Annotated in this window: 34 protein-coding genes and 2 pseudogenes (1 of these 36 cut by a window edge); 22 read left to right on the top strand and 14 right to left on the bottom strand. The window is 70.3% G+C overall.

The features are described from left to right. Together ACFULQ_RS16230 and pqqA are read right to left on the bottom strand one after the other, a co-directional pair. Positions 1 to 103: pseudogene (locus ACFULQ_RS16230) on the bottom strand (pyrroloquinoline quinone biosynthesis protein PqqB); the annotation flags it as partial. Positions 104 to 112: 9 nt separating this feature from the next. Beyond that, positions 113 to 250 carry a pyrroloquinoline quinone precursor peptide PqqA gene (pqqA, locus tag ACFULQ_RS16225; protein WP_383543792.1) on the bottom strand — a complete coding sequence of 46 codons (138 nt, stop codon included), beginning with the start codon at positions 248 to 250 and terminating at the stop codon, positions 113 to 115. A gap of 322 nt (positions 251 to 572) precedes the next feature. On the opposite strand from pqqA, the gene ACFULQ_RS16220 reads away from it, so the two are divergent. After that, a complete protein-coding gene (locus tag ACFULQ_RS16220) occupies positions 573 to 1673 on the top strand; it encodes a PQQ-dependent sugar dehydrogenase (RefSeq protein WP_383543789.1) in 1101 nt (366 codons plus the stop codon). 111 nt (positions 1674 to 1784) lie between these two features. On the opposite strand, the gene ACFULQ_RS16215 is transcribed toward ACFULQ_RS16220, so the two are convergent. Further along, on the bottom strand, positions 1785 to 2102 hold the full coding sequence (locus ACFULQ_RS16215; protein WP_383543786.1) for an ANTAR domain-containing response regulator: 318 nt from the start codon (positions 2100 to 2102) through the stop codon (positions 1785 to 1787). A 420-nt stretch (positions 2103 to 2522) separates the two neighbouring features. On the opposite strand from ACFULQ_RS16215, the gene ACFULQ_RS16210 reads away from it, so the two are divergent. The 8 genes from ACFULQ_RS16210 (at position 2523) to ACFULQ_RS16175 (ending at position 13851) form a co-directional block, all read left to right on the top strand. Continuing rightward, positions 2523 to 4940: a glycosyltransferase gene (locus ACFULQ_RS16210; protein ID WP_383543784.1), complete on the top strand. Its 2418-nt coding sequence runs from the start codon at positions 2523 to 2525 to the stop codon at positions 4938 to 4940. After that, on the top strand, positions 4937 to 6460 hold the full coding sequence (locus tag ACFULQ_RS16205) for an ArnT family glycosyltransferase (RefSeq protein ID WP_383543780.1): 1524 nt from the start codon (positions 4937 to 4939) through the stop codon (positions 6458 to 6460). The genes ACFULQ_RS16210 and ACFULQ_RS16205 overlap by 4 nt, the downstream gene beginning before the upstream one ends. Further along, positions 6457 to 7710, top strand: coding sequence for an alkaline phosphatase family protein (locus ACFULQ_RS16200; protein WP_383543777.1), 1254 nt, complete (start codon positions 6457 to 6459; stop codon positions 7708 to 7710). Before ACFULQ_RS16205 ends, ACFULQ_RS16200 begins: the two co-directional genes overlap by 4 nt. Then, complete coding sequence (locus ACFULQ_RS16195; RefSeq protein WP_383543774.1) at positions 7695 to 8696, top strand: hypothetical protein; 1002 nt, start codon at positions 7695 to 7697, stop codon at positions 8694 to 8696. The genes ACFULQ_RS16200 and ACFULQ_RS16195 overlap by 16 nt, the downstream gene beginning before the upstream one ends. Then, entirely contained in the window at positions 8693 to 9790 is a 1098-nt protein-coding gene (locus tag ACFULQ_RS16190) for an endo-1,3-alpha-glucanase family glycosylhydrolase (RefSeq protein ID WP_383543771.1), read from the top strand. Before ACFULQ_RS16195 ends, ACFULQ_RS16190 begins: the two co-directional genes overlap by 4 nt. Beyond that, a complete protein-coding gene (locus ACFULQ_RS16185; RefSeq protein ID WP_383543768.1) occupies positions 9787 to 11277 on the top strand; it encodes a fibronectin type III domain-containing protein in 1491 nt (496 codons plus the stop codon). Before ACFULQ_RS16190 ends, ACFULQ_RS16185 begins: the two co-directional genes overlap by 4 nt. 649 nt (positions 11278 to 11926) lie before the next feature. Further along, entirely contained in the window at positions 11927 to 12784 is an 858-nt protein-coding gene (locus ACFULQ_RS16180; RefSeq protein WP_383543765.1) for an NAD-dependent epimerase/dehydratase family protein, read from the top strand. A gap of 167 nt (positions 12785 to 12951) precedes the next feature. After that, complete coding sequence (locus tag ACFULQ_RS16175; RefSeq protein ID WP_383543762.1) at positions 12952 to 13851, top strand: LysR family transcriptional regulator; 900 nt, start codon at positions 12952 to 12954, stop codon at positions 13849 to 13851. Positions 13852 to 14240: 389 nt separating this feature from the next. On the opposite strand, the gene ACFULQ_RS16170 is transcribed toward ACFULQ_RS16175, so the two are convergent. After that, complete coding sequence (locus ACFULQ_RS16170) at positions 14241 to 15068, bottom strand: SDR family NAD(P)-dependent oxidoreductase (RefSeq protein WP_383543803.1); 828 nt, start codon at positions 15066 to 15068, stop codon at positions 14241 to 14243. A gap of 188 nt (positions 15069 to 15256) precedes the next feature. Between ACFULQ_RS16170 and ACFULQ_RS16165 the strand changes: the two genes are divergently transcribed. Next, positions 15257 to 16147, top strand: coding sequence for a helix-turn-helix transcriptional regulator (locus ACFULQ_RS16165; RefSeq protein ID WP_383543759.1), 891 nt, complete (start codon positions 15257 to 15259; stop codon positions 16145 to 16147). A 186-nt stretch (positions 16148 to 16333) separates the two neighbouring features. On the opposite strand, the gene ACFULQ_RS16160 is transcribed toward ACFULQ_RS16165, so the two are convergent. After that, the gene (locus tag ACFULQ_RS16160; RefSeq protein ID WP_383543756.1) at positions 16334 to 16579 is read right to left on the bottom strand and encodes a hypothetical protein; all 246 of its coding nucleotides are present in this window, start codon (positions 16577 to 16579) and stop codon (positions 16334 to 16336) included. Positions 16580 to 16673: 94 nt separating this feature from the next. Here ACFULQ_RS16160 and ACFULQ_RS16155 point away from each other — a divergent pair, with 94 nt between their 5' ends. From ACFULQ_RS16155 to ACFULQ_RS16130, 6 genes are read left to right on the top strand one after another with little or no spacing between them, the layout of a single operon-like run. Continuing rightward, on the top strand, positions 16674 to 17771 hold the full coding sequence (locus ACFULQ_RS16155) for an alpha/beta hydrolase (RefSeq protein WP_383543753.1): 1098 nt from the start codon (positions 16674 to 16676) through the stop codon (positions 17769 to 17771). Next, entirely contained in the window at positions 17768 to 19534 is a 1767-nt protein-coding gene (locus ACFULQ_RS16150) for an FAD-dependent oxidoreductase (RefSeq protein ID WP_383543750.1), read from the top strand. The genes ACFULQ_RS16155 and ACFULQ_RS16150 overlap by 4 nt, the downstream gene beginning before the upstream one ends. 6 nt (positions 19535 to 19540) lie before the next feature. Continuing rightward, positions 19541 to 20446 (top strand): intradiol ring-cleavage dioxygenase, encoded by a 906-nt coding sequence (locus tag ACFULQ_RS16145; protein ID WP_383543747.1) that lies wholly within the window; start codon positions 19541 to 19543, stop codon positions 20444 to 20446. Beyond that, complete coding sequence (locus ACFULQ_RS16140; protein WP_383543807.1) at positions 20443 to 20694, top strand: hypothetical protein; 252 nt, start codon at positions 20443 to 20445, stop codon at positions 20692 to 20694. Before ACFULQ_RS16145 ends, ACFULQ_RS16140 begins: the two co-directional genes overlap by 4 nt. Next, positions 20582 to 20983 carry an iron-containing alcohol dehydrogenase gene (locus ACFULQ_RS16135; RefSeq protein ID WP_383543744.1) on the top strand — a complete coding sequence of 134 codons (402 nt, stop codon included), beginning with the start codon at positions 20582 to 20584 and terminating at the stop codon, positions 20981 to 20983. The genes ACFULQ_RS16140 and ACFULQ_RS16135 overlap by 113 nt, the downstream gene beginning before the upstream one ends. Further along, complete coding sequence (locus ACFULQ_RS16130; protein WP_383543805.1) at positions 20926 to 21255, top strand: hypothetical protein; 330 nt, start codon at positions 20926 to 20928, stop codon at positions 21253 to 21255. Before ACFULQ_RS16135 ends, ACFULQ_RS16130 begins: the two co-directional genes overlap by 58 nt. Here ACFULQ_RS16130 and ACFULQ_RS16125 read toward each other — a convergent pair. After that, the gene (locus ACFULQ_RS16125) at positions 21165 to 22064 is read right to left on the bottom strand and encodes a LysR substrate-binding domain-containing protein (RefSeq protein WP_383543741.1); all 900 of its coding nucleotides are present in this window, start codon (positions 22062 to 22064) and stop codon (positions 21165 to 21167) included. The genes ACFULQ_RS16130 and ACFULQ_RS16125 overlap by 91 nt on opposite strands. Before the next feature lie 228 nt (positions 22065 to 22292). Between ACFULQ_RS16125 and ACFULQ_RS16120 the strand changes: the two genes are divergently transcribed. Genes ACFULQ_RS16120 through ACFULQ_RS16110 form a run of 3 tightly spaced genes read left to right on the top strand, consistent with a single transcriptional unit; the run spans position 22293 to position 25671 of the window. After that, a complete protein-coding gene (locus tag ACFULQ_RS16120; RefSeq protein WP_383543738.1) occupies positions 22293 to 23543 on the top strand; it encodes an acyl-CoA dehydrogenase family protein in 1251 nt (416 codons plus the stop codon). After that, on the top strand, positions 23540 to 24115 hold the full coding sequence (locus tag ACFULQ_RS16115) for a flavin reductase family protein (RefSeq protein WP_383543735.1): 576 nt from the start codon (positions 23540 to 23542) through the stop codon (positions 24113 to 24115). The genes ACFULQ_RS16120 and ACFULQ_RS16115 overlap by 4 nt, the downstream gene beginning before the upstream one ends. A 26-nt stretch (positions 24116 to 24141) precedes the next feature. After that, positions 24142 to 25671 (top strand): long-chain fatty acid--CoA ligase, encoded by a 1530-nt coding sequence (locus ACFULQ_RS16110; RefSeq protein ID WP_383543732.1) that lies wholly within the window; start codon positions 24142 to 24144, stop codon positions 25669 to 25671. A gap of 329 nt (positions 25672 to 26000) precedes the next feature. Here ACFULQ_RS16110 and ACFULQ_RS16105 read toward each other — a convergent pair whose 3' ends face one another. Beyond that, a complete protein-coding gene (locus ACFULQ_RS16105; RefSeq protein ID WP_383543729.1) occupies positions 26001 to 27854 on the bottom strand; it encodes a M1 family aminopeptidase in 1854 nt (617 codons plus the stop codon). Positions 27855 to 28364: 510 nt separating this feature from the next. Between ACFULQ_RS16105 and ACFULQ_RS16100 the strand changes: the two genes are divergently transcribed. Further along, entirely contained in the window at positions 28365 to 31766 is a 3402-nt protein-coding gene (locus tag ACFULQ_RS16100; RefSeq protein ID WP_383543726.1) for a BTAD domain-containing putative transcriptional regulator, read from the top strand. A gap of 193 nt (positions 31767 to 31959) precedes the next feature. Here ACFULQ_RS16100 and ACFULQ_RS16095 read toward each other — a convergent pair whose 3' ends face one another. Beyond that, positions 31960 to 33171 (bottom strand): RNA-guided endonuclease InsQ/TnpB family protein, encoded by a 1212-nt coding sequence (locus ACFULQ_RS16095; protein ID WP_383543723.1) that lies wholly within the window; start codon positions 33169 to 33171, stop codon positions 31960 to 31962. Between the two features lie 161 nt (positions 33172 to 33332). Between ACFULQ_RS16095 and ACFULQ_RS16090 the strand changes: the two genes are divergently transcribed. After that, positions 33333 to 35159 carry a serine/threonine-protein kinase gene (locus tag ACFULQ_RS16090; RefSeq protein WP_383543720.1) on the top strand — a complete coding sequence of 609 codons (1827 nt, stop codon included), beginning with the start codon at positions 33333 to 33335 and terminating at the stop codon, positions 35157 to 35159. Positions 35160 to 35490: 331 nt separating this feature from the next. After that, the gene (locus tag ACFULQ_RS16085; RefSeq protein WP_383543717.1) at positions 35491 to 36162 is read left to right on the top strand and encodes a hypothetical protein; all 672 of its coding nucleotides are present in this window, start codon (positions 35491 to 35493) and stop codon (positions 36160 to 36162) included. Here the strand turns inward: ACFULQ_RS16085 and ACFULQ_RS16080 are convergent, their stop codons facing one another. The 6 genes and pseudogenes from ACFULQ_RS16080 to ACFULQ_RS16055 form a co-directional block, all read right to left on the bottom strand. Next, entirely contained in the window at positions 36163 to 39576 is a 3414-nt protein-coding gene (locus ACFULQ_RS16080; protein WP_383543714.1) for a BTAD domain-containing putative transcriptional regulator, read from the bottom strand. It lies immediately after the preceding gene. A 408-nt stretch (positions 39577 to 39984) separates the two neighbouring features. Continuing rightward, entirely contained in the window at positions 39985 to 40533 is a 549-nt protein-coding gene (locus tag ACFULQ_RS16075; RefSeq protein ID WP_383543711.1) for a hypothetical protein, read from the bottom strand. Positions 40534 to 40651: 118 nt separating this feature from the next. After that, a complete protein-coding gene (locus tag ACFULQ_RS16070) occupies positions 40652 to 46873 on the bottom strand; it encodes a DNRLRE domain-containing protein (protein ID WP_383543708.1) in 6222 nt (2073 codons plus the stop codon). A 775-nt stretch (positions 46874 to 47648) separates the two neighbouring features. Continuing rightward, positions 47649 to 47847 (bottom strand): annotated as a pseudogene (locus ACFULQ_RS16065) (IS5/IS1182 family transposase); the annotation flags it as partial. Positions 47848 to 48255: 408 nt separating this feature from the next. Then, the gene (locus ACFULQ_RS16060) at positions 48256 to 48459 is read right to left on the bottom strand and encodes a hypothetical protein (RefSeq protein WP_383543705.1); all 204 of its coding nucleotides are present in this window, start codon (positions 48457 to 48459) and stop codon (positions 48256 to 48258) included. 94 nt (positions 48460 to 48553) lie between these two features. Further along, positions 48554 to 50407, bottom strand: the 3' portion of a protein-coding gene (locus tag ACFULQ_RS16055; protein ID WP_383543702.1) for an AAA family ATPase. Its footprint extends 921 nt past the window's final position; only the last 1854 of its 2775 coding nucleotides appear in the window; its start codon lies beyond the right edge, outside the window; its stop codon occupies positions 48554 to 48556.

Here is a 50407-nt window from a genome sequence, read left to right as displayed (position 1 = left end):
GGCGCCAGTGCGGGCGTGCGCGTGCCCCGGAGCAGCCGGGGCACGCGCAGTTCCACTGGGGTACGCCTCCGCCCGCCGCGGTGCCGAGCACCTGCAGCAGCACGGCGGCGGGCTAGCGGTTGCTCAAGGAGTACGCGGTGACCTCCAGGGCGGTATCGACGACCACGTAACCGGGGGTCTGCCAGGCCTCTGCCTCTTCCTCTCGGGGCTGCGCCTGGGGTTCCACCGCCTGCTGTGCGGATTCGGTCATGAGCCGTACCTGCCTTCCGACGTGGGGGGACCGGTGTGCCTGACGGCCGAGTGTTGTGCTCTGTTGCAGAATCGCCAGCCGCAGCCTTCCGGGTCAATGGGTCAGCAGCAAAGTGCTCCGATCTCTCCTTGGCTGAAATAGACACCTCAAGGCTAATCATGGTCGGATCCTTCGCCATAACCCCTGTTGACAGACGGGCGCTCACGTAGATCGACTGCGAAGGTATGAACCTTTGGCTTCATCCGTCCTTGACCCGCCATTGCATACCTCCTACCTTCCGGGGGTGCACGCTGACGACACCCCCCACACGAGGAGCTCGCCCATGCGCGGATTCCGGACCATCACCTCGGCCGCAACGGCGGCAGCACTGACCGCCGGCCTGCTCGGCGCGGCGGCCGGCACCTCGAACGCCTCGGCCCGGAGCGACGGAGCAACCGGCAGCGGCATCGACTCCGTCCCCTCGGCCGTCCGCACGGTTTCGTCCGGCTGGACCGTTCCCTGGGGGCTGAGCTGGCTGCCCGACGGATCGGCACTGATCACCGAACGGGACAGCTTCAAGCTCTTCAAGCTCACCCAGTCCGGCACGAAGACCCAGATCGGTGCGGTGCCCAACGTCGTGACCACGGGCGGCGAGGGCGGCCTCCTCGGTGTCGCGGTCTCACCGAACTGGAACAGCGACCACTACGTCTACCTGATGCACTCCGCGTCCGCCGACAACCGCATCGTCCGGATGACGTACGACGGCTCCTCACTCAGCGGCTACAAGGTGCTTGTCTCCGGTATCGCCAAGAACAAGTACCACAACGGAGGCCGCATCAAGTTCGGCCCGGACGGCTACCTGTACGCGACCACGGGCGACGCGCAGAACAGCAGCCTCGCCCAGGACAAGGACTCCGTCAACGGCAAGATCCTGCGGATGACGACGGCCGGCAAGCCCGCGCCCGGCAACCCCTTCGGCACACTCGTCTACTCCCTCGGGCACCGCAACCCCCAGGGCCTCACCTGGGATGCCCAAGGAAGGCTGTGGGAGGCGGAGTTCGGCAACAGCAAGTACGACGAGCTCAATCTGATCGAGTCCGGGAAGAACTACGGCTGGCCGACCTGTGAGGGCAGTTGCTCCACCTCCGGAATGACCAACCCCAAACGGCAGTGGACCGTCAGCGAGGCCTCCCCCAGCGCGGTCACCTACGCCGACGGAGCCCTCTACATGGCGGCACTGCGCGGCGAACGGCTGTGGCGCATCCCCGTCGACGGCACCAACGCCGGTACTCCAGCCGCGTACTACGTCGGCCAGTACGGCCGACTGCGGACGGTGGAGAAGATCCCCGGCCAGAACGCCCTGTGGCTGTCCACCACCAACGCCGACAACAACGGAGGCGAACCGGGCGGCGCGGACAAGGTGTTCCAGATCGATCTCCGTTGACTTTCCGCTCCCCGGGCTGATGCCCGGGGATTCCTACCACGGTCGGCTTTCCGTCTCGGTGGGTTCCTGCTTCAACGCGCTGTGCCGGTACGAGTATCGGTCTTACCTGCTTCACATGAGCGGCTGGAACCCGAGGTCGTTCGTGAAGTCGGCCGCCACCGCCCGCACCTTGCGCCGCTGTTTACGGGAGAGGCTGACGAGTATCTCGAAGGCGGTGGCCTCGTCGCAGCCGCGACGGGCCATGAGCATGCCCTTGGCGCGCTCGATCAGGGCGCGTCCCTCCAGGGCCTCTCTGAGCTGGCGGTTTTCGAGTCTGAGCGCCTCCACGTCGTCGATCAGGGCGAGAGCCGCACGCATGGCGTCCATGAGGGTGGCCACAGGGTCCCGGTCGTCTCGGGGCGAGGGACCGGGTGGTCCGTCGTAAGACATGACGCTCATGCTTGCGGCGGAATCACAGGTTCAGCAGGGGGTCTGAGAAGAATGCGGTGACTTTCACCTCCACGTAATCAAGGCGTAGATCTGACTACGTTTGACCGTGACGGACGGGACCGCGGTGCATGGATGGGGCGCAATGCGACTGAATCAGGTAAACAGCAGGATAATTACCGCCGGATACAGGCTGAATGCCCGGCGAACGCGTCAACTCCGCTGCTAGCCTCTGGCATCCGCTCCTGACCGTGGAGCCCGGTGCGCGTTCGCCTTTGCGTTGCGCGCGCCCTGCACCTCCCCGCGCCGCGTCGAGACCGTACGCCCGCGAGGGTCACCGCTCACTCCTCCGCCCGTTTTCACGGGTGGTCGTCGGTGTCCGTCGCGCCGCTCGGCCGACGGCACGCGTTCTGGGGGGACTCCATGACCCATGTGATCGATTCCGTTTCGGCTGCCCCCGACGGGGTGCCGACGGGTGTCCGGGAACTCGGAGGCGGAGGCGACGGCAAGGCTGCCACGCCCCGGCTGACCGTCCTGATACCCACACGCGACGAGCAGGAGAGCGTCCCGCTGCTGCTCGACCGGCTCGGGCCGGCCCTCGCCCCGCTCGGCGCCGAGATCCTCTTCGTGGACGACAGCGATGACGCGACCGTCCAGGAGATCGCCGCCCTCGCGCCGGACTGCCCCGTCCCCGTGCGGGCTCTGCACCGGCCCTCCGGCCTGCGCAGCGGAGGACTGTCGGGGGCCGTCGTGGCCGGGATCCGGGCCGCGCGCGGCGCCTGGGTGCTGGTCATGGACGCGGACCTGCAGCACCCGCCGCAGGCCGCCGCACTGCTGGCCAGGACCGCGATGCGGGAGGGCGTCGACATCGCCGTCGGCACCCGGTACGCCGGGAACGGCCAGTCCGAGGGACTCGCCGGCGCGGGCCGGCAGGCGACCTCGTCGTCCGCGACCCGCCTGGTCAAGGCGGCGTTCCCACGCCGGCTGGCCACCGTCAGCGACCCGCTCAGCGGGCTGTTCGCGTTCCGCCGGGACGCGATCGACACCGAGCGGCTGCGGCCGGTCGGCTTCAAGATCCTGCTGGAGATCCTGGTGCGCCACCCGGCCGCCCGGGTCGCCGAGGTGGCGTACACCTTCGCGCCTCGCGAGGCAGGCCGGTCGAAGGCCTCCGTCAGGGAGGGCCTGGCCTTCGTACGGCATGTCGTACGGCTGCGGCGCTCGGTGGCCGGCGGGCAGCGGCAGTTGGCGCGGATGGTCGCGTTCGGGCTCGTGGGTGTGTCCGGGATCGTCGTCAACACGGCCGCCCTGTGGCTGTTCTTCGACGTGCTCGGGGTGCACCACCTGCTGGGGGCGGCGCTCGCGACCCAGTTCTCCACCGCCTGGAACTTCCTCCTCACCGATGCCGCCGTCTACCGCAACGGACAGCGCAAGGGCAGCTGGCCCGGGCGAGCCGGCCGCTTCTTCGCGATGAACAACCTGCTGTTGATCGCCCGGCTCCCGCTGCTTCAGTGGCTCGTCGTGGCCGGCGTGGGCGTCCTGACGGCCAACGCGCTCACCCTGGTTCTGCTCTTCGTCCTGCGGTTCCTGATCAGCGACCGCATGATCTACAGCGGCGGCGAGAAGAAGGTCCGGCGGCGCGACCCCGTGAAGATGCTCGTCGACGCCGATGCCCCGACCGCGCCGGTGAGCAGGAAGCGCTCCGTGTACCTGCCCTACCGCTACGACGTCGCCGGGACCGTCACCATCGGCTCCCAAATACGGCTGCCCGAGCTGGAGTTCTTCCGCGCGCAGTGGATCCCCGACGCCGACGTCGACATCGCCGTGCGCGTCGGGGACGTCGGGCGGCGCAGGCCACGCGGGCGGGCCGCGCTGACCGAGGACCACAGCGACACGGCGGCACTGCGCTACGAGGAGCACCTGGGCCGCTTCGGCGCGAACTTCCGGGTGCGGCTGGGCCCACCGATCACGGTGGAGGTCGGCCCGCTGCTGGCCCGTTCACCGCACGTCGTCTACACGAACATCGTCGAGGCACTGCTGCGGTTCGTGCTCATCTCGCGCGGACGGATGCTGCTGCACTCCGCCTGCGTGGAGCTCGACGGGCGCGGGGTCATGCTGTCGGCGCTCACCGACACCGGCAAGACCGCGACCGTCCTGCGACTGCTGCGCGAGCACGGCGGACGCTTCCTGTCCGACGACATGACGGTCGTGGACGCGACCGGGCGGGCCGTCTGCTTCCCGAAGCCGCTCACCATCAGCGCGCACACCCTGCGGGCCGTACAGGCCGAGGACCTCACGAAGAAGGAGTGGCGCCGGCTCAACCTGCAGTCGCGGCTGCACTCCAAAGGCGGTCGCTCGATCGCGCTGATGCTGTCCCGCTTCAACCTGCCGATCATGGGCATCAACGCGCTCACACAGATCCTGGTGCCGCCGCCGAAGTACAGCGTCGACCGCCTGGTGCCCTGCCGGCTGGGGTCGAGCACCGACGTACGGGACCTGTTCGTCATCGAACGCGGTACGCCCGCCCTGTACGACCTCGACGGCGACGTGGCGCTGGAGCGGATGCTGGCCAACACCGAGGACGCGTACGGCTTCCCGCCCTACCGCTATCTCGCGCCGGCGCTGCGCATCGGCGGCCTCGACCATGCCGAACTGCGTGCCCGGGAGCGGGAGATCCTCGCCGGGTTCCTGTCCGGTGTGCGTACCCGGGTGCTCGCCTCGGACTGCTTCGGGTGGGCCGACGAGATCCCGCGGCTGCTGGCGGGCGAGGAACACCGTCCGACGGCGCGTACCGCCGCCGAGGCCTGGCCCCGGTGGGAACTGCAGGCCGGCTCGGCCGCATGACCGACCGGTTCGTGCTCCCCAGAGGAGCATCCCGCACCGCCCCGGCGCCGGCCCCCTCCGGCGCCGGGGTGCGGGCTGCCGCACCCCTGACCGCCGTACTGCTCCTGGCGGCCTTCCTGCGGCTGTGGCAGCTCACCGCGACCGGCTTCAACAGCGACGAGGCGGTCTACACGGGTACGGCGGCCTCACTCGCCGGGGACGACCAACTCGCCTCGCTCTTCCCGGTGTTCCGGGCGCATCCGGTGCTCTTCCAGTCACTCGTGTCGCTGGCGTTGCGCATCCACGAGAGTGACTGGGCGGCGCGTGCGGTGCCGGCGCTGCTGGGTGTGGCGACGGTGGCGGTGACGTACGGACTGGGGCGACGGCTGTACGGGCGGCGGGCCGCGCTCGTCGGGGCCCTGCTGCTGGCGGTGATGCCGTACCACGTCGTGGTCAGCCGCCAGGTGCTGCTGGACGCGCCGATGACGCTGTGCGCGACCGGCGCCTTGTACTGCGTGGTGCGTTACGCCGAATCACCGTCCCCGCGCTGGCTGCTGGCGGCCGGCGGGATGCTCGGGTTCACGGTGCTGGCGAAGGAGACCTCGATCGTCTTCCTGGGGTCGCTGTACGCGTTCTTCGCGCTGACCCCGGCCGTGCGCACCCGCTGGCGGCATCTGTTGCCCGCGCTGGGCGTGATCGGGGTGGTGGCGGTGGCCCATCCGCTGTCCCAGCTGCTGGCCGGGCACGCGCGGGCCGGCGGCAACTACCTGCTGTGGCAGATGTTCCGCCGCGCCAATCACCCCTATTCCTTCTACGGCCGTGAAGTGCCGTGGGCGGTGGGCCCGTTGGTGGTCACGGCCGCCTTGGCGGGGCTGGTGTGGCTGCGACGCGAGAACACCTGGCGGGAGCGGCTGCTGGTGTGCTGGGTCGTGGTGCCCGCGCTGTTCTTCACGGTCTGGCCGGTGAAGGGCTTCCAGTATCTGCTGCCCGTGGCACCGGTGTTCGCGGTGCTGGCGGGGCGGACGCTCACCTCGTTCCCGCGGGTGGACCGGATGCAGCGCCTCGCGGCGGCCTCGGCGATCTGGCTGGTCGTGGTGTCGCTCGCGGTGCCGTGCTGGATGCGGATCCAGCCGCAGACGAGCACCCGGTTCCTGGCCGGGACGGGCGGCCTGCCGGGCGGCCGGGAGGCCGGGCTGTGGGTGCGCGAGCACGCGCCGGAGGGCTCGCGGCTGCTCGCCATCGGGCCGTCCATGGCCAACGTGGTGCAGTACTACGGGTTCTGCCCGGTCTCCGCGCTCTCCGTCTCGCCCGACCCGGCCCGCCGCAACCCCAGCTACCGGGCGGTCCCGAACCCGGACCGGGCCCTCAGGGACGGCGACTTCCAGTACCTGGTGTGGGACGCGTACACGGCACGTCGTACCGCATTCTTCACCGCCAAGTTGCAGGGACTGGTGGGGCGTTATCACGGGACGGCGGTGTTCACGGCGCGCAACGGGGGCGGGGTGAAGGTGGTCGTGATCTACCGGGTGAGGGCGTCATGAGGGCGCTGCTGCTGGCACTGGCCCTGCTGCTCACGGGCAGCGGGACAGCGATGGCATCAACTCCCGTCCCCCGCACACCCGTTCAGCACCTCATCTATCTCATGCAGGGTGACCGCACCTTCGACCACTACTTCGGCACGTACCCGGGAGCCGACGGCCTCACCGCGGGGATGAGTCAGCCACGCGACCCCGCGCATCCGGGCGCGGGCACCGTGGCGCCGTACCCGCTGCACGGATCACCACCCCTGTCCCCCGGTGCCGGGCCGCGCCTGGTGCGGCAGCAGTACGACGGCGGGCGCATGGACGGCTTCGTCGCCGCCTTCGAACGGCAGGGCCGGGACGGGCGGGTGGCCATGGGGCACTACGACCGCCGTGACCTGCCCTTCTACTGGAACGCCGCCGACCGCTACGAGCTCTTCGACCACTTCTTCGCGTCCTCGCTCGACGGCACCCGCGCCAACCGCAATCACTGGGTCGCGGGCACCGCGGAGCTGACCGGGCCCACCGTCTTCGACCGGCTCGAAGAGGCGGGTGTGAGCTGGAAGTTCTACGTCCAGAACTACGACCCGAAGCAGACCTACCGCTCCCCCGACCTCACCACCCAGACCGTCCGCGTCCCGCTCCTGGACCTTCCGCGCTTCGTCGACAACCGGAGGCTGAGCGCGCACATCGTCGATCTGCGCGAGTACTACCGGGACCTGGACCGCGGGACGCTGCCCTCAGTGGCGTTCGTCGCGTCGTCGGGCGCGGGCGAACGCTCGGCACGCTCGGTACCGGCCGGGCAGCGGCTGGTGCGGGAGCTCGCCTCACAGCTGATGGTCAGTCAGTACTGGTCATCGTCAGCGCTGTTGTGGTCGTACGACGGTTCCGGGGGCTGGTACGACCATGTGAAACCGCCGACCGGGCGGGGGCTGCGGGTGCCGGCGGTGCTGGTGAGCCCGTATGTGTCGCGGGGGAAGGTGCAACACGGGCAGTTCGAGGCGGCCAGTGCGCTGCGGTTCGTCGTGGACAACTGGCGGCTGCGACCGCTGGGCGGCCGCACCACGGAGGCTCGAAGTCTCGCCGACGCCTTCGACTTCTCGGCGGCACCGCGGCGCGCCGAGCTGATCCCGGCGGGGGCGCGGGAGGCGGCGCTTCCGGTGGCACGGCGGCCTTCGCCGACGCCCGTGTACGCGGTGTACGGGGCCGCGTCGTTGCTGGTGGCAGGGTTGTTGTGGGGGGCGGTGCGGCCGAAATGGCGTACGTCGTGAGGTGGTTGGTGCTGCTCGGGGTCGTGCTGGTGGGGCTGGCTCCGAGTCCGGCGGTTGCTGTCACCACGGTCACCGTCACGGTGCGCACGACGCCCCGGCTCGCCGGCGTGCCGTTCACGTTCGACGGGCGCACGGCGGTCACCGGGGCGGACGGGACGGTGCGTTTCACCGGTGCGCACGACTTCGCAGGGCACGCACTGGCCGTCGACGACCATGAACTGGCCTCAGAAGAACGAAAGTTCACGTTCTCCCGATGGGCCGGGCAACGCGATCCCGACCAAGCGTTCCGGCACACGGTACGGGGGCTGCCGCTGCGTCGGGACTACACGGTGACGGCGGCGTTCACGGCCCGCTTCCGGGTGACGGTGCGCTGCGTCGACCAGGACGGCCGCGCCGTACCCCGCGACCGGGTGCCGTATGTGAGCGTGCGCAGCGACACAGGGCACACCCAGCGGCTGCCGGTAGGCCAACCGGTCTGGCTGGACGGTCTGTTGCCGGTGTACCGCAACAGCGTGCTGACCTCGCGGAAGGTCGGATACGCACTGCTGTCGGCGGACGCGTACGGCACGAACACGGTGGACGCCGGGCGGCAGCGGTTCCAACCGGCGTCCCATCAGGAGGTCGTCTTCACCACACCGTTCCACGATCTGACGGTGTCGGCGCGGGACGCGGTGCTCGGGTCGGTGGCCGGGCGGGCGGTGCGGATCACGCTGCCGGACGGGTCGGTGCGGGAGGCGACCTTCGGCGCGGGCCGGGACACGACGCTGCGGGATCTGCCGCACGGGCAGTACGAGGTCGAGGTGACCGGCGGCCAAGGACTGCGGGCCGTGCAGCAGGTCCGCCTGTCACGGACGCAGAGCATCCAGCTGAGGGTGGTCAGCCGGGCCGATCTGGCGCTCGCGGCGGGCACGGCCGGGGTGCTGGCGGCAGGGCTGCTGCTGGTCGGGCGGTGGATGCGGCGACGGCGCGGTGGTGAGCGCGGATGAGAAGACCGGGGCTGTTGGCCGTGCTGGTGCTGGTGCTGGCGGGGCTGTTCCCGGCGTCCGCGAGTTCGGCCGAAGAGCGCCGGGTGCCACTGCTGGCGTACTACTACCAGTGGTTCGAGCCGTCGTCCTGGCAGCGCGCGAAGACCGACTACCCCCGTCTGGGCCACTACTCCAGCGACGACGCCTCCGTGATCCGCACCCATGTCGACTGGGCGAAGTCCGCGGGCATCGATGGTTTCGTGGTGAGCTGGAAATCCTCGGCCGTCAACAACCGACGGCTGCGGCTGCTGCTGGACGTGGCGCGGGCACGTGCCTTCAAAGTGGCGGTCATCTATCAGGGGCTCGACTTCCGGCGTCGGCCTCTCGCAACGGACCGGGTCGCCGCCGACTTCCGTCTGCTGTACGGCCGTTACGCCCGCGATCCGGCCTTCTTCCGCCTCGACGGCAAGCCGCTGACGGTGTTCAGTGGCACCTGGCAGTACTCGACCGCGGACATCGCGCGCATCACCGCGCCCGTGCGGAAGGGGATGCTGGTGCTCGCCACCGAGAAGAGCCCGCAGGGCATCCGCAGGCTGACGCACGTCACCGACGGCGACGCCTACTACTGGTCGTCGGTGAACCCGGACACGAACGACCGGCACGCGACCAAGCTGCGCGCGATGGCCGCCACCGCACACGCGGCCCACGGCTACTGGATGGCGCCGTTCGCCCCCGGCTTCGACGCCCGCCTGGTGGGCGGCACCAAGTCGGTGCCACGGGACGGCGGCCGAACGCTGCGCACCGAGTACGCGGCCGCCATGGCCTCGGGTCCGGATGTGCTCGGGCTGATCAGCTGGAACGAGTTCAGCGAGAACTCGCACGTGGAGCCGTCGGTCCGGCAGGGCACGCAATCCCTGGACGTGCTGCGCGAGTTGCGCGGCATCCCATTGTCGGCCGCTCCGTCGGTGCCCTCCTCCTCAGCGGCCCGTCATGACCCGCTCGGCTACTGGCCGGGCCTGCTGCGGATCACCGGCTGCGCGGCACTGCTGGTGGGCGCAGTCGCGGCACTGGCACGGCTGCGCGAGACCAGAACGAGAAAGGAAGAAAGAACGTGACCGGAAGACTCCCCTCCCAGCACCGCAGCCTCTCCTTGAGGCACGCTCGCAACGCCGTGTTCGCCCTCGTCCTGGGAGCGGGCACGGCATTGTCGTTCGCTCCGGCCGCGCACGCCGACCTGCCTGGCGCCGACGCGCAGTTGACGCGCGCCCCCTACCTCTCGGACGCCACGACGACGTCCGTCCAGGTGAGCTGGGCGACCACGACGCAGAGCCGCGGCTCGGTCCGCTACGGCCCCCTGGGCAACTGCACGGCGAACACGGCCACTTCCCCGGCCCTGGGCAGCCCGATCACCGTCGGCTCGCTCCGGGAGTACGCCAACTCGGTGACCGTGACGGGCCTGAGCGCGGGCACCACCTACTGCTACCGCGTCTACACCGCATCCGGCACGGACCTGCTGGGCACCCTGCCGACCCCGAACTTCACCACCCCCGAATCCGCCGGCTCCACCACGCCGTTCACCTTCGACGTCCTCGGCGACACGGGCGAGACCACCAACTCCGGCGTCGACGACGGCTCACTGAACGTGAACCAGGCGAACGTGATGAGCCAGATCGCGGCGAGCGGTGCCCGTTTCGTCGTCCAGACCGGCGACAACACGCACCCCGGCACCTCGCAGACCCAGTACGGCGATCTCAACCAGACGGGCGCGGACGTCAGTTCGTGGTTCGGGCCGTCGTACTGGACGCAGCCCGGCATGCACATCCCGCTCCTCGGGACCGTCGGCAACCACAGCATGACCAACACCTATCTGCAGGTGTGGAAGCAGTCGGCGCTGGCGGCGGCCTCCGGCGGGGTGTGGGCGCTGGTCGACTATCCGTCGTATCTGGGCTCGAGTGCGATCAGCTATCCGACGACGTACTACGCCTTCACGACCGGCGGCGTCCGCTTCTACCTGCTCGACACCGCGTGGGGGAACTCCAACACCGGTTCCGTCACGGGCGGTTCGTGCGGCTCGCACTGCGCGATCTACGAGCAGGACGCGCACGCACACTGGCAGGACGGAACCGCCGAGTACGAGTGGCTCAAGGCCGACCTCGCGGCCCATCCGGGCGTACCGAAGTTCGCGTTCTTCCACTTCCCGCTGCGCTCGGACAGCGCGAGCGAGCCGAGCGACACCTTCCTCACAGGCGTCGAGCAGACTCTGCTGGACGGCGGAGTGGACCTCGTCTTCAACGGCCACTCGCACCTCTATCAGCGCAACACCGCGGGAGCGGGCCGGATCGCGTCGTACGTCACCGGCGGCGGCGGGGCCGATGTGCACTCCGTCGGGGAGAACGGCTGCTCGGCCACCGATGCCTACGGCATCGGGTGGTCCTACAGCCGCAACCGGGGTTCGGCCTGCGGTGCCGCGTCGGTGCCCACGGACGACGCGCAGGTCTACCACTTCCTGAAGGTGACCGTGGACGGCACGTCGGTGACGGTGGCACCGACGAACTCCCTCGGCCAGACCTTCGACGTGCAGACGTACACGGTCACTCCGTAACTCGCTCCACGTCCTCGCGGACCGTGACGTCCTCGCCGTCAACCACTCCAGCGCCGGAGTCCAGGCCGTCCGGGTCGGCCACCATCGCCGTAACCGGCGGACTGTCCCAGTGATCAGGCGGCCCGCGCCTTTCTCCTGTACGGGGACCGGCGCGCATCCGATCGACGATGTGTCGCGGGAACGCCCGTTCGCTGTCCGGTCCTTCAACCGATGTCTCAGACCGCCGCCATCTCCTCGCGCAGCAGGCAGCCGTTCCGCCGGGCTGCTGAGGAACGGGGAGTGCGAGGAGCGGATGTGCTCCGCCTGCACCGACTTCGGCTCCTGGAGTGGTGGCGGGATGGAGACCTCGTCCCTCGCACACGATGTGGGTGGGCGTAGTAGAGGTGGGCAGCGATCGCCCCGGCGGCCACGCCAGGCAACAGCGTCAGCCTTCTCGACATGCCGGGGTGGACGCGGTTCGGTGTGAGGGCGGATCGCGTGGCAGCCGCTGCCGGAAGCCCCGCCGGGCCTCAGCAGGGCTTCCCTCGGCCACCCACACATGCGTGATACCTGATGGGTATCAGAGGCGTCGAAAGAGGTCTTGGACGGAGTGCCGCCGCCGGACGGAGGCTGTGGGAGCAGGACACCGACAGTCACAGGAGTTGAGATCATGAGGGTTTTCCTCACCGGCGGATCCGGATACATCGGCAGGGCGACCATCGGCGCCCTCATCCGGCAGGGACACACGGTGGAGGCCCTGGCCCGCAGCGATCGCGCCGCCGAGACCGTCCGTGACCTCGGCGCGACACCGGTGCGGGGCGGGCTCGGGGACCTCGGCGTGCTGAACGCCGCCGCCGCCCGTGCGGAGGCCGTCGTGCACCTGGCGCAGGCCGAGACCGGCGCCGAGGATCTGGCGGCGGCCGGTGCCATGCAGGACGGCATCGGCAGCGGCCCCTACGTGCACACCGGCGGAACCTGGGTCTACGGCGACACCCAGGGCGTGGTGGACGAGAGCGCCCCGTGGAACCCGCCGGCCCTGGTCGCCTGGCGCAAGTCCGTGGAGGACGCCGTCCTCGAGCGCGCCCGGCACGGTGGCCGCCCCGTCGTGGTGCAGCCCGGCCTGCTTTACGGCGGCGAGAACCGTCTGATCGACATTTTCTACACCACCCCGGGCAAGGAAGCCGGTGCCATCCCCTACATCGGCGACGGGACCAACCGCTGGGCGCTGGTGCACGTCGACGACATCGCCGAGCTGTACGTGGCCGCCCTCAAGGCGAAGCCGGGTGCGGTGTATGCCGGCGTCGGCGGCGTCAACCCCACTGCCAAGGAGTGCGCCTTGGCAGTGAGCCGGGCCGCGGGCATCGAGGGCAAGCTCGCGTCGATCAGCCTGGAACAGGCCCGGGAACAGATGGGCCCGATCGCCGACGCCTTCGCTCTCGACCAGCAGCTCACTCCGGCCCGTGCCAGGAAGGAACTGGGCTGGATTCCCACCCACACCGACCCGCTGGCCGTTCTCGCCCGTGGCTGAGCACGCCTGCGCACCGCCGGCCGGCAGCGTCCCCGGCGGTGCGCGCTCGCCCGGTAGATTGGTGATCGAATGCCAAGGCCGTGCCAGGAGGACGTCCAGGACGGCCATGGTCCACAACGGCCGACCGACCAGGTGCGCCGTGGCGACAGAGCGGGCGGTGATTCCGGATGGATCTTGACCTGCGGAAGCTGCGCTACTTCGTGGCCGTGGCCGAGGAACTCCATTTCGGGCGGGCGGCGGAGCGGCTGCACATCGCCCAGCCGGTGCTGTCCCGGCAGATCCGCAGCCTGGAGGACGACCTCGGAGTGGAGGTGTGCGACCGGGGCCGCCGTGGAACGCTGCTCACTGCGGCGGGAGAGCAGTTGCTGGAGGACGCCCTCCCCCTGCTCGCCTCTGCCCAGGCACTGACGAGGCGCGTGAAGTCGGCGGCCCAGGGCACCCAGTCGCTGACCGTCGGCTTCATGCCCGGCATCACCGTCACCCCGGCCATGGTCGCCTTCACCACGCACCATCCAGACGTCACCATGCGCCTGCTGCGTACCACCTGGGACGACCAGGTCGAGGTGCTCCTGGACGGCCGCGCCGACGTCAGCATCGTGCGCCTGCCCATCGACGGCAACGGTCTGCAGATGCGTCCGCTCTTCCGGGAGCCCCGCGTCGTCATGGTTCCGGCCGGGCACTCCTTGGCCGGCCGGACGTCCGTGAGCATCAAAGAACTCGCCGCCGAGCACCTGCTTCAGAATCCCGACGCCGTGCCCGAGTGGCGCGACGTGGCACAGGAACTGCAAGGCGGGCGGCGCCCCGAGGTCCCGGTGATCCATCAGGTGGAGGAGAAGCTGGAAATGGTGGCGGCCGGAGCGGGTGTCTGTGTGCTCCCGCTGTCCACGGCCAGCTTCTACACCCGGCCGGATGTGATCCCGCTGCGCGTGGAAGACATCGGCCCCAACGAGGTGGCCCTTGCCTGGGTGGCGGCCCGCCGCTCCCGCCTCATCCACGACTTCGCCCAGGTCGCCGCCGAAACCCTCGCCCGACCCGACACCCAGGAACCGCAGCCGTCTTCGGACTGAGGCGGTTTCTATACGGCCGGGGGGCCGCTCCACTCTAGCCGCGGGCGACGCGCTTGCGGTGCTGAGCCCAGAGACGCCGTCGCCAGCCGGGCAGCGCCGGCAGGCAGGTCCAGCAGCCCTCCCGTGGCGGCTACCGCACTCATGCCGAACCCCAGGGTCAAGGGGGTGGGCTGACTGGGCTCTTGGCTGCTGCCAGCCTCGCTCGGATTGCATGCATCCGTGTGGGCGGTGTGATGCCCTCTCGTGACGTGTTCCGGGTCTTTCACGAGTGGATTCTTGCGGCCCGGGCGACCGGGCTGCGGGAATGCAGAAAATGGCGGCGCCGCCCGTCGTGACTGGGGGCTGGCCGCGGCAAGCTTCCGCAGCCAGGCCCTCGGGTCCCGCCGAGGTCAGGCGCTTCGCACCTCACCCTTGAGGGAGAGTGCCTCCCAGCGGTTGAGCTCTTCCAGCCGGGACTGAAGTGAGGCGCGGATGTGCTGAACGGCATCGGCGCCGACAGCCAGACGCAGAGGGGGTTCGTCCAGGGAGGCAACGCTCATGATGGCGTCGGCGACGGCGCGCGGGTCTCCGAAGGCTTCCGCGGGGAGCGCGGAGAAGTCGGTGAGGAACTTACCGACCGTGGGTGCGTAGGCGTCGGAGGGAAGGACGACCCGCAGGTTGGCGCCGAACTCGGTCCCGAACGTGCCGGGCTCGATGATGGTGACCTTGACACCGGTGGGAGCCACCTCGTGAGCGAGGGCTTCGCTGATGAGCTCGACAGCGCCCTTCGACGCCGCATAAAGGCCGGAGGAGGGCCAGGCGAACTGGCCGATGAGCGACGACGTCTGCAGGACGCGTCCCCGGGATGCACGTAGGGCCGGGAGGGCAGCCCGCAGAACGGCCAGGTTGGCCAAGACGTTGGTGTCGAAGATCGCTCGTGCCTCGGCTGCGTCGATCTGCTCAATCGCTCCGAAGAGTCCGTAGCCGGCGTTGTTGACCAGAACGTCCAGCCGGCCGGCGGCGCGGATGATGTCGGCGAGAACGGTTTCGGCCTTGGCATCGGTGAGGTCGAGTTCCACCGCGGTCAGCTGTCCCTGCGGGGCCAGCTGGAGGAGATCATCGAGGCGGTCCCGGCGCCTGCCTACGGCGATCACGTGAGCCCCTTGGGCGAGAGCACGTTCGGTGACCAGGCGGCCGAAGCCGGAAGTAGCTCCAGTGACAAGCCAGATGGAAGACATGTCGATGCTCCTGAGAATGCCGCACGGTCGCGCGGTCGACGAGGTGGTGAGACGGCCGGGTGGCTCGTGCTTCCAGACAACCGCTCGCACAGGGTCGAAACGAGAGGTGGAGTGGCCTCCTGGTTCCTGGGACCGAGAGGGCCACCCACGCTCTGGCCGTGTCCGTGCGACGGGGTGATCCTTGCCGTATGGACCGGAACGAAGGTCTCAGCGATTTCCTCCGCGCTCGCCGCGCCGCGATCGATCCTCACGAGCTGGGTATCGAGGACACTTCCCCGCGCCGAGTGCCAGGGTTGCGCCGAGAAGAGCTGGCGGCCTTGGCGGGCGTGAGCGTGGACTACTACACGCGCCTGGAGCAGGGCAGGCCGATCACGCCCTCGGAGTCCGTGCTCGACGCCTTGGCACAGGCCTTGCAGCTCGACGACGCAGAGCGCAGCTACCTGCATGCGGTGGCGCGCCGCCCCTCCACTCCACGGCGCCGCGGCCAGCGAACCAGGCAGAAGGTGCGCCCCGGGGTGCACGCCCTCCTGGCGCGTCTGGGCGACACTCCCGCCTTTGTCCTGGGGCGGCGCACAGACGTCCTGGCGACGAACCGTATGGCGCGTCTCGTTCTGGCCGACTTCGACGCGATGCCGGCGCATGAACGCAACGCGGTGCGGTGGATCATGCTCGATGAGACAGCCCGCGAGGTGTTCGCACACAGCTGGGACCGAGTGGCAGCCATGTTCGTCGGGACGCTACGGATGGATGCAGCGCGACATCCCGAGGACGCCCGCACGGCGGAACTGGTCGGCGAACTGTCGATGAAGAGCGAGCCCTTCCGCCAGTGGTGGGCGGTGCAGAAGGTTGTTCGGATCAGTCACGACACCAAGGTTCTGCACCACCCGGTGGTGGGCGAACTGACCTTGCGCACGGAAGCTCTCACCTTCCCCGACGACCCCGACCAAACCCTCTTCACCTTCCTTGCCGACCCGGGATCACCATCGGACGAAGCCCTGCGGATGCTCGCGTCCTGGGCGAGCGATGCACCCGACCGCCGTGCAACGAACGAACGCCTGCCCAAAGGTGGCCGACTCTAGCGGCTACGCCCCCTCATTCACTCACGCCGCCACCTGCCCCGTGACGAAGCTAGCGAGGCGGCTCCCACCTCTCACTGAGCTGTCCGGCGACCTGCACTTCGGGTCCGTCCTTCGCCACGCGTCGTTCGACGGCGGCCACCAGGATGTCCGCCTGGTCAAGCCTGCCGCCACAGGATCTGTTCGTCCTCAGCTCCACGTCTGCCCGGCCGGCCACCCGTCGTCACCGAGTTCGTGGATAAGTCCTTCGACGTCGTGCGCGCCGAGCGATCGCGTCGGCACCGGCAGCTTCCACCTGACCGGCCTCTCCGACCGCGACCCGCAGTACAGACCGCCGGTCGTCGAGCAGCTGGAGGCCACGCTCTGCACCGACGCCCTGGTCACCCGCACCTTCCCGGTGAAGCAGCCGCCCTCGGGGACGCTGATGAGCGCCATGCATCACGGCGTCCCCAACCGGCATTGGACCGCCCCGGAGCCGATCACCAATAGTGCTGGGCATGGGCGCAGACGCCGTGACGGAGGTTCACCGATGACCATCTTCCCCCCACCCGGAACCGCCGAGCCGGCCCGTGCCGCCTCGCCGTTGACGATCAGCGAGCAAGGCGCGTTCTGGGTCGGTGTCGGGCGCAGGCCGACCGAGGCCGGGACCGCCGCCGAGGCCGCGATGTACGTCCAGTACCAGATACCGGCCGATCTCCGGCATCCGCTGCCCGTGGTGATGGTCCACGGGGGCGGCGGCCAGGGCACGGACTACCTGTCGACGCCGGACGGGCGCCCCGGCTGGGCCACCCGGTTCCTCCAGGCTGGTTACGCCGTGTACGTGGTCGACCGTCCAGGTCACGGGCGCTCCCCGTACCACCCCGATGTCCTCGGGCCCATCGAGGGCGCGGCGCCGACGTACGAGTTCATCCGCTGGCTGTTCTGCGAGGGGGCGGGACGACCTGGCAGCCAGTGGCCCGGCAGCGGCGAGATCGGCGACGACTCCGCACTGGACCAGTTGATGGCGAGCCAGGGCCCGACGCTGCCCACCTTCGCCGAGAACGAGGAGCAGATGCGGCGCTGCGGGGCCGAGTTGCTGGACCGTATCGGACCGGCCGTGCTGATCACCCACTCCATGGGAGGGCCGTTCGCCTGGCTGGCCGCCGATGCCCGGCCCGGGCTGGTGAAGGCCGTTGTCTCCGTCGAGCCGATCGGGCCGCCGTTCACCGAACTGCCCGGCCTCGGAAAGCTGGAGTGGGGGCTCACCGCGGCCCCGATCACTTACGAGCCGCCGGTACGGACCCCGGAGGAACTGCGCCTTCGGCTGCGCGAGGCGGGGGGCGGCGGGCTGCAGGACTGTCTCGTCCAGGACGAAACGGCAGGCCCCGTCCGGTCCCTGCCGGGGCTCCAGGGCTTCCCGATCGCCGTGGTCGCGGCCGACGCCTCGCCGTTCGCGTCGTTCCAGCACGGTGTCGCCGACTACCTGGTCCAGGCCGGTGCCGACGCCGAGTTGCTGCGCCTGGCGGACCTGGGGCTCACGGGCAACGGTCACCTGCCCATGGGCGAGAAGAACTCCGACGACGTGGCCGAGGCACTGATGGCCTGGCTGAACAAGCGACTGGCGGCAGGGGAGGAAACGTCCCGATGACGACCGTGACAACCGTGCCGACCGTCGAGACCGACGTGCTCATCGTGGGAAGCGGGCCCGCGGGAGCGAGCGCCGCACTGGCGCTGAGCACCTATGGCGTGCCGAACGTCATGGTCACCCGCTTCTCACGCCTCGCGGACACGCCCCGGGCCCACATCACCAACCAGCGCACCATGGAAGTGCTGCGCGACCTGGGAGTCGAAGAGGAGGTGATCGCCCAGGCCACCCCGCAGCATCTGATGGGCAACACCGTCTTCTGCACCGCCGTCGCGGGCGAGGAGCTCGGCCGGCTGAGATCCTGGGGCAACGAACCGCTCGTGCAGGCCGCGCACGAGCTGGCGAGCCCCACCCGCATGTGCGACATGCCGCAGCACCTCATGGAACCGGTGCTCGTGAACGCGGCCATCGCACGCGGAAGCCAACTGCGGTTCGGCACCGAGTACCTGTCGCACGAGCAGGACGCCGACGGCGTGACCGCCACGGTCCGCGACCGGCTGCGCGGCGACACGTACACCATCCGCGCCAAGTACCTGATCGGCGCGGACGGCGGCCGCAGCAAGGTGGCCGAGGACGCCGGGCTGCCGATGGGCGGTCAGATGGGCGTGGCCGGCAGCATCAACATCGTCTTCGACGCGGACCTCAGCAAGTACGTGGCGCACCGACCCGCCCCCCTCTACTGGGTGCTGGCTCCCGGCGCGACCGTGGGCGGCATCGGCGCCGGCCTGGTGCGCTGCGTACGGACGTGGAACGAGTGGCTGATCGTGTGGGGCTACGACGTCGACGCCGGGCCGCCGGACCTCACCGAGGAGTACGCCCTGTCCGTCGTCCGCAAGCTGATCGGCGACGACGAGATCCCGGTGACCATCAAGTCGTCCTCCGCGTGGACGGTCAACGAGATGTACGCCGAGACGTACTCCAGCGGTCGGGTGTTCTGCGCAGGCGACGCCTGTCACCGGCACCCACCGTCCAACGGGCTGGGCTCCAACACCTCCATCCAGGACTCCTACAACCTGGCGTGGAAGCTGAAGCTCGTCCTGGACGGCACCGCGTCCCCGTCCCTGCTGGACACCTACAGCGACGAGCGGGCACCGGTCGGCAAGCAGGTCGTCACCCGGGCCAACCAGTCCATCGGTGAGACGGCACCCGTCTTCGAGGCGCTCGGCGGCCTGGAGCCGCAGACCCCCGAGCAGCTGTGGCGGAACATCGCCGCCCGCAAGAACGCCACCACGGAGGCCGAGGAGCAGCGGGCGCGGCTGCGGGAGGCGATCGCCTTCAAGGCATACGAGTTCAACGCCCACGGCGTGGACCTCAACCAGCGCTACACCTCCGCCGCGATCGTCCCGGACGGCACCGAGGACCCCGGCTTCGCACGCGACCCCGAGCTGCACTTCCAGCCGAGCACCCGCCCTGGCGCCAAGCTCCCGCACGCCTGGCTCTCCGCGGGCACCCGCAATCCGTCCACCCTGGACCTGGGCGGGAACGGCCGGTTCACCCTGATCACCGGCATCGGCGGCGAGCCCTGGACGGAGGCCGCCCGCATCCTCGGCAAGGAGTTCGGCCTGGAGATCGCCACGGCGGTCATCGGCCCCGGCCAGGAGTACGAGGACCCGTACGGGGACTGGGCACGGCTGCGGGAGATCGGCGACTCGGGCGCGCTGCTGGTGCGGCCGGACAACCATGTCGCCTTCCGCCGCCAGGACGCCACCGGTGACGTCACGGCCGCATTGGGGGACGCACTGCGGCAGATCCTCGGGTGGGGCTGAGCGGCCATGGCACTCACAGCGAAGACCGCGACGACCGCGACGATAGTGAAGACCGCGAGTTCCGCGACGACGACGGCGGTGCTGGAAAGCTTCGCCCACACCTCCGATCCCCGACTGCGCGAGGTGCTGACCTCCCTGACGCGTCACCTGCACGATTTCGTACGGGACATCGAGCCGTCCCAGGCCGAGTGGGAGCGGGCGATCGACTTCCTCACCGCGACCGGGCACATGTGCGACGACACCCGGCAGGAGTTCATCCTGCTGTCGGACGTCCTGGGTGTGTCGATGCTCGTCGAGACGATCAACGACCACAAGGCGGCGGCCGCGACCGACTCGACGGTGCTCGGCCCCTTCCACATGACCGAGTCCCCGGTCCGTGAGCTCGGGGCGGACATCGATCTGGTCGGCGGCGGCGAGCCGTGTGTGATCAGCGGACGGGTCGTCTCCGTCGACGGCACCCCGCTGCCCGGCGCGACGCTGGACGTGTGGCAGGCCGACGATCAAGGCTTCTACGACGTCCAGCAGCCGGAGGAGCAGCCGCCGGGCAATGGGCGCGGGCTGTTCACAGCGGACGCGGAAGGGCGGTTCTGCTTCCGCTCGTGCGTTCCGAGCCCGTATCCCATTCCGACGGACGGGCCGGTCGGCTCCCTGCTGGAGGCGACCGGCCGCCACCCCTACCGTCCGGCCCATGTCCACTTCATCGTGGGCGCCGAGGGGTACAGCCCGGTGACGACGCACATCTTCGTGGCGGGCAGCGACTATCTGGAGTCGGACGCCGTCTTCGCCGTGAAGGAGAGCCTGGTCCAGGAGTTCGTCAAGGTGGACTCCCCCGCGGAGGCCACGGAGTTGGGCCTGGCCAACCCCTTCCGCCGGGCGCGCTTCGACATCGTGCTGCAACCGGTTGTCGCGTGAGGGAACGCGCCCTGGACTTCACCTACCAAGCGCAGCCGATGCGCGTCCTCTTCCGCTCGGGTGCCGTCCCGGACGCGGTGCCCGACGAGGTCGCGCTTCTGGGCCTGCGCCACGTCCTCGTGCTGTGCGACGACCATGGCCTGGACACGGCCCGTGGCGTCGCCGCGTCTCGCGGCGACGCCTGCGCCGGGATGGCGGGCACCGGCCGCGGCCCTTCCCGAGATCGTCGCCGACCCCTCGGGGCATGACGCGCGCAGCCGCGCGCCGTACGGGGCGTGGCTGTGCGGTGCCTGTCTCGGCGCCACCACCATGGGGCTGCACCACAAGCTCTGCCAGGTGCTCGGCGGCACCTTCGACCTGCCGAACGCCGAGACACGCGCCGTCGTCCTGCCCCATGTGCGGCCTTCAACGCGCCGGCGGTTCCCGAGGCACTGGCGACGCTGCGCCGGGCGCTCGATGTCCCGGGTCCGGTACGGGAGTTGCACGAGCTGGGTGAGCGTCTTGGCATCCCGCGATCGCTCGCCTACCTGGGCCTGACCGCCGCCGACGTGGACCGTGCGGTCGAGGTCGCCCTCGGGGCGCCGTACGCGAATCCCCACCCGGCCTCCGCCGACGAGCTGCGCGCCGCCCTGCACGCGGCCCGGCGGTGGCATGTGGAAGCGCCGTCACTCAACGGACAAAAGGGGCGGGCGAGCCGCCGTACGGCGGCTGACCCCTCCTACCGGGAGATCTCGGCGTACGGAACGCCGGTCGCGCGTCGGGCCACCCGGCGTGCGACCTCGGCGAACGCCGGGGCGGCGGGCGAGTGACCGGCCTCCGGAAAGGCGACGGCGGCCACCAAGCCGAGGGGCTCCTTCGGAGCGACGTTCTCCACTCCCGGGTGCGGGAACATCCGGGTGGCCGACAGCGGCATCAGTCCCACCATGTGCTGGTAGGCGATCTTCAAGGCCACGTCCTGGGCCGAGTGGGCGTGGGAGCCGACCGTCGGGGCATCGTCCCCGTTTCGTCCGCCCACCCAGAAGTCGAGGCCCGGCGCGGGGGTCACCCAGGGCTGATCGAAGACCTCCGTCACGTCCACCGCTGCTGCCCCGGCCAGCGGATGCCCCTTCCACAGGGCGAGGGAAGCGGGCTCGGTGAAGATCGGTACGCGTGTCACACCCGGCATGTCGACGTTCAGGGGCGACAGCGCCACGTCGTGCTCGCCGGCCAGCAGCGGGTCGAGTCCCTGGTGGAAGTCCACTTCGTGCACCCGGATCGTGACCCTGGGATACCGCTCGCAGAACGCCTCGATGACCGGATGCGTCAGCTCCGCGAGAGCGACCCCGTAGAGCGCGACGCGCACCTCGTCCCGTCGCCTGGCCCTGATGGCGTCCGCGGCGGCGGCGAGCCGGTCGGCGTCGGCCAGCACCTCGCCCGCCCGTGCGAGCAGTTCCGCGCCATCGGCGGTGAGCACCACATGCCGCTTGTCGCGGTCGAACAGCTGGACGCCCAGCTCACGCTCGAAGGCGGCGATCGAGCGCGTCAGCGCAGGCTGGGTGAGGTGCAGACGCTCGGCGGCGACCCGGTAATTCAAGGTCTCGGCGAGCGCCGAGAAATGGCGCAGGCTCCGGAGTTCCACTCAGCCCTCCAGAATGGCGAGGTCCACGGCGTTGTGGTGCGCGCCAGGTTACAGCGCGCTTCCCCGCACGTCACCAGTCAGAAATGTGCGGCATTCCCGTCACCCCCTCCGACCTGCTGTGATGCACGGCACTCATCAAGCCCCCGGTTACCGGCATTGGACGGTCCTTCGCCGCGCTGCCAACACTCCCTTCAGGCCGATCCAGAACAGCAGCGGATGGGGTGCGCATTGTCCGAGACGACCGAGACAACCAAGGCAGCCGAGAAAATCATCGAGATTCCGCAGCCGGAGCCGGCCCTGACACCGGAGGAACTGGTGCGCCGGGCCGCCGGCATGAGGGCCTGGCTGCGTGATCATCAGGACGAGACCGAACAGCGGACCGGTATCTCCGAGGACACGCACAAGGCGTTCCTGGAGGCGGGTTTCTACCGGTCCCTCCAGCCACGCCGCTTCGGCGGCTACGAGTTCGACCTGCGGACCTACTCCCGGATGGTCACCGAGGTGGCCCGCGGCTGCCCGTCCAGCGGCTGGAACCTGTGTCTGGCCGCCTCGCACAGCCTGGTGGTGGCCGGCCGCTTCCCCGAGAGCACCCAGCGCGAGGTGTTCGGGCCGGCCGGTGACTTCCGGGCCCCGCTGCCGATCGCCCCGAGCGCCACCGCGACAAGGACCCCCGACGGGTACCTGGTCAACGGCCGCTGGGACTACTCCTCCGGAGTCAACGTCTCCACGCACTTCCTGGGTGGCGTGCTCATCATCGACGAAGAGGGCGGCATACCCACGCCGGGCATGGTGCTCGTGCCTTCCGGCTGGCGGATGCTCGACAACTGGGGCGAGATCCTGGGCTTCCGCGGCAGCGGCTCCAACAGCGTCGTGGCCGAGGACGTCCTCGTACCGTACGAGTACGTGTCCAGGACCCACCTCGCGGCGGCCGACGCCACCGACGGGCCGGGTGTGCAGCTCCACGGCAACCCGATGTACGCGGGCCGGCTGATGCCGTTCTTCAACATCCAGCTGTGTTCGATCGTGGCGGGCACCGCCTGGGCCGCGGTCGACGAGTACCAGCGGATCATCACCACCAAGAACAGTCAGCTGCCGCCCTTCAAGCCGCGCAGCCACGATCCGGAACACCAGCGCAACCTCGGCCTGGCCACGGCCCTGGCCGACAGCGCGCAGCGGATCATCCTGTCGGTCGCCGACGACTACACCGCGTACGCCGCCCGGGGCCTGGCAGGGGGCGAGCCTTTCTCCGAACTGGACGACCAGGCTCTCTCCGTCACGGCCCGGCAGTCCGGTCAACTCGCCTGCCAGGCCGTCGAGATGCTGGCCGCGGCCAGTGGCTCCAGCGCGCTGGCGAACGGCGAGCGCATGCAGCGGTACCTGCGTGACGTCGCCACGTACAAGACTCACATCAACGCGCAGCACGGCTCGTGGGCCACGGCGTACGCCCGTTCTCTGCTCGGCGTGGAGACCCCGGCGTGAACCGCCCGACGCCCGCCGCGACGGCACCCGGCGGCGGCCCGGCGGACGACCCCGACCGGTTCCGGCACGTGCTCGGCCACTACCCGACGGGTGTCACGGTGGTCACCGCGAAGGAACCCGACGGCACCCCGGTCGGCATGGTGATCGGCTCCTTCACCTCGGTGTCCCTGGACCCTCCGCTCGTCGCGTTCTTCCCCGGCCGCTCCTCCACGACCTGGCCCAGGATCATGGCCTGCGGCACCTTCTGCGTGAACGTGCTGGCCGCCGGCCAGGAGGACCTCTGCCGGGATGTCAGCGCCAAGGCACCCGACGTCTTCGACCGCCACCCGTGGCGCGGCGCGGCCTCGGGCAGCCCCGTCCTGGCGGGCGTCGCCGCCTGGATCGACTGCGACATCGCCGACGTGTGGCCCCTCGGCGACCACTACTTCGTCCTCGGCCGCGTCCGGGAACTCGGGGTGGAGAAGACCGGCGTCTCGCCGCTGGTCTTCTCCCGGGGGCGGCTGCTCGCCCCGTTGCCGCCCCGCCGGGACCACGACGACTCGGCCGACTACACCTGGCCCGACTGGCTCTGAGAGCTCTGAGAGAAGGGAGACGCACCATGCGCAATCAGGGGCTCGGCTCGTGGCCCGCACGGCGTGCCCGCATGGCACCGGAGGCCACCGCCGTCGTGCACGACGGTGGATCCCAGTCCTACGGAGAGCTGGCCGCTCGCGTGACGCGGCTCGCGCACGCCCTGCGTGCCCTGGGGGTCGGCCACGGCGACCGGGTGGCCTACCTCGGCGCGAACCATCCGGCCCTGGCGGAGACCCTGTTCGCCGCGAACGCGCTGGGCGCCGTCTTCGTCCCGCTCAACACCCGCCTCGCGGCACCCGAGTTGGCCTTCATCCTGGGGGACGCGGGAGCGTCGGTGCTGGTGTTCGGGCCCGAACTCACCGACATCGTCCACGCGTTGAGGGACGACGTCGAGGTGAAGCACTACGTCGAGGTGGGGAGCGCGTACGAGGAGCTGCTCGCGAACGCACCCGACGGCCCCCTGGACGAGACGGTCGGCCTCGACGAGGTGTGCATGATCCAGTACACCTCGGGCACCAGCGGCCGCCCCAAGGGGGTCATGCTCACCCACGCCAACATTGCCTGGAACTGCTTCAACATCCTGCTGGAGGCGGACATCGCCTCGGACGACGTCGCTCTGGTGGTGGCGCCGATGTTCCACACCGCCGCCCTCAACGCCGTCTTCCTGCCGGGCTTCCTCAAAGGAGGGACGTCGGTGCTGATGCGCGCTTTCGACCCGGAACGGGTGCTCGACGTCATCGCCGAGCACCGGGTGACGAGGATGTTCGGCGTGCCCGCGATGTACCAGGCCATGGCCCGGTCGTCGCGGTGGGCGACGGCCGACCTGTCGTCGGTCCGGATCCTGATGTGCGCGGCGGCACCCGTCCCCAAGGCCCTCATCCACACGTATCAGGACCGTGGCCTGACCTTCCTCCAGGAGTATGGCCTGACCGAGACCGCCCCCGCCGCGCTGGGCCTGCGCGCACCGGACAGCATCCGCAAGGCCGGGTCCGCCGGCAAACCCTGCTTCTTCACGGACGTACGCGTGGTGCGGCCCGACCTCACCGATGTCGCACCGGGCGAGGTCGGCGAGGTGATCATCGAGGGCCTCAACGTGATGAAGGGCTACTGGCAGTGGCCCGAAGCGACCGAGGACGCCTTCGTGAACGGGAGTTGGTTCCGCTCCGGAGACGCGGCCACCGTCGACGAGGAGGGGTACGTCACGATCGTCGACCGGATCAAGGACATGTACATCTCCGGCGGGGAGAATGTCTATCCGGCCGAGGTCGAGCAACTCCTCTACCAGCATCCCGCGGTCGCCGAATGCGCGGTGATCGGCGTACCCGACGAACGATGGGGTGAGGTGGGCAGAGCGCTGGTCGTGCCCCGCGCGGGCGCCGACGTATCGCCCGACGACATCATGGACTCCCTGTCCGGCCGACTCGCCAAGTACAAGCTCCCCAAGTCGGTCGTCCTCGTCGACGCCCTGCCCCGCAACGCCACCGGCAAGATCCTCAAGGCCCACCTGCGCAGCCAGTACGGCTCCCTGTCGGACCGCGGCGCCGAGGAGGCATGACGCCAGGCATCCCTGCGGGCCCCGCGCGAGAGCCGGTGGACGGCGCCGGCACGACTTCGCCAACCGGGTTGCGGCCCTGACCTGCTCCTTCCCGGCCCCAACCCGCCCTGGCGGCACCAGCTGACCCCGCTCACCACCGCCGACCACGCCTGACAGCCCCGACGGCGAAGGACACACCGCAGAGGACGAGGTCGCCCGTCTGATCCTCGACCACGCCCAGAAGGTGCGCGTGGAGGAGGGCGACCTCGTCTTCGATGTCCTGACCAAGGAGGCGAATCCCTCTGATCGAGGTGGAGGCCTCGGTGCTGACCTTCCTCGTTCCGGTCGGCTCAGCCGTCGATACGGTGCGTGCTCCAGAAGGACGTCAGGTCCGTGCTGGTCGCCGCCTGGGCCGCCGCCTTGAACTCGGCGGTGGTCGAGACGCCGTACCAGTGTGAACTCGCGTAGCTCTTCAGCAGGTTGGTCATCGCCGTGTCACCGATCAGCCGCCGCAGATCGTGCAGGGCGCACTTGCCGTAGCCGTAGACGACGGTGGAGTACCGGGACGAGTGGGCGTCCCAGTAGGCCATGGAGTTGGTGATCTTCTCCGCCGAGGAGGCCCAGGAGACGCTGTTCCAGCAGTTGGTGCCGGTCTTGCCGAGGGCGAGGTCGGTGGCGTAGTCGGTGAACGACTCGTCCAGCCAGGGGCTGTTGTACTCGTCGTCGCCGACGATGCCGTACCACCACTGGTGGCCGATCTCGTGGGTGAGCGCGGTGGTGCTGACGAGGTCCAGGACGAAGCCCGGGTACTCCATGCCGCCGAACCAGTAGTTGTTGTCGATGACCGCGTCCAACTCGCTGTAGGGGTAGGCCCCGAAGCGGCCGGCGTGTGCGTCGACGGCCGTCTTGGCGGTGCTCAGCATCGACTGCGCGTCGGAGGAGCTGATGCCGGAGACGGAGTAGATGTTGATGGCCGTCCCGGCCGCCGAGGTGCCGGAGATCTTGCTGAACGGGCCCGCGGCCCAGGCGAAGTCACGGACCTTCGTCGCGGTCGCCGTGGTGACGGTGCGCCCGCTGGAGCCTGGGGTGTCGGTCGAGGTGCCGGTGGCCGGGACCAGCAGCGAACTCGGGTGGTCCAGCGTCACCTTGAAGTCGGCGGCCAGGGAGTAGAACGACTCGCCGTTGTTGGTGTACGGGTCCAGGTGCCAGCCCGAGCCGTCCTTCACCGCGAGCACGGGCAGCGCGTTGCCGATGTTGTTGAACGCACCGTCATGGCCGAACCGGTCGGCGCCGCTGGGCACGGTGATGCCCAGGTCGAAGCCGATCGTGGCGGACTGCCCCTGCGTCAGGGGTGTCGGCAGGGTGATCCGGAGCGCCGTGCAGGCGACGGAGAGCGAACCGGCCGTACCGCCGGTGACGTTGGTGACCGTGATCGGCATCGCGTCGCAGGTGCCGTGGTAGTTGTCCCACAGGCGCAGGTACACCTCGCTCAGCGCGGTCGAGGAGGCGTTGGCGAAGGTGGCGCTCTCATGGCCGGTCCAGACGGTGCCGGAGGTGTTGCTGCTCAGGTTCACCGTGTACGAGGGCGCGGCCGGCGTCCGTGTCGAGTCCGCGGGCGGGGTGGTGTCGCCGGAGGTGTCGAGGGTGATGTCGTCGAGGACGAAGCTGGTCTGGAGGCTGGAGTCCTCGGTGCCGGTGAAGGCGAGGGTGACGGTCTGCCCCGCGAACGACGACACGTCGAGGGTCTTCTTCACATATCCCGTGGCCTTGTCGAGGTTCGACCAGGTCGCCAGCGTGGTGCTGCCGATCTTCGCCGTCAGCTTGTCGTAGGCGGTGGACGAGGTGGTCTCGGCGGTGTCGATGTGCAGCCAGAACGACAGGGTGGCGGTGCTGCAGCCGGACGGGATCGTCACGCTCTGCGAGAGCGTGTCGGTGTGCGTGCCGCCGGTGCCGTCGAGCCAGGCGAAGCTGGTGCCGCCGTGCGCGGACTGGCCGGAACGGCTGGTGATCACGCTCGTGGACGACTGTGTCCAGGGCGAAGTGCCGCTCTCGAAGCCGCCGTTGACGACCGTCTGGGTCGGCGTGCAGGCCGCGGCCGCGTCGGTGGCGGCGGACGCCGGGTGGACGGGGAGCAGGGAAACGGCGACCAGCGCGGCGACGGCGAGGGCGCGCGCGGCGACGGATCTGTGGGGGGTGGTTCTCACGCGTAACTCCTTTGCGGCGACCGGGATCCCGGTCTGCTCGGCGGCCACATAACGGCTGGGGTGCGTCGGTGGGTGGCCGTGGACTGCGTGTATCGATTGACGGGAGCATGCCATATGGGAGGGTGCGATGGGGATGGGCACACCGGTTCGTAGGCCAATTCACCGGGCGTGGATCTGGTGGGCCGGGATCAGCAACCTGGGGTCTGCGCGAGAGAGGTTTCCTCCGCCGCCGCGGTCGGCCGGCCCGGCACGCGTTGTCGCTGCGGTTACTGTCCGCCCTCCCCATCTGCATCCCCGCCGCGCCCCGGGCAGGCACGCAGGCACGCAGGCACGCAGGCACGCACGCAACGGGAGATCGAGTGCGATGGATGATCAGTCGCGGGAATCCCACGAAGCAGCCGCACCGCCAAGCGGATCGGCGCCATCGCCCGGGACATCGCGGTCGTCGAGCCCAGTGCCCAATACGTACCGTTCTGGTCGGCGGGGCAAGAGCCGGGCACTATGAGGCGCATGCAGCACGCCGACAGAGCCGGGCCGAGACCCAGCGCTCCGGGATCCGACTCCCGTGAGAGCGCCGCCGGGCTGCGGGTCAGGGTTCTCGGTGAGCTGACCGTGGCACACGACGGACGGCCCTTGCACCTTGGCGGTCCCCGGCCGCGTGCACTGTTCGCGCTGCTGGTGCTGGCCCGGGGCGCTGTGGTCACCTGCGACCGGTTGATCGACGCCATGTGGGGCGAGGAGGCGCCGCCGAGCGCGGTCGGTGCTCTGCAGGCGTACGTCTCGCGGTTGCGGCGGGAGTTCCAACCGGTTCTGACGGCCGGCACCCGCAGCAGCATCCTCGTGCGGGAGCGCGCCGGTTACGCGATCCGTCTGGCTCGGCACGAGGTTGATGCCTGGTGGTTCGAAGCGCTCCTTGAGCAGACGGGCCAGGACACGCCCTCGACACCCGACAAGGCCGCTCTCCTCGCCGAGGCACTCGGTCTCTGGCAGGGCCCGGCCTTGGCCGGGTTCGAGGACCAGCCCTGGGCACGGACAGAGGCAGCCCGCCTGACGGCACTGCGTGAAGTGGTACGAGAACGGCTGCTGGCGGCCCGCCTGGAACAAGACGGACAGGACACGTCACTGCTCCACGAGGCCGAGGAACTCGTCGCCGAACGACCCCTCCGCGAGGAACGCTGGTGGCTGCTCGCCCTCGCCCACCACCAGGCCCGCGACCACGCCCAGGCCCTCTCCGTACTGCACCGCGCCCGCCGCACACTCGCCGACGAACTGGGCATAGATCCAGGCCCCGCCCTGCGACGCCTGGAAGCCGAGATCCTGTCCCATGCCCCGAGCCCCGCCGTACCCGAGCCGCCTCCGCCGCCCGCACCCGAGTCGGCAGACGTCTCTGTGTCGGGCCAACTCATCGAACGAGAGGCCGAGTTGGCCGAACTGCGGCACTGTCTGGCGGACGCGGCCGCAGGCCGTGGCGGGCTGATCTGTGTGCAGGGCCCCGCCGGGATCGGCCGCACCGCCCTGCTGGCAGAGACGCGCCGACTCGGCACGCAACGAGGCCTACGTGTACGAGGTGCCGGTGCCGGCCCGCAGACATCACGCACCGGGCACCCGCGCGAACCCTACGACGTCGTACGGCAGTTGCTCGGCCCGCAGGTCTCCGGGCCTGGCGGCGTGCTGTCTGCCACGACTTCGCCGCCATCCGACGGCGCGGATGATTTCGACGTTCTGCACGGGCTCTACCGACTCACCGAACGCCTCGCCACCGCACACACCCCACCACGCTCGCCTCTGCTCCTCCTCGTCGACGACCTCCAGACCTGCGATCCGCCATCCCTCCGCTTCCTCGCGCACCTGCTGCCCCGCATCCAGTCCCTGCCGATCCTCGTCGTGACCACACTGCACACCGGGGAACAGCCCGCCTCGGACGAGAGCGCGCACGTACTGGCCGACCTCGCCCAGGATCCGATGGTGGTGCACCTCCAACCGCAGCCGCTCACAGTGGAGGGCACCGGTCGTCTCGTACGCCGGCACCTCGGTGACCTGGTACGCGAGGAGGTCATTCAGACCTGTCACCGGGTCTCGCAAGGACTGCCGCTGCTGTTGACCCAGATGCTCGCGGCACTGGCGAAGACGGGAGAGGAAACCAACCCCTGCACCATCCACGAATTCGGCGTACGGGCCGTCCGCGACCTCCTGCTCCCCCGGCTGGACCGGCTGCCGCCCGCCGCCGCGCACGTCGTACGGGCGATCGCCGTCCTCGGCGGCGCGGCCTCCCTGCCCGCACTCGCCGCCTTCACGGAGCTGTCCGAACAGGACGTGGCCACCGCCACGGCGGCCCTGGTGCGGGCAGACGTGGTCCGTGACCAGTACCCGCTGGACTTCGCCCATCCCCTGGCCGGTGAAGCCGTACTGCGGACGGTGCCGCAGGACGAGCTCCCGGCTCTGCACGCAAAGGCGGCACGCCTTCTCGACCGTGCCGGGGCCGCTTCGGAGCAGATCGCCGCCCATCTGCTGCCGGCCCCTCGCCGGGGCGACCCCTGGGCGGTTGACGTGCTGCGCAGCGCCGCGGCCCGCGCCAGCGCCCGCGGCGCCAACGACACCGCCGCCACCCTGCTCACCAGGGCGCTGCTCGAGCCCCCTGCGCCGAACGTACGGCCCGAGGTGCTCCTGGAACTGGGGCGGGCCGAAGCACACGTCAACGGACCGGCGGCGGCCCGGCATCTGCGGGAGGCGTACGAGAGTTCTCCGTCGGCGGTCGGCGCCGCACGTCTGCTCGCGCAGATGCTGATCTACAGCGGGAGGCCAGGCGAGGCGGCCGCGTTCGCTGCACGGGCGGCGGCGGAACTGTCCATCGGACGGGCCGACATGGACCGCGACGACGCTGCGGCCGACGAACGGCGAGGGCTGCTGGCCCTGGCGGGGCTCGGTGCCTTCGCCCACGGGCTCCCTACCGCGGCAGCCGGTGACGCCCGGATCTGCGGCACGGACGATCCCGCGGCGCCCGTCCTCGGGGACGGGCCCGGCGCTCGCATGCTCGCCGCAGAGGCGGCGCGAGAGGCCACCGTGTGGCGGCTCGACCGCGCCGAGGCCATCGCCTCGGCCCGCCGCGCGCTCACGGAACGGGTACTGCTGCACAGCGGCGAGATCCTCTCGTGGTGCACGGCGGGCGTGGTGTTGGATCTGGCCGGCGAGGACGTCAGGGTGCTGTGGGACGAGACGCTGACCTACGCCGGGCAGCGGGGGTCGCTGATCGGCACGCTGTCGGCCCATCTGTGGAAGGGCTTCACACAGTGGCGGCACGACGCGCCGGAGCAGGCCCGCCGCTCGCTGGAATCCGCCCTGGAGCAGTTCGCCGCGTGGGGGGTCAGGCCCGGAGCGCCCCAGTGCCGGGCCTTCCTGACAGGTGTGCTGCTGGACCTCGGTGACATCGCCGGAGCACGGGCCTGCGTGGAGCGCATGCAGCTGCGGAGCGCGGGTGGTGAGGGGACGCGTCTGCGCGCGGAGAGCGAGGCTCGTGTGCTGCTCGCCGAAGGCCAGTGGCCGCAGGCGCTGGCGGTGCTGGATGACGTACGGCATCTGCAGCCCGACGTGGTGAACCCGGTGTGGTGGGACGAGGGGCTGCTGCGGGTGCGGGCGCTGACCGGGGTGGGTGAGCGGGAGCGGGCCGAAGGGCTGGCGCGGGAGCAGTTGTCGATGGCCCGTCGGTGGGGCGCGCCCGGCACCGTCGGCCGGGTGCTGCGGCTGCTCGGTGAGGCGCGCGGGCCCGACGGCGCGGGCGAGCTCAGGGAGGCGCTCGCGCTGACGGCGGATGGTCCGGCTCGTCTGGAGCATGCCCGTGCCCGGCAGTCCCTGCAGGCCGTGACCCGCGGTGATCGGGTCGAGGACGGTGTCGTACGCCGATTCCCCCCGGTGTGACCGGCGTACGACAGACCGTCGGCAGGAGAATCCGACAGCCGGCTTGCGATCGGCTTGCAAGCGGTTCGCAAGCCCGATGGTGCATCGTCCGTGTCCCAGCCGAGGCAGGCGCATCACGCAGCAGACGCATCGCAGGAGCACGAACGGGGGCGGCCCGGGGGACGGGCCGAAGTCAAGGACTTGACTTCCCCGCCTAAAGGCAGGGGATTCCAGCGGTCGCCCGCTGGGGTTCCTGCTTCACCGACGACCGCCCCGTGCGGGAGGACTCCCGTTGAGGTCTTACACCGTCTCCACAGGCGGATGCCGCCAGCCCGGCGGCCAGGATGTTGCGTGCCGCATTCACATCGCGGTCATGCACCGCGCCGCAGTGCTCGCACGTCCACGCGCGGACGTTCAGCGGCAGCTTCCCGCGGACCGTGCCGCAGCTCCCGCACAGTTTCGAGCTGGGGAAGAAGCGGTCGATCACGACGAGTTCGCGCCCGTACCAAGCGCACTTGTACTCCAGCATCATGCGCAGGTCCGTCCAGGCCGCATCGGAGATGGCGCGCGCCAGGCGGCCGTTCTTCAGCAGGTTGCGGACGGTGAGGTCCTCGATCACGACCACTTGGTTCTCGTGGACGATGCGCGAGGTCAGTTTGTGCAGGAAGTCCCGGCGCCGGTCGGCGATCCGCGCATGGACCTTGGCGACACGACGACGGGCTTTCTCCCGGTTCGCGGAGCCCTTCGCCTTGCGCGCCAGCTCCCGCTGCGCGCGGGCCAGGCGGGCGCGATCGTGGCGTTCGTGCCGGGGGTTGGCGATCTTCTCCCCGGTGGACAGGGTCACCAGGGAGGTGATCCCGGCGTCCAGGCCGACCGCCTTCGTGGTGGCGGGGGCCGGGGCGATGGTGTCCTCGCACAGCAGGGACACGAACCAGCGGCCGGCCGCGTCGCGGGACACGCTCACCGTGGTCGGCTCCGCACCTTCCGGCAGCGGACGCGACCAGCGGATGTCCAAAGGCTCCGCCGTCTTGGCCAGAGTCAGTCGCCCGTCGCGCCAGGTGAAGGCGCTACGGGTGTACTCGGCCGACGCGCGGGACTTTTTCCGCGACTTGTAGCGCGGATACTGCGCGCGCTTGGCGAAGAAGTGGGCGAACGCCGCCTGAAGGTGGCGCAGCGCCTGCTGGAGCGGAACGGAGGACACCTCGGTCAGGAAGGCGAGTTCCTCGGTCTTCTTCCACCGGGTGAGCGCGGCCGAGGACTGCACGTAGGAGATCCGGCGCTGCTCGCCGTACCAGGCCCGGGTGCGCTCCTCCAACGCCTTGTTGTACACCAGGCGAACACAGCCGAACGTGCGCGACAGCTCCGCCACCTGCTCGTCCGTGGGGTAAAAGCGGTACTTGAACGCCCGCTTGACCTGCTTCGCCATTTCTCACACTCTATCAGCTCCCGTGTGAGCATTGAGTGTTGGCCGGTGAGCAGCGGGCGCCGGTCCGCCCTGACGGCGAACCGACTTCTCTTGCGCTACTCCGCAGGGGCTTCGTTTCCTCCCCAGCCTGAAGGCCGGGGTATCCACGAAGAAAGGCCCCGATGAGCGAGGCGATACGCGGCGGGGACCCGTGGGCGGTCCCCGGCTACACACAGACGAAGACGCTGGGTTCGGGGGCGAGCGGCCGGGTGGTGCTGGCCCGGCACGACACGACCGGCACCCAGGTGGCGATCAAGTACCTGGCCGAACAGCTCAGTGACGACCCCGCCTTCCGCGAGGTCTTCCGCGCCGAGGCCCGGCTGCTGGGCGAGCTGCGCTCCCCCCATGTGGTGGCGCTGTACGAGTTCGTGGAGAGCCCGCGCGGTGCCGCCATCGTCATGGAGCTGGTGGACGGCGTGGCTCTGCGCACGCTGTTGCGTGAGCACGGTGCCACGACTCCCGAGGCCGCGCTCACCGTGCTCAAGGGCTCGCTGCTCGGCCTTGCGGCGGCCCACGCCGCCGGTGTCGTGCACCGCGACTACAAGCCGGACAACGTTCTGGTCGACGCCGAGGGTTGCTCCAAGCTGGTCGACTTCGGCATCGCCGTGCCGAGCGGGGTGGCGGCCAACGCGTCGGGCACCCCGATCTACATGGCGCCGGAACAGTGGACCGGCGGTGCGGCGGCGCCGGCCACCGACGTGTACGCGGCGACGGCCACCTTCTTCGAGTGTCTGACGGGAATGAAGCCCTACCCGGGCCGGACGCTGGCCGAGCTGGCCGTCCAGCACATCGAGGCGCCGATCCCGGACGAGCTGGCGCCCGAGCCGGTGCGTCCGTTGATCCGCCGGGGCCTGGCCAAGACGCCCGAGGAGCGTCCGCAGAGCGCGGCGGCGTTCGTCGAGGAGCTCGAAGCCGTCGCGGCGGGCGCGTACGGCGAGGAGTGGGAGGAGACCGGTCGACGTGAACTCGCCGCTCTCGCCGTCCTGTTCCTGCTTCGGTTCCCGTCGGCGGACGGTTCCGCCTCGGGGACCACGGCGTTGGCCACCACCGTCCTCAAGCCGACCTCCCGTCGGCTGCCCGGTCGGCGGGGGAAGGTGCTGGCCGGGCTCGCGGCGGGGACCCTGCTGGTGGTCGGCGGGGTCGCGGTGACAGCGGTCGCGACGGGCGGGGGCTCGGGCACGGGGCATCGCACCAGGAACGCGGCCGGATCGGGCGGCTCCACCGACGAGCCCGGCTCCAGCGCGTCTGCCGGCTCCCCGGACGCGGCGCCCTCGGCGTCCGACGCCTCCCCCTCGCCCTCCCAGGCCGGCTCGCCCTCCGCGTCGGCGTCCGGCGACGCGAGCGGCTCCCCCGGTCCGGACGGCACATCGGGCAGCTCGGGCAGCGGATCGTCCGGCGCGGGAGGAACCACGGCGGGAAGCGGTACGAGCACCACGGGCGGCGGCGGAACCACCGGCAGCACGTCCGGCGGTGGTACGTCCACGAGCGCGGGCGGTACGTCGACCAGCGGGGGCGGCACGACGGGCGGGGGTTCCAGCAGTGGGGGCGGTGCGACGAGCGGGGGCTCCACCAGCGGGGGCGGTACCGCCACACCGGCGCCCACGCTCGACGTCACCTCCGCGCAGATCAACGCGGTCAGCCCGACCTCGGCCGTCTGCACCATCGTTGCCTCGGTGACGGTGACCACCGACGGCGCGGCCGACGGAACGCTCTACCTCAGCTGGTACGTCAGCGACTCACCCCGGGTCGTCGGCACGGTCGTCGCCACCGACCCGGTCCCGCTGCCCAAGGGCAAGACGCAGATCGCGAACCGCTACACCCACGCCTTCCACGTCCCGACGCGCTCCGGCTACCTCGGCGTCAAGGTCACCACCGATCCCGCGGCCGACTCGGGCAACGGGTCCTTCCAGGCCACCGCGGCCCCCGTCGATTGCGACCCGCCCCGTTGACTTCTCCCCCAGCTGAAGCAGGGAGATTCTTCCCTCGCGGGTTGAGCTTTCTGCTTCTCAGACAGCAGCTGCCCCGAACTAACGGCAAGGGACGTTGGTACGCCCAGCAGTCTTACGCCAGCTCCACAGACCTGACATCCCGCCAGCCCGGCGGTAGGCCCAACCAGCTTGGTTATCGCCGACAGGACACCAAGCAAACTACCACCTACGTGCAGCTGGTTGGCAGTGAACGCCGATCCGCCCTGGCGGCGCATCGGCCTTCCCCGCCCTGCTCCACAGGAGTCCGTTTACTCCCCCGCCTGAAGGCGGGGGTATCCACGGAGGAATCCCGATGAACCCACCTTCCGAGGACCCCCGGCTGCGATTCGCCCGTACGGAGCCGCCGGCCGCCCCCGGCGATCCCGATCTGACCGCCACCCTCCCGCCGACGGATCCCGCGGCGACCCTGCACCTTCCGTCCTCGGAAACGGCCGAGGGGGAAACCCGGTTCGGGCCGGGCGTGCCCGGTGCGCCGGGCATGGCCGACAACCGCGCGACGGCCATCTGGCGGGGCACGCTCACGCCGGATGTGCCGTCCGGCGCGACCGTGCGCCCTCGTCGTCCCTGGTGGCGGCGCCAGCTGCGGTCCCTGCTCGTGGCCGTCGCTGTCGTGGTGGCCGTCGTCGTGGGTCTGCGCTCCTGCGCGACGGCCGGATCACCACTGAAGGTGCTGGACGCCGACGTCACGGCACCCGCAGTGGGCCACTGCGCGAAGACGGTCGTCATCACCGGAGTCCTCAGGACCGATGGCCACCCCGGCACCGTCGACTACCGCTGGAAACGCAGCGACGGCACGGCGTCGGCCGTCCTCCACCAGGATTTCGGCAAGAACGTCAAGAGCGCGAAGGTCGTGCTGCGGTGGAGCTTCGACGGCCGCGGCACCATGAAGGCCACCGCCACCCTCGACGTGTTGGCGCCGGACCGGCTGACGGCCTCGACGAGCTTCACGTACGACTGCTCCTGATCATGTCCACGCGGCGTGGCCGTGCTCCGCAAGGCCCGCCGCCCCGCACTCCTGCGCGATGCTCCGCCCCCGGTTCCGCAGGGAACCGGCCTGGTCCTTCGGGGCGTGCTCGGCGAGGGTGAGGAGCGCTCGGGCGTATTCGAGGCGCGCCGGGCCATGGGTCAAGAGGGCGAGCGACTCCCGCAGTTGAGGCTCACCCTCGGCGCCGCGCAGTTCTCCGACCATGCGCAGCACCCGCCCCAGCGTGCTGGGGGCTCCCCAGCCGCGGGCGACCGCCAGCTGTTCCTCGGCCAGGGCCAGCGCCTCGGTCCGTCGGCCGACACCCGCGAGGGCCCGCACCCGCAGCAGCGACCACGGCCACCAGGCCGGGTTGGCCTGCGCGGGCTGGAGATGCGTGACGCCGTCGAGGGCGGCCAGGGCCTCCTGGTAGCGTCCCTCCGCGTTCAGCACCCGCGCCTCGCTCTCGCCGAGCAGTCGCTGGCCCTCCGCACCCCGAACCCAGCCACGCATCCGTTCGAGGCAGGTGCGCGCGCCGGCGGTGTCGCCGAGGTCCAGCAGCACGGCGGTCAGGAAGGTACGGCCCTGTGGGGCGCCCGGTGCCAGACCCCACATCTCCGACTGCCCCACCGCGGTCTCCAGGGACTGCCGGGCCGCGCCCAGGTGCCCGTTGTTCCACTGGGTGAAGCCGCGCCAGAGGTGGGTGGCGAGCACGGAGAACAGCGAGCCCCGCTCGACGGCACGGGCCACGGCGGCATCCCACAGTTCGTCGACCCGTTCGTCGGCCAGATGCAGGACGATGCCGGCGGTGTACCAGAGCATCTCCTCCCCGGCCGCTTGGAGCACTCCGTCGGCGACGGCGAAACGGGCGAGGGTCACAGCCCGCTCGCGGTCGCTGCCGTCCGAGGCGGCCTCCCGGGCGAGGTTGGCGGCGAGCATCCGGGCGCCGGGTCCGTCGCCCTCGACGACCGGGTCCTCGACGGTGCGCCACAGCCGCTGGTCCAGGCCGTGCATGAACCCGCTGATGCGCTCCAGTGCCAGCAGTCCCTGCCGTTCGTCGCTCAGCTCGGCGGGCAGTTCGCTTCCCGCCCGCCGCGCGAATTCGGTGGCCTGGCCGTGGCCGCCGGCGAAGACCAGGAGGCGGGCGAGCAGCAGGGCGGCGAGCGCCCGGTCTCGCGGGTCGGCGAGGGATTCGTACGCCTGACGCAGATGTTCCACGGCAGCCGGGCCGTTGCCGAGCATCTCGGCGCGGCCGAGTTCGAGCAGCACCCGGGGCCGGCGTTCGGGGGCGGGTGGTTCGGCGAGGACGCGGGCGAGGTAGGTGGCGGCCGCGTCGGGGGTGCCCCTGCCTACGGCCTCGCGGGCCGCCGTACACAGGATCTCGACCACGGCCGGGTCCCCTCGGTGTGGGGCGAGCAGCAGCTGGGCCGCCGTCCGCTCCGGCAGCGCACCTGCGGCGGCCAGCGCGCGGGCCGCCCGCTCATGGCGCAACTGCCGCTCGCCGGGCGGGAGTTCGTGGTAGACGGCCTCCCCGACAAGGGGGTGCACGAAGGCGTACGGCTGACCGTCGCGCAGGATCTCGGCCTGTACGAGCGACACGATCGCCCGCTCCGCCTCCGCCTCCGGCCGCTCCATGAGCGCCGCCGCCTCGGCGAGCGTGGCTGTCCCGTCTCCGAGGACGGCCACGGCCTGTGCGGCGGTCCGTGCTTCTTCGGGCAGCCGGGCGATACGGCCCAGCACCAGCCCGGACACCGCGCGTGCCCCGATCCGGGCGACCTCGCCGCTGTGCGCCGCGTCGGGCCGTATCCCGCGGGCCTGCAGCGCCCGCAGCAACTGCCGTAGCAGCAACGGGTTTCCGGCCGTGGCGCGATGGCAGGCCGCCGTGAACTCCTCCCCCGGTTCCTCGCCGAGCGTCCGGCGCACCAGATCGGCGACCCCGCCCGCCGTCAACGCTGTCGGCCTGATCCGCACCACCGCCGGGTCGCTCACCAATGTCCCCGGCAACTCCCCTCCTTGCTGCACCTCGCCCGTCCGCAGCGTGAGAGCGATGAGCAGCCCCAGCCCCTCCATCCGGCCCGCCAGCAGACCTAGGAACCGCACCGAACCGCTGTCGCACCACTGGACGTCGTCCACGGCCAGCACCAGCGGCCCATGCGCCCGCACCAGCTTCCGTGTCAGCTCGCACAGCCCGTTCAGCACCGCGAAACTCTGCGGCTGCGGCCCTCGCACCGCCCCGAACACCGCGCCCGCCGCGGCGGAGGGTCCGGCGAACAGCGCCTGCTCACTCCCGCCCACGATGTGCTCGAACAACTGCCGTACGACCCCGAAACCGTAGTCCTTCTCCCGCTGGCTGCCCCTGGCGGTCAGCGTCAACGCCCCCTGCTCGACAGCGAGTTCAGAGGCCTCGCCGAGCAGGCGGCTCTTGCCGATGCCGGCTGGGCCCTCGATGAGGACCACCCCCGGTCTGCCGTCCAGGGCCGCACGCAGGCTGTCGCGCAGCTCGGCGATCTGCATCTCCCGCTCCACGAGCGCGTCGACCCGCGCGGCGGGCCGGGCGTCGGGCCGGACAGCCGAGCCCGCACGGACCGGGGCGGACGTACCGGCCGTCACAAGGACGCTGTCCGGCAACTTCCGGGACGGAGCGTCAAGCGCCGGCGACTGGGCCAGGATCCTGGCCTCGAGGTCTCCCAGCTCCGTCCCCGGGGCGACGGATCCGGCGGGCAGCACCTTTCGCCCGCGGCGCAGCGCCTCCAGGGCGTCCGCCTGACGATGGGCGCGGTAGAGGGCGAGGGCGAGCAGACGCCAGCGCTCCGCACGCAGCGGCTCCTCGGCGAGAAGCGATTCGAGTTCCGGGACGAGAACGGCGTCCTCGCCGCGGGCCAGGCGGGCGGCGAGCAGGCGTTCGCGTGCCGCCTCCCGCAGCTCGGCCAGGCGCGACGACTCCGGGCGAGCCCAGGAGTCGTCGGCGTACTCCGCGTAGGCCGGGCCCCGCCACAACGCGAGCCCGGACTCCAGGACGGACACCGCCTGCGACGGCCGGCCCTGGTCGAAATGGACGGCGGCGGACCGCAGCGCCTCCTCGAACCGCCAGGCGTCCACCGCGTCGTCCGGCAGCCGCAACGAGTACCCCGCCCCCTGGCTGACGATGACACCGGCGCGCGCCCTCGCCTCCCGCTCCGGTTCGAGGCAGCGCCTGAGATGGGAGACGTGGGCGTGCAGCGAGGCGGCAGCGCTGGGAGGCGGCGTGCCGCCCCAGACCCCTGCGATGAGCCGGTCGCGGGTCACCACCGAGCCTCGGGCGACGATCAGCAGGGCGAGCACGGCACGCTGCCGCCGCCCGCCCAGGTCCAACGGCCGGGCCTGGATCCCGGCCCCGACCTCACCGAGCACCGTCATGCGCAATGCGTGCAGCGACACGCGGGCATCAAACCAGAACATCGCCACATTGCTCCACAACAGCTTCACAACGGGACCGTGCGGGGGCGGTGCGGCGCCTGCCGCCCCGGGGCGCAGCCCGCGTGGGAGGCAGGTTTCACCGAGGCAGGCTTCACCCCTGGAGCTGAGCGATCCGAGCCGATTTCGAGGAACTGGACGGCCGGCTCGAAGCTGTCGACTTCACCTCCGACCGTGAGTGCGCCGCTTACGGCATGAGACCCGCCGGCTTCGCCGCGTTGCGCGCCCGGGTCCACAACTGGCTCGACGACCTCGGGCTGCGAGTTGCCAGTCGCCGGTGAGATGCGTGCGGCCTCCGCTTGGCCTTGGGTGAGCAAGGAACGGTCCCGGGTAAGCAACGGTGCACGTCATACGGACGTATCGACTTCCGGATCAATGCCAGCAAGTTTCCTTGCCGCCGTCCCGCTCGGTGCCGACCGATACCGAGTAGGCGAGGCCCGTGCCGACCTCGGGCTCGGGCGAGAAGCCTTTGGGACGGAGGTCGACGTCGAGCAGCAGATGCCGGCCCTGCTCGGTCCTGGTCCAGCAGGCACCCTCCACGGTGGCGGGCGGTGCCCCGGCGGCGGGGTCCTCCTCGAACTTCCAGCCGGCCGCGGCGGCTGTCTTGGTGTAGTAGGCGATGACGTCGTCAGGTTTGCCCGGGAACGCGTACAGGCGGTCCGCGTGCAGCCAGGGCGCTCCGCTGCTGTCGTCGTCGCATCCGGTGGTCACGCCCACCCCGCGGTAGTTGGCGGGTGCCGAGGCATGGGCGGGTGGCGAGTCGAGGAGTGGCTGCTTGGCCAGTCGCTTGAGTTCGGCGGCCGTGTCGTGGCAGCCGTCGTCGCCGCCGAGGGCGGAGCACGCACTGAGGAAGGCGGTCGGCAGCAGGAGAGCCGCCGCCAGTATGACGCGGGTGCCGACGGACGATGGTGTGGGGAACAACTTGGCTCCTGCGAGTACGGGTGGACGTGGGTGCGAGGACTGGTGACCGGGCGCGGTCCCCTTGGGGGCCGCGCCCGGTTTGTCGTTCGTTCCGATCACTGCTGATCGCCAACGGCTGCTAGCCCCAGAGGTAGCCGTAGCGGTACAGGTAGCTGCCGACCGAGTAGAGATACTGGAGCAGTAGCCCCCTGTTCAGCCAGTAGCGGGTTTGTCTGCGGTTGTAGCTGCTGCTCTCGAAGATCCGTGCCGTACGGTTGTTGTGCTGGTCCACCTTGGTGTCGCAGCGTCCGTGCCGTGGACACTTCTCTCCCCACTCGTGCGCGTTTCCTATCCGTTTGGCGGCGGCCGCACCGAAGAAATAGGTGAGGCTGGCCTGCCAGATGAAGTGACGGATGGCGTTGCGCCGGCCGTGGTTGCCCTTGATGTTCAAGGACAGGATGCCGGACAGGTAGATCACGAACATGCAGTTCGAATAGCCCAGGCTCATGCATGCCTTGGCCTCGTGACATTCCTTGCCGCACCGTCCGTCGAGGTCGTAGTTGTTGACGGGGTCGCCGTTGCCGTATTCGTAGGCGTTGGCGCTGCCGCCGTGTACCGGGTCCGTGGACAGGAATCGGCCGGTGGTGGGGTCGTAGACCCGTACTCCCATCAGGGTGAGTCCGGTGACGGTCTCGTCGGAGCGCTGCTTGCCGCCCAGCCACGCGTACCGCGTCGACGGCTGGCCCGTCCTGGGATTGCCGTACTCGTCGGCGTCCAGGACGGTCGGCGCGACGGAGGTGTCTGCGGGCAGCTGAAGGGTGATGTCCCCGTGCAGGTTCGCCATCTGCAGGACCAGGCCGCCGGTCTTGGTGGTGGTGGCGGCGAGGTTGCCGTCGGCGCCCTGGATGTTGCGGGTGACGGTGCCGGCGGTGTCCTCGCTGATCCACTGGGGGTTGTCGTCGTCCGAGCCGTAGTGGTTGACCTTGGCCGAGGTCTGGGTCCAGGTGCCCGAGGAGTTGCTCTCGGTGGTCCAGGACCGCAGGCGCAGCATGGAGTCCAGGTTCCAGGACTGCCGTCGGCTGTCGGTGGTCTCCTGCTGGATCAGGTCGTTGGCGTAGTAGGCCAACGTGGCGCCGGGCCGGCTGGTGGTGCGGCCGAACGCGTCGTAGACGTAACCCGAGTTCACCAGACGGTCGGCGGTGTCGTAGGCGTAGGTCGTGGTGGTGGCGCCGGCTGTGACGCAGTCGGCGCCCACCGCCGCAGTGGCCGTCGCCAGGGACTTGCGGTTGCTGTTCTTGTCGTAGGCGTAGGTGCGAGTGGTGCAGTAGGCGTCGGTGCTGGTGTCCTGGACCTGAGTGAGGCGGCCCGCCGCGTCGTAGCCGTAGGTCTGGGACGCGGTGACGCCGGGCGTTCCGGTATGCGTGGCCCGCTGGCCGTGCACGGTCAGGGTGATGCTGTCGGAGACCAGGACGGTGCCATCCGACGTACGGGTATAGAGCCGGCTGGTCATCGCTCCTGTGGTGTCGGCGGTCTGGGCCATGGTGTAACCGCCGGGCAGAGTCTGGCCGGTGACGGCGCCGTCGGCGTCGTAGCGGGCCGTGAACGTGCCGGCCACGGAGTCGGTGACCGACGTGGCCAGACCGCGCGGATCGATCACGGTGTCGTAGGTGTAGGTGGTGGTGGACGGGACGCTGTCGGTCACCTTGAGCGGCCGGTCCAGCGCATCGTAGGACGTGGTGGTGGTACCGCCGTCGGCGTCGGTGTAGGAGATCTCCCGGCCAAGAGCGTCGTAGGCCTTGCTGATGGTGCCGCCGGCCGCCGAGGTCACCTTGAGCGGCAATCCGGTGGCAGGGTCGTACGTCGTCGTGCCCGCCGGCACCGCGGCGCCGAGCCCTCCGCTGGTGGTGAAGACGGTCGCCCGGCCCGCGGAGTCGAAGCCCGAGCTCGTAGTACGGGTGACTCCGTTGGCTGTCTCGGTCACCTTCGTCGGCTGGCCGTACAGGCCGTACTCGAAGGTCTTCGTAGGCAGGCCGGTCGGATTGCTGCCGCCGCCGCTGATCGCGGCCACAGGCGCGGTCTGGCAGACCAGGTCGGCCCATTCGGGCCGGTTGCCGCAGGTCCCGGTGGAGCCGGCGGTGTAGTACGTGGTCCTGGTGGTGCCGGCGTCGCTCCCGCCGGAGGCGGGCTGGGACGTCGTTGCGACCCGGCTCTGGCTGTCGTACGAGGTCGCGGAGGTGAGGCCCAAGCCGCTCGGATCCTGGGTGGTGCCGGTGGGTTGGCCCTTGGTCCAGTCGATGGTGTGGGCGGTGACGCGGGGGTCGGCCAGCAGAGTGGGCCAGGAGCGCGGCTGTGCACCCTCGGTGACCTTGGTGACCTGGTCCTCGATGGTCGCCGTGCCGTCGGTGGGACGGCCGGTGTCGTACTCCTGGACAGTGTGCACGCGGGCCGCGAGCTGACTGCCGGCGCCGGCGAGCGTGGTGGTGCCGCTCGTCAGCTTCGCCTCGAGGGTGACCGGGTGCAGCGGGCCGTAGGTGTCGGTCTCGCGGACGCCGTCGGCGCTGTAGACCGAGACGGTGGACAGCAGTTGGGCGCGCTCGGCGGACGACAGGGCATTGATGCCCAGGTTCGTCAGCTGGGTGCGCTGGGCCGCGGTGGTGCCGAGCGCCAGTTCGCGGTTGGCCGCGGTCAGAGTGCGGGTGGTGTTGCCGAACGCGTCGTACTCGGTGACGTCGATGTGGTGACCGGGCGCGGCCTGGTCCACCTCGCGACCGGAGGCGTCCAGGTAGTGGATGGCCGCCCGCTGGTACCCGCCTGAGGCGAGGGCGGGGCCGTCGTGGCCCGAGGGCACCTGGTCGGCCGGGAAGACGGCGGTGCCGTCGGTGGGTAGGTCGCTCTGCCCCCAGGACGCGATGGCCGTCGCGCCGAGGTCCTCCGGCGCGGAGCCGCCGCTGAGCGGGACGCCGTAGACGATGTTCGTCTCTGCGGTGCCGTTGGTCTGGGTGGCACTTCCTGGAGTGAGGGAGGGACGGGACACCTTCAGCAGCATCCCGTCGCCGGCCGCCGGATTGGAGCCGGCTTGACCGTAGGCGAAGGTCCACGGCAGCTGTCCGGGGGGTGTCTGGGTCGTGACGCGCCCGGCGGAGTCGTAGCCGTACGTGGTCTTCAGCGCCGGGGAGATCCGCGGGTCCCAGGATTCGGCGAGACGGCCCGAGCCGTCGTACCGGTAGGCCGCCACGGCCATGGCGGTCGCGGCAGCGGCCCCGGGCGCGGTGGACCACAGCTGGATGGCCGAGACCTGGTCCTTCACGTCACCGAACGCCGAAGCGGTCGCCGTGGTGGTGGTCGCGTAAACGAACTCCAGGACGCGGCAACCCTTGACCGAGGGGTCTGCCTGGCAGGTTGCGGCCGGGACGGCGGAGGTGGCTGCGATGAGGTACTTGGGCCGTGCCGTCTGCACGCCGCCCACGGTGACCGGCTCGGAGACGGTCGTGGTGGTGGAGTCCGCGACCCCGTCGGTGTACGAGGTCTTCGCCTGCCAGGTACTACTGGTCGACGTGGTCCGGACAAAGGTGGTGACCTCGCCGAGGCTGCTCTCGATGGTGAAGGTGCCGGCGAAGGAACCGGTGAGCGTGTAGTCCTCCGAGCCGGGTTCGGGCACCCAGCCCTTGCCGTCCCCGGTCGCGGTGAAGCGGATCTCGGAGTTGTCGGCGGCCGTGACGACGCTCAGCGAGGTGGCCGAGGTCTTGCGCAGATAGGAGAAAGGCGTGTCCACCTGGTCGGACGCCGCGCCGTATGCCCATTCCTCACCGAAGATGGGTGCCTGGTCGTCGTGGGCGCCGGCCTGAGGGGACCGGGATGAGGCCGTGCGGTCCACCGTCAGGCCGAAGTAGGAGGCGTCGGTGGCCGACAGGTTGTAGTCACCGGTAAGCAGGTTGAGCTTACCGGGGCCGGCATCCGTGGTGGCGGCGCCGTCGGCGCCGCGGTCCACCACGACACTGATCGCGTCGGACGACGCCGAGGCGCCGGAGCCGGTGAAGTCGGCGCGCAACTGGATGTCGCCGTCGGGGTTGACGGTCGAGGTGGCGTTCCAGGTGAGCTTGGCGCTCTTGCCCGCGGTGAGCGGGGCCGGCCACGAGGACAGGGGCTGACCGCCCGCGGTCACGTCCGCGGCGGGCACGGGGGTCCAGGCGTCGGCGTCGCCGCGCCGCCAGTCGAAGGAGACGCCGGTGTATTTGCCGCTGTCCGCCTCAGCGGTCAGCGGCACCCGGGCCGCGGTGCGGGTGCCGTCGCGGGGGCTGGTGATGCCGCCCGGCCCTACGTGGAAGGTGTAGACGACCGGGTCGGACTTGTTCTCCGCCTTGTCGGTGCTGCGGACGGACAGGATGTTGGTGCCCGCGGTATCGGGCTTGATGGTGATCTTCACCGGAGCCGTGGAGCCGCCGGTGGACACGGTTGTCCAGGTGACACCGTCGAGCGACCATTCGACGCCGTTCTGGTCGCCGCCGGGCGGGGTGACGGAGAAGACGCCCGGCTGACCGACACCCTTGACCCACTGGTCGGCCGGGTAGTCGGTGGATGTCACCGAGGACGGCGCTGAGGGGGCGGAGGTGTCGACGGTGAAGGTCTCGTAGGCCGACCAAGCGGTGTTGTAGTGCGTGCCGTCATAGGGGTTGGTGCGGAACTTGTACGTCTTTCCGTTCTGCAGGACTCCGGCCGGCACGGTCACCGACGCCGGCTGACCGCTGGGCACGTACGGCGACACCAGGTAGTTGCCGACCTGCGTGCCGGTGGCCGCGTCGTCGATCTCGAAGGTGCCGTCGACGGTGTCGTTGTTGACGTCGGTGAAGGTGTCCCGCAGCGTCGGCGTGGTGGTGTTGACGTACCAGACGCCGTCGCTGCCCTTGAAGAAGGGTGGGCCGGCCTGCCGGTCGGTGCCGGTCTTGGGCCGGTAGTTGTAGGTCACCGTCAGCTTGGGCGGGTTGGAGGCGGCGTTGGCGGAGTTGACCCGCTTCCACTGCGAAACCACCGACTCGTCAGCGGCCTGCAGACCCATGTGGCCGCGGGTGGCCTTGGCCGAGGCCCATTCCTGCGCCAGCGTGGTCACGTCCGCGTTGATCCAGCCGTCCGGCTGGGTCGAGCACCCGGCGTTGCCCGTGGTCTCGGTGGAGGTGGCCTTCTTCGCGATCCACGACGGCTGGGCGGTCCAGCGCGAGGAGGTGGAGGCGGCGCCGGTGGACCACACGTCCCACGGATAGGGCTTGCAGTCGGTGTTGCCCGAGTGGAAGTTCCACAGGCTCAGCTTGGCGCTGGAAACCAGCGAGTCCTGGATCGGGGTGGTGTTCCAGGAGATGAAGGACCGCGCGGTGCGCGGTGTGTTGTCGGCGTTCTTGGTGCCCGGGTTGCCCAGGTCCAGCTCGGTGTCGGTGGACCAGTCGACGGTCTCGCCCTGCTGGACGTAGGTGTCGAAGACGTTGGACAGCGAGGAGGTGGACGGGTCGACGGTGACCGGGTAGGTGGTGTCCGGATCGGTGAGGAACTTGGCGTCCGGAGTGACCACCAGGTCGACCGAGGAGCCCTTCTGTACCACCTTCATGCCGACCTTGGCCTTGTGGGTGTGCTCACCGGAGCGTTCGTCGACGGTGGCGTCCCACATGGTTGGCGCGGGCATGACAGCTCGTGTTTTGTGCTTCCTGTCGGTGAACAGCACGCTGCCGTCGGGCAGTTGCTTCGCCGTCAGCCCCTTGGCCTTCAGCGGCAGGGTGTACGAGTAACTCTCCGAACCGGGTCGCTCCTTGATCTGGACGTACTGCTCGAAACCGGTGCGCGTGGCCTCTACGACCACGTCCGCGCCGGGAACCGCGTCGACGTACTTCGCACGCGTTCCGTCGAGCTTCGGCTGGGGAAGACCGCCTTTCCACTGGAGGGTGACCTGCTGGGCGCCTTCACCCAGCGTCACCAGGTTCGTGGCCTTGGCCTCGCGAGCGGCCTTCCACGACTTGGACGGCGTCCCGGACCCGCCGGCCAGCTCCAGCGCCTCGGGGTGAGCCTTGGGCTCAACCGTCCCGTCCAGCTTCTGAACCAGGTTCAGATCGACGTTGCGCCACTTCCCCGTGGCCTCGTCCCTGAAGCGCGTGGGACCGGAGGTGAGTTCGGTCGTGAGGGAACCATCCCTGTTCGCCCACGTCGTGGATGTCTCCGTGCGCGCGGACAGCGCCTCCACCCGCCTGCCCGACAACCGTGCCGCCACCCGCGCGGACGGGATGTCCGCCGCCTGCGCGGCCGTGGCCTTCTTCGGCGCCTTGGGGTTCTGGAGCGGGACGGCGGCGGAGGCGTACGCACCATCGAGCATCGTCAAGGTCATGGCCAGAGACAGCACCCCGGCCGCCCACCGACCGCCCCTCGCGGACCCAGGAAGGGATCTACGTCTTCGGGACGAGAGGATACGAAACGTCACGATCTACCCCGTTTGAATTTGTGAAGTTGTGTCCCCGGTATGAGGTCGTTGTGAAGCTACCTTGACCCCAAAGAAGATGATTGCCTGCAAGGGGCAACAAAGAGGATCTTTCCGTCCGTCGGCGATCGAAGCCTTTATTCATTCTTGACGCACCGAGAAGCGGGTGAACGGCCCCACGGATGGGTCCAGTTGCGTGTCTGGGCCATATGACACCGCACACAACCGTGCCGTCTGACGCGAGGGGAAGGCAGCCCGGCGAGAGGCACGGCACCTGACACCTCCGCAGATGAAGCAGTGAGGCACAGGAGCTCCAGAGGCAACAGCGGAACTTGTCGGTCCAACGCATCCCCGTGGTCGTCACCATGCTGTTCTGCCTGCCAGAGGCCTGCCCGAGCACCATCGACACGTTCAACTACGCGCCACTCGCCCTCGGCGCGGTGCCAGCACTGGCTGACGCACAGTGGGCGGCCGAGAGCCGACGCACTTACGGCGTCCCCGAGCGGCGCCTTATCGGGACCGGAACTTGATCGATCCCCTGGAGCGCCAGCTGCTGCTGGCGTGGGAGTCGCTCCACGAGCGGGCTGTCGATCACGCACCAGGCGGAGCACGTTGATCGCGGGGATGGTCCGGATGGCATAACCTTGCGTCCCTGAGTCAGTCGGGGAGGATCTTGTAGTTCTTCGGCCGGGCGAGCGGTGGCCACGACCAGCCGCGTATCAGCATCGATGATGACCTGCACGTTCGCAGAGAACCGTAGTTGCGGCTGGAGGCGCCTGCCTTGGAGTCGCGGACCCGACGAGCGTGCCGTCCACGATCCACAGCCGGTCGGCGGCATCGACGGGGCGTGAGGCGGGCTCGAGTGCGAGAAGCGTTCGCAGACGCCGCAGGAGGAACGAGAAGCGGACCTCGCCGCTGAGGAACGCTGAGGCACCCTGCCAGCACCTGCCCAGCGGGCGCCTCAGCGACCATCACGTGTCACGTTGCCGTCACCAACCCCGGCGACGCACCTGGACCGCAAAGGCCGCACGTGCGTGAAAGGCACCGATCCAGACCACGTGGACGCCAAGAGACGGTTTCGCCTACCTGTGCCATGTCGTGCCGCCGGACTCGCAGGCCAACACCACAGATCACGAACCAAGATCCGAACAGGTGCGGACCAACTCGGCTCAGCAGCAGACGATTCCACCCTGTGCCGCAGGTCCGAGGCGGCGGTGCGTGTACCACCAGCAGACGAAGAACCTACTTGTTTCGTACAGTCCCAAGAAGCTCGGGTTCTTCTGAGCCACAGGTCAGTCCGCTCGCTCCGGATTCGCGGGGATCTTCGTTTCCGTGGTCACGTGTGCCCCGTCGGTCCGGGAGGGTGGATCGACGACGTCATCGTTCTTGCGCATGCCGTCGTCACTCTCCTCTTGCCGCCTCTTCTTCAAGGCGAGCTCCTTGGCCGTCTTCTCGGAATACAGCCTCATCTCGGCCTCTGTTCTCTGTTCGAACACTGTTGCCTCCGTGTCGGTTCACACCCGTTTGGAATGATGACCGGGCACCCGAAGGTTCTGTGACAGTGTCACGGCAGCGGCAGCCGCGATGCGATCAGGCCGATGTCGCCTCGTCCTCGAACTGGATGGCCCGGATCTCCCGACGCGACGAGATGCTGAGCTTCGAGAACACCTTGCGGAGGTGCCACTCGACCGTGTGGCGGCTGATGAACAGCTGGGCGCCGATCTCAGGGTTGGTGAGTCCCTTCCCGGCGAGCCGGGCGATCTGCGCCTCCTGAGGGGTGAGCCCCGTGGGCCTCGCGATCGTGTGGCTGCGAACCTTCGCCCCCGTGGCCTGCAACTCGCCTCGCGCGCGTGCAGCGAACGCCTCCGCTCCGAACCGGCTGAACATGCCATGTGCGACGTCCAGTTGGGCACGGGCGTCGGCACGGCGGTTCTCGCGGCGCAACCATTCCCCGTACAGGAGATGTGCGCGGGCCACTTCCATGCGCACCCGGGTTCGTTCGAGCCGCTCGATGGCCTCACGATAGAGCCGCTCCGCGGCATCGCCCTCGCTGAGCAGCGCCCGCGAGCGCGCTTCCACGCCCAGCGCCCAGTCGGTGCCGCTGGCTCGCGTCGCCTCCGAGAGCCGCTCCAGCGCGTCGGTGGCCGACTCGGGCGAGCCGCTCCGTACGGCCGCCTCGATCAGCTCCGCCAGGCCCCACCGGGAGGAGGCGAACTCCCGGTGCTCGGCCGCTGCTTCCCGGGCCGCCGTCAGCGCCTGTGCGTACTGACCGAGCCCGTTGCAAAGCACTGCCTCGTACCAGCGTGTGACGGTGACGGTGGCCCCCTGTCCGCGAGGCACCGCCTCGCCCAGGTTCGTCTCGATCAACGTACGGGCCTCGCTCTCGCGACCGCGCCAGACGGCCAGACCGAGGGGGCCGACCCGTCCGGGGCTGGTGTTGCCGGTGGCCGCGCACACCGCCGCCGTCTCCTCTATCAGCGACTCGGCAGCCGCCAGTTCCCCGGCGATGAGGTGCAAGTACGTGCGGGAGTCGAGGGCGTCGGGGAGAGCGCTGAGTGCTCCGGCCTCGCGGGTGATCGTCACATGACGTGTCGAGGCCGCAAGCCAGCGCTCGTCGTCCCACAGATCCGCGGCGATGACGGACGCGAGCCAGAGGCGGCGGAGCTGCACCTCGGGAGGGAGCCGTTCGTCGCTGAGCGCTTTCAGTGCTCGCTCCATCATCGGCGCCGCGGCGGGGAGACCGTCGGTGAGTCGCACCGCGAGGGCGTCCAGCACCACGTCGGACACCTCCGGCCGCCGTGCCTGCGGTGCCTCGCGGGCGGCCTCCCCCACCTCCAGCAGTCCTGGGCCGCGCGCCAGGCGGCCGGCGAAGATCGCCGCGGCGATGGCGTCCAAGTAGGTCCCGCGAGCGAGTCCGACATCGTCGAGCCGGCCGAACCGGCGAGCGGCGGCGAGCAGCAGTGACGGGGCCTCGCCGCCGCGGTTCTGAGCGAAGGCGAGCCCGGCATGCAGGACCTCGATTCGCGCGCGGCTCAGTTCGTCGACGGGTCCGGCCGCCGCCGTGCCGAGCAGTGTGGCCGCCTGCTCGAACGCCCCGGTCTGGAGTTTCGTCTGCGCCGCGGCCATCGCGCGCTGTGTGCGTCGCGCGGGATCCTCCGTCAGGGCGGTCGCACGCTGGAGGAACGCGGCGGCCGCGGCGATCCCGCCCCGCGCCAGGGCTCGGCCGGCGGAGCGCTCCAGTTCGGCGGCCACCGTCTCGTCGGGCCCGGCGGCGGCGTCGGCCAAGTGCCAGGATCGGCGGTCGGGGTCGAGCCTGGCGTCGGTGGCGTCGGCCAGCGCCTTGTGCACCTCTCGGCGTTCGCTCGGGCTCGCCGCGCGATAGGCCGCCGAGCGCACCAGCGGGTGCCGGAACCGCACCCGGGTGCCGAGTGTGATCAGGTCCGA

The organism is Streptomyces sp. NPDC057253 (assembly GCF_042669125.1).
GTDB lineage: Bacteria > Actinomycetota > Actinomycetes > Streptomycetales > Streptomycetaceae > Streptomyces.
The sequence above is the reverse complement of the archived record's forward strand: the minus strand, read 5'-3'. Positions and strand labels throughout refer to the sequence as shown.

Bases quoted from the DNA above. Each gene is read 5' to 3' on its own strand.
- pqqA (WP_383543792.1), bottom strand. From the start codon at position 250: ATGACCGAATCCGCACAGCAGGCGGTGGAACCCCAGGCGCAGCCCCGA.
- ACFULQ_RS16220 (WP_383543789.1), top strand. From the start codon at position 573: ATGCGCGGATTCCGGACCATCACCTCGGCCGCAACGGCGGCAGCACTG.
- ACFULQ_RS16215 (WP_383543786.1), bottom strand. From the start codon at position 2,102: ATGTCTTACGACGGACCACCCGGTCCCTCGCCCCGAGACGACCGGGAC.
- ACFULQ_RS16210 (WP_383543784.1), top strand. From the start codon at position 2,523: ATGACCCATGTGATCGATTCCGTTTCGGCTGCCCCCGACGGGGTGCCG.
- ACFULQ_RS16205 (WP_383543780.1), top strand. From the start codon at position 4,937: ATGACCGACCGGTTCGTGCTCCCCAGAGGAGCATCCCGCACCGCCCCG.
- ACFULQ_RS16200 (WP_383543777.1), top strand. From the start codon at position 6,457: ATGAGGGCGCTGCTGCTGGCACTGGCCCTGCTGCTCACGGGCAGCGGG.
- ACFULQ_RS16195 (WP_383543774.1), top strand. From the start codon at position 7,695: ATGGCGTACGTCGTGAGGTGGTTGGTGCTGCTCGGGGTCGTGCTGGTG.
- ACFULQ_RS16190 (WP_383543771.1), top strand. From the start codon at position 8,693: ATGAGAAGACCGGGGCTGTTGGCCGTGCTGGTGCTGGTGCTGGCGGGG.
- ACFULQ_RS16180 (WP_383543765.1), top strand. From the start codon at position 11,927: ATGAGGGTTTTCCTCACCGGCGGATCCGGATACATCGGCAGGGCGACC.
- ACFULQ_RS16175 (WP_383543762.1), top strand. From the start codon at position 12,952: ATGGATCTTGACCTGCGGAAGCTGCGCTACTTCGTGGCCGTGGCCGAG.
- ACFULQ_RS16170 (WP_383543803.1), bottom strand. From the start codon at position 15,068: ATGTCTTCCATCTGGCTTGTCACTGGAGCTACTTCCGGCTTCGGCCGC.
- ACFULQ_RS16165 (WP_383543759.1), top strand. From the start codon at position 15,257: ATGGACCGGAACGAAGGTCTCAGCGATTTCCTCCGCGCTCGCCGCGCC.
- ACFULQ_RS16160 (WP_383543756.1), bottom strand. From the start codon at position 16,579: ATGGCGCTCATCAGCGTCCCCGAGGGCGGCTGCTTCACCGGGAAGGTG.
- ACFULQ_RS16155 (WP_383543753.1), top strand. From the start codon at position 16,674: ATGACCATCTTCCCCCCACCCGGAACCGCCGAGCCGGCCCGTGCCGCC.
- ACFULQ_RS16150 (WP_383543750.1), top strand. From the start codon at position 17,768: ATGACGACCGTGACAACCGTGCCGACCGTCGAGACCGACGTGCTCATC.
- ACFULQ_RS16145 (WP_383543747.1), top strand. From the start codon at position 19,541: ATGGCACTCACAGCGAAGACCGCGACGACCGCGACGATAGTGAAGACC.
- ACFULQ_RS16135 (WP_383543744.1), top strand. From the start codon at position 20,582: ATGGCCTGGACACGGCCCGTGGCGTCGCCGCGTCTCGCGGCGACGCCT.
- ACFULQ_RS16110 (WP_383543732.1), top strand. From the start codon at position 24,142: ATGCGCAATCAGGGGCTCGGCTCGTGGCCCGCACGGCGTGCCCGCATG.
- ACFULQ_RS16100 (WP_383543726.1), top strand. From the start codon at position 28,365: ATGCAGCACGCCGACAGAGCCGGGCCGAGACCCAGCGCTCCGGGATCC.
- ACFULQ_RS16095 (WP_383543723.1), bottom strand. From the start codon at position 33,171: ATGGCGAAGCAGGTCAAGCGGGCGTTCAAGTACCGCTTTTACCCCACG.
- ACFULQ_RS16090 (WP_383543720.1), top strand. From the start codon at position 33,333: ATGAGCGAGGCGATACGCGGCGGGGACCCGTGGGCGGTCCCCGGCTAC.
- ACFULQ_RS16085 (WP_383543717.1), top strand. From the start codon at position 35,491: ATGAACCCACCTTCCGAGGACCCCCGGCTGCGATTCGCCCGTACGGAG.
- ACFULQ_RS16070 (WP_383543708.1), bottom strand. From the start codon at position 46,873: ATGACCTTGACGATGCTCGATGGTGCGTACGCCTCCGCCGCCGTCCCG.